The sequence below is a fragment of the Streptomyces sp. NPDC001515 genome, from assembly GCF_053597115.1.
The window spans coordinates 109,617-154,697 of sequence record NZ_JBSFHN010000022.1; the positions used below are offsets into that span (position 1 = coordinate 109,617).

Below are 45,081 nucleotides of genomic sequence, written 5' to 3' on the forward strand. Positions count from 1 at the left end.
CATCGCCCGCTGGAAGGCCCCGAAGACCGGCCGCTGAGGCCACGGAAAGCAGTGATTCAGATGGCCAAGCGCATCGATGTCAGCGGCCTCTCGGCCTACTACGGCAACCACAAGGCGATCGACGACATCTCGATGACCGTCGAGCCCCGCTCGGTGACCGCCTTCATCGGCCCCTCCGGCTGCGGCAAGTCCACCTTCCTGCGCACCCTCAACCGCATGCACGAGGTCACGCCCGGTGGCCGCGTCGAGGGCAAGGTGCTGCTGGACGACGAGAACCTGTACGGGGCCGGCGTCGACCCGGTCACCGTGCGCCGCACGGTCGGCATGGTCTTCCAGCGCCCCAACCCCTTCCCGACCATGTCGATCTTCGACAACGTCGCGGCGGGACTGCGGCTCAACGGCACCCACCGCAAGAACCAGCTCGGTGACATCGTCGAGAAGTCGCTGCGCGGCGCAAACCTCTGGAACGAGGTCAAGGACCGGCTGAACAAGCCCGGCTCCGGCCTCTCCGGCGGCCAGCAGCAGCGGCTGTGCATCGCCCGCGCCATCGCGGTCGAGCCCGACGTCCTGCTGATGGACGAGCCGTGCTCCGCCCTCGACCCGATCTCCACCCTCGCCATCGAGGACCTGATCGGTGAGCTGAAGGAGCGCTTCACGATCGTCATCGTGACGCACAACATGCAGCAGGCGGCCCGGGTCTCGGACCGCACCGCGTTCTTCAACCTCGCCTCGGTCGGCATGCCCGGCAAGCTCATCGAGATCGACGAGACCGAGCGCATCTTCTCCAACCCGTCGGTCCAGGCCACCGAGGACTACATCTCGGGCCGCTTCGGCTGATCCCCCAGACGGCCTTGGGGTGCTGCATGGCGGTGCCACCACAAGGCGAAAGGGTCCGCCCCGCACTCCGTGAGGAGTGCGGGGCGGACCCGTACGTACGTGAGCCCCGGTGTCAGCCGAAGACCAGGGCGACGACCCCGTAGCTCGCGGCGGCGACCAGCGCCGCGGCCGGCATCGTGATGAACCAGCCGAGGATGATGTTCTTCGCGACGCCCCACCGCACCGCGTTGACCCGCTTGGTGGCCCCCACACCCATGATCGCGGAGGTGATGACGTGCGTCGTCGAGATCGGCGCGTGGAAGAGGAACGCCGAACCGAACATGATCGAGGCGCCCGTCGTCTCGGCGGCGAAGCCCTGTGGCGGGTCCAGCTCGATGATCTTCCGGCCAAGCGTCCGCATGATGCGCCAGCCGCCCGCGTACGTTCCCAGCGACAGCATCAGCGCGCAGACGAGCTTCACCCAGACCGGGATCGGGTCGCTCGGGGACTCCACATCGGCGATGACCAGGGCCATCACCACGATGCCCATGGTCTTCTGCGCGTCCTGGAGGCCGTGACCCAGCGCCATGCCGGCCGCCGACACGGTCTGCGCGATGCGGAAGCCGCGCTTGGCCTTGTGCGGATTGGCCTTCCGGAACATCCACATGATGGCGACCATCACCAGATAGCCGACCACCAGGCCGATCACCGGCGAGACGAACATCGGGATCACGACCTTGTCGAGCACCCCGTCCCAGTGGACCAGGGTCCCGCCCGCGAGCGCCGCGCCGACCATGCCGCCGAACAGGGCGTGCGAGGAGGAGGACGGCAGCCCGAAGTACCAGGTGACGAGGTTCCAGATGACGGCGCCGACCAGCGCGGCGAAGAGGATGCCCATCCCCTTGTCGCCCTCGGGCGTGGCGATCAGCCCCTCGCTCACGGTCTTGGCGACCCCGCTGCCGAGGAACGCGCCCGCGAGGTTCATCACCGCCGCCATCGCCAGGGCCGCCCTCGGGGTCAGCGCCCGGGTGGAGACCGAGGTGGCGATGGCGTTCGCCGAGTCGTGGAAGCCGTTCGTGTACGTGAAGCCGAGCGCGACGCCGATGGTCACGACCAGTACAAAGGTGTCCACGTGGTTCAGGACTCCTTGACCGCGATGGTCTCCACCGTGTTCGCCACGTGCTCGAACGCGTCCGCAGCCTCTTCCAGCACATCCACGATCTGCTTGAGCTTCAGCACCTCTATGGCGTCGTACTTGCCGTTGAAGAGGTGGGCGAGCAGCTTGCGGTGGATCTGGTCGGCCTGGTTCTCCAGACGGTTGACCTCGATCCAGTACTCGGTGAGGTTGTCCATCGTGCGCAGTCCGGGCATGGCCTCGGCGGTCAGCTCGGCCGCGCGCGCCAGGACCTCGATCTGCTGCTCGACGCCCTTGGGGAGTTTCTCGATCTGGTAGAGGACGACCAGGTCGACGGCCTCCTCCATGAAGTCCATGATGTCGTCGAGCGAGGACGCGAGGTTGTAAATGTCCTCACGGTCGAACGGCGTAATGAATGAGGAGTTCAGCTGGTGGAAGATCGCGTGGGTGGCATCGTCCCCCGCGTGCTCCGCTGCCCGCATGCGCTCCGCGATCTCGGCCCGGGAGGCTGGATCCGCCCCGAGCAGTTCCATCAGGAGTTTCGAGCCCGTGACGATGTTGTCCGCGGATGCGGAGAACATGTCGTAGAAGCTCGTCTCCCTGGGGGTCAGACGAAAGCGCACGTGGGGTCCTCGGGGTGCTTTGGATTCGGTCAGGCTGATGCTAGGCGCATCATCCGGCCACGGCTAACCGGCATTCTTCAGTGTCGCGCATCAGGCAGGCTGATCAGCACGGGGCCCCGGTCACGTTTCAGCTGAATTCGCTAAGATATACCCACCAGGGGTATGCAGACGGCAGGGTAAAGGGAAAACGGGAGGCAGCAATGACCACGACCGAGGCCACCGAGGCCGGACGGACGCCGGAGCCGGCGGCCGCCGCCGAGACACTCGTCACCGACCACGACCGGGGCATCCACGGCTACCACCACCAGAAGGCCGAGCACCTCAAGCGGCTGCGCCGCATCGAGGGCCAGATCCGCGGCCTGCAGCGGATGGTCGACGAGGACGTCTACTGCATCGACATACTCACCCAGGTCTCGGCGTCCACCAAGGCGCTCCAGTCCTTCGCGCTCCAGCTCCTGGAGGAGCACCTGCGCCACTGCGTGGCCGACGCCGCGGTCAAGGGCGGCGCGGAGGTCGACGCCAAGGTCGAGGAGGCCACCAAGGCCATCGCCCGGCTGCTGCGCACCTGACCGGGCCCGGCGCCGCGCTCCGCGCATCCGCCGGGGGCGGCGCCGTCAGCCCCCGATGCTCCGGCGGGGGGCGGCGCCGTCAGCCCCGGTGCTCCGGGTGCCCGAGGGCACCGTCGTCCGGGTGGTCGCCCTGCCGGGGGACGGTGGTGTGGTCGGCGACCGCCTTCACATCGAGCACCTCGTCGATGCGGTCCGCGCTGAGCCGCTCCCCGATCGCCGCGGCCGCCGCGATCATGAGTTCCCCGCACAGGTCGATCTCGGCGAGGGCCACATGGTCCGACACGGTCCGTGCGCTGAGCGTCACCACGTCACTCACCTCTCACTGCCGTCACCGGCACCACGGCCGGGAAGACTCTGCGGACACGACCAGGGGTCACGACCAGGGTAGGGAGCGCGCCACACACCGCGCATGGCACGGACGGACCATTTCCCGCCCACGAGGTGGCTAGGAACCTGCGGTCCCCGCAGCCTCCCGCGCCCCACTCCCCTGTCCCTGGTCCCCGTGTCCCTGGTCCCCGTGTCCCTGGTCGATCGCCCCGGTGTAGATGTCCCGCTCGGCCGGCAGCGGTACGGAGACGGGCACCCCGAACCCGTACAGCAGCGTGGTCGAGACGACGTCCTTCGCCGGGCCGCCGTTGGCGAAGGAGAAGCGGTGGCGCACCTTGCGCAGCCGGCCCTGCGCGTCGAGATACGCGTCGAAGGCCACCGTGTCCCTGCTGAACCCTTTCGCCGCGGCCGCCAGCGCTCCCCGCGAGGTGGCCGAGGCGCGGCTCGCCGCCCGGCCGATGCCGGTGGTGCCCCGGTAGTGCCGGACCGTCACCCCGGCCAGATCGGTCTCCCCCAGATACGTCACCGTGCCCACCCCGCGCAGCAGTTCGGCGGCGGCCAGGGGATCGGTCACCCCGCCGGTGACCAGATTGCCGTCGGCCAGCGCCGTCGTGTCGATCCGCACCCACTTGCCGGCCGGCACGCCCGCGCCCCGGTTCATCATGTACAGCGCGCCCGGGGCCAGCAGTTCGATGATCGGCCGGTGCTCGTCCTCGCCCGCCGCGTCGGGCGGCAGCACGACCTTGAGCCGCCCGGACTGGGCCCGGAAGTCGTACGCCCCCTTGCCCCTGATCGTGACCCGGGTGCCGCCGGCGGCCGTCTCCATCGACGTGACCACCTCGGCGGTCCCGGCCGCCGCCCGGCCACCGCCCGGCGGGACCCCCGCCCCCACGAGGACGTCGGCGGCCCGCCGCACCGCGGCGGCGGCGTCGGCCCCGGCCCGGTCGTCGGCCGCGGCACGGCCGGAACCGGCGCCCGTCCCGCATCCGGAGACCCCGGCCATCACACCCGCCACGGCGAGGGCGCACACCGCGCGCACCCCGCCTCCGGTCCTGTGCCGCTGCACCACCATCGCCTGCCAACCCCCAACGCCGACCGCCTGCCCGTTGCCCCCACCCGTTCCGCATAACGACGGCCCCTGCGCCTCGTAACGCCGCCCGCACACCCCTCACCGCCGGACGGCCCAGCCCAGTACCGTGGTCGCGTGTACGACCAACACACCGCTGAGGTCCCGCCGGTCCGCCCGGTCCACGAAGCCACCACCGTCGAACGCGGCTCGTTCTGCACGGCACGGTGCAGCTGCGGTTGGTCGGGCCCGGCCCGCCGCTCCCGCGACCGGGCCCGCACGGACGCGGAGGAACACCGCACCTCCGCGGCCTGACGCGCCCCGCCCCCACCCGGAGGTTCCATGCCCCTGCCCAACCGGCGCACCGTCCTCACCGCCGGTGCCGCGGCCGTGCTCACCGGTGCCACCGCCACGGCGTGCGACGGCGCGGGCTCCGGCCCTCCGGCAGGCGGCTCCACCCCGGCCGGGACGGCGACCGCGAGCGTTCCGGCCCCCTCGCGGACGTCCCCGACCGCGTCGCCGTCCGCCGGGGCGGCGGACTGGTCCGCGCTGGCCGGAAGCCTGGACGGTTCGCTCGTCCGGCCGGACGACGCGGACTACGCGACGGCCCGCCTCCTCTACAACACCCGCTTCGACGGACAGAAACCGGCCGCCGTCGCCTACGTCCGGCACCCGGCGGACATCCGGGAGTGCCTGGCCTTCGCCCGCCGCGCATCCGTACCGGTGTCGATCCGCAGCGGCGGCCACTCCTACGCGGGCTGGTCCAGCGGCACCGGGCGGCTGGTCATCGACGTCTCGGCGCTCTCCAAGGTCGCCCCGGACGGCACGATCGGCGCCGGCGCCCGGCTCCTCGACGTCTACCAGGGCCTCGGCGCCCACGGGGTGACGATCCCCGGCGGCTCCTGCCCCACGGTCGGCGTCTCCGGGCTGACCCTCGGCGGCGGCCACGGCGTCGCCTCCCGGGCGTACGGCCTGACCTGCGACAGCCTCACCGCCGCCACCCTCGTCACCGCCGACGGCCGGACGCTCACCGCCGACGCCACCCACCACCCCGAGCTGTTCTGGGCGCTGCGCGGCGCGGGCAACGGCAACTTCGGCGTGGTCACCGAACTGCGCTTCCGCACCCACCCCGCCCCGCGGACCGTCTCCGCGTACATGTCCTGGCCCTGGTCGCGCGCGCGGGCCGTGCTGACGGCCTGGCAGGAGTGGGGCCCGGACCAGCCGGACGAGATCTGGTCGTCCGCCCACGTCGCGGCCGGTCCGGGCGGCGGGAACCCCACGGTGTCGGTCTCCGCGTTCAGCCTCGGCACCTACGGCGACCTCCAGAACGCGGTGGACCGCCTCGCCGACCGCATCGGCGCCTCCGCCTCCTCGGTCTCGCTGCGCCGCCGCTCCTACCGGGAGGCGATGCTCGTCTACGCGGGCTGCTCGGGCATCACCGACGCGCAGTGCCATCTGCCGGGCACCACCCCTGGCCGCGATCCGCAGGGCTCCCTCCAGCGCGAGACGTACGCCGCGGCCTCGGACTTCTACGACCGCTCGCTGCCCCCGGCGGGCATCCGGGCGCTGCTCGACCGGACGGAGGCCTTCAGCCGGCTCCGCGGCGACGAGGGCGGCGGCGGCTCGGTGGCGCTGACCGCGCTGGGCGGGGCGGTGAACCGGGTGGATCCGCCGGCCACGGCGTTCGTCCACCGGCGGTCCCGGATGCTCGCCCAGTACATCGGCGCCTGGCGCCACGACGGAGCCGGCACCGCCCAGCGGAAGTGGCTGAAAGACACCCATGCCGCGATGCGCCGGTACGCGTCCGGGGCGGCGTACCAGAACTACACGGACCCGTCGCTGACGGACTGGCGCACGGCCTACTACGGGGCGGCGGCGGACCGCCTGACCGGGGTGAAGAAGACGTACGACCCGGAGGGGCTCTTCAGCTACCCGCAGGGGATCTAGACCCGAACGGAGAAGGCGGCGCCCAGGGACGCGCTGGGCCGGCCCGCCCGTCAGGCGGCACCCCGCGATGCGGAGCAGGGCCGGCCCGCCGTCCGTCAGCCGGCGGGCCCCGTCGTCAGGCCGGAGCCCCGTCCCTGCGACAGCGGCCGTCCGTCAGGCGGCGAGCCCCTTCTCCCCCTCGGAGCCGCCGCCCGAACCCGGGCGCGGCTCGGGGATGCCCATGGCCTCGCCCCGGCCGCCGGGGAGCGCGACGGTGAGCGGGCGGCGCGAGCGCACCAGGAAGCCGACCCGGCCGGAGCGGGCGACGGCGCCCATCAGCGGCGTCAGGAGCATCATCGCGAGGGGGGCGAGGAGCAGGGCTACGGCGGTGCCGAGCGCGAAGCCGCCGACGACGTCGGTCGGGTAGTGCACGCCCATGTAGATCCGGCAGAACCCTTCGAGGAGGGCGAGCGCGATGGCCGCGATGCCGAACTTCCGGTGGGCGACGAAGAGGCCGACGCCGAGGGCCATCGCCATCGTGGCGTGGTCGCTCACGAACGAGAAGTCGTTCTTCCCGTCGACGAGGACCTCCAGACCCGCGTGGTCCTTGAAGGGGCGGGGGCGTTCGACGAACTCGCGGATCGGGATGTTGATCAGGAGGGCGATCCCGGCGGAGAGCGGGGCCCAGACGAGGCCGGCGACGCCGCTCACCGAGTCCTCCAGGGTGCCGCGCCGGCGCATGTTCCACCAGCACCACAGAGCCACCAGGACCATGCCGAGCATGATCCCGTACTCGCCGACGAACTCCATGACCCGGTCGAACCAGGTGGGAGCGGACTTGGCCAGCCCGTTGATGTCGTAGAGCAGGCTGACGTCGGGGTTCGACCCATCCAGTGCGAGTCCAGCCATCTGCCGCGGCCCCTTGCCTTGTCTGCTGCTGCGGCGCACAGCCCTGTGTGCCGCGTTGACGAACCCCCGTGTTCGGTTCGATCACTCATGACGTGACCGGGCGACGCCGGTCAGTGCGGTGGCCCCGGTCCTCCCAGAGAACGACGGGTGCCGTGCGTACGTTCCACTCTCCACCGAATGATCACCATGACGTTATCGAAGAGTGACACATCGTCGCAGCTCAGGGCCCAGGGTTCACGGAGAGTTCCGGCCATGGCCGCGTGCGGGTCAGGCCGCCGGACGCGCGGTCGGCAGCGCCGCCGCACCGTCCTTGGTGACCCTCGTCGCACCGAAGTAGTCGGGCGTGTCGATCTTGTCGAAGCGGATGACGGCCCCGGTGTAGGGGGCGTTGATCATGTACCCGCCCCCGACGTAGAGACCGACGTGATGGATGGCGCGCGAGTTGTTCAGGTCGTCGGAGAAGAACACCAGGTCCCCGGGGAGCAGTTCGTCCCGCGAGGGGTGCGGACCGGCGTTGTACTGGTCGTTGGCCACCCGTGGCAGGTCGATGCCCACGGTCCGGTACGCGGCCTGGGTCAGGCCCGAGCAGTCGAAGCGCCCGCCCTGCTCCGGCGTCCCGTTGCCGCCCCACAGATACTTCGTCCCGAGCTTCTTCTGCGCGAAGTAGATGGCCCCGGCCGCCTGCTGCGAGGGCTGCACCCGCCCGACGGGCCGGGCGAAGCTCTTCTCCAGCGTACGGATGATCTTGACGTAGTTCTGCGTCTCCGCGATGGCGGGAACGCCACCGGCCCGGATGACCCGGTACGCACCGGCGTTGTAGGCGGCGAGCATGTTGTTCGTCGCGTCACCGGGGACCTTCTTCACGTACCCCGCGAGTTCGCAGTCGTACGAGGCGGCGGACGGAATGGCGTCGGCGGGGTCCCAGACGTCGCGGTCCCCGTCCTTGTCGCCGTCGATCCCGTGCGAGGCCCAGGTGCCCGGGATGAACTGCGCGATGCCCTGCGCGGCGGCCGGGCTCTGTGCGCGCGGGTTCCAGCCGCTCTCCTGGTAGAGCTGGGCGGCAAGCAGCGCCGGGTTGATGGCGGGACAGAGATTGCCCCACTTCTGCACCAGGGGCTGGTACTTGGCGGGGACGGCCCCCTTGGCCAACCCCACCGCACCGCCCCCGCCGCCCCCGAGGCCGGCGGCGGCGGAGTACGTACCGACGACGAGCAGCGCCACGAACAACAGCGCGGCGCCGACACCGATCCCTCCGGCCATCCAGTATTTCCGCACCCCTCAACCATCGCTCATCGGGGCGCGGTTCATCAGCTCTTTCGACGGTGTGTACGACTCATCACGGCGCACGCGGGTGCACGGCGAGGCGCGACGGGGCACGGACGGGCACGACCGGGCCCCGCGGCACGGCCCGGCCCCCGCCCACGCGCGCCGCCCGCTCCCCCGCGTACGAAGGGGGAACGGGCGGCGCTCACACCAGCGGCACGGCGGCGGCCGTTACGACGAACCGCCCCCGGACCAGTGCGTGGAGCGGACGTTGGGCGCGGGGAGCGGATAGACCCCCCGGTAGTCCTTGCCCTTGGGCCGGGTGGTGGACTCGGCGACCGCCGACTCCTTCACGCACGGGGTGTCGGCCTCGAAGAATGCCTGGCCCCGGGCGCGGATGCTGACGCTGATCCCGAAGCCGTCCTTGGTCACGGCGTACACCGCGGGGAAGACGGGATCGGTGTTCTTCGCCTTGATGCGGTAGCCGGCGGTCCGCCAGATCCCCTCGATCTGGTCGAGGAAGTCCTGCCGGCGGTCCTCGGAGACGATCGTCATGACGGTCCGTCTGCGGGTGACGTCGCAGCTTCCCTTGGTGGTCGGGCCGTGCGCCCACTCCACCTCCGGATCGATCTTCCCCAGGACGGAGTCGAGCATGCCGTCGGCCCGCTCGGCGGCCCCCTGCATGTCCATGGACGTCTTCTTGTCCCCTCTGTCCGCGTCCTTCCCGGTGCCCGAGGGGCTGTCCGAGACGGTGGTCCCCGCGTCCGCGCCCGACGGGGCCTTCTCGCTGCCGCAGGCGGAAAGCGAGAAGCCGGCGAGCAGAGCCACCGCGACGATCTGGAGCCTTCGGCTCATCGCTGTTCCTCCATCTTCAGCCGGTCGGCGTGTCCTGACACGATAAGAGCAATGGCGTCGGCGGACATGGCGTCGCGGGCCGGGTTGAAGTAGTTCGAGTGGGCGTCGAAGCTCAGCCCGGACCCGCTGATGAGCGGCTGGCCCGGAGCCACCGGGAAGCGCCGCGCACCGAATGCCTTGCTCGCCGGGTCCTTGCCGAACCAGAGGTCGTCGTCGCCCGGATCCGCCAGGTCCCCGGCCAGATACGCTCCGGCCGGACCGCCGAGGATCCCCCCGATCGCGCCGACGATCGCCTGGGTCTTCGACGGCAGCTTGGTGACCGGGTCGTTCTCGGCCGCGCCGACGAAGACGTGCGAGGCCCCGACCCCGAGGTCGACCGCCTGGTCGACCCCGACCCCCGGACTGCCGACGAGGATGATGTCGTCGACCCCCGGTATTCCGCCGAGCCGCTGGGTGGCGGCGCCGACGGTACGGGACCCGTAGGAGTGCCCGATCGCGGTGATGTGCGGGTCCTTGTTCTGGTTGGTCGCCGCGATGCCCGCCATGAAGTCGTCGTACGCGGCACCGCCCTTCTCGGCCCGTGCCGTCCCCGCCACGGCCAGGCTCTTCAGCCCGTCCGGGGTCTGCGGGGCGTCGTAGCCGAGCCAGACGATGGCGGCGCTGGACGGGTCGTAGCCCTGGGCGCCGATCGCCGTGTCCCTGGCCCGCTTGAGGTCGTTCTTCGCGAACTCCTCGTCGAGGGAGGTGTTCAGACCCGGTACGTACGCCGACACGTTCTGCGAGGTGTCGGGGTTGCCGTACGCGACGACGGCCCGCCCGTTCCCCTCGTCGCTGATGCCGATGAGGTACATCGGGGGCTGGCTGCCCTCCTTCAACTGCCGGTCGATCTCGCGGAGCCCGGCCAGCTTCTCCTTGGACTGCTTGTCGGTCTGCCCCTCCAGTTTGCTGATCAGATCGGGCAAGTGGCGCCGGTTGGCGGCGTCCCGGTCGGCCACCGGGATGCCGTCCAGATTGCCGATCCGGTCCGGCGACAGCTCCAGGTAGCGGTCACGCTCCTGCTGCGAGAGCCCGTTCCACCAGGCCTTCCGCCCGGCGGCGCTGGACCCCGTCGGTATGCGCCCGTTGAGGTACTGCCGCTCCGAGTCCCGCACCGCGGCCTCGACCCGCGGCCCCGACCCCGGAAGCCCGGCCACCGCGCCGCCGATGCCCCCGGGCCCCTTGGCCACGTCCCAGGCGGCGGCCACGTACTGCCCCCGCCCCCACTTGTCGCCGCCCTTCTGCGCGACCTGCGCGTACTGCTGGACGACGTCCCGCGCGGTGTCCACCGGGTGCGCGATCGCGCCGGCGGCCCCCGTCACGTCCCCGAGCAGCCCGTCGCCACCCACCAGCCCGGTGAGGAAATTCCCGGAATCCCCGGACGCGCCCTGCGCGGAAGCGCCGGTGACGACGGGTCTACCCGCGTCGACTCCTGAAGAGGAACCGGCGGTGGAGGTGTTGTCGGGGGAGGTGGTGCCGGCGTCGGTGCCGGCGTCGGCTCCTGAGGAGGTGGTGCCCTCGGTGGTGTTTCCGGCGCTGTTTCCGGCGCTGTTTCCGGCGCTGCCGCCGGTAGCGCCGCCGGTGGTGGTGGTCGCTCCGGAGGATCCGGCGGGGCCGGAACCCTTGGACTCGATGGATCCGGTGGTGCCGGAGCCTCCGGCGGTGGTGGAACCGGTGGTGTCGGAGCCTCCGGCGGTGTCGGAGCCTCCGGTGGCGGAATCCGCGCCGTTGGCGCCGCCTGCGTTGGCGCCTCCGGTGACGGTCGCGCCGTCGTACCCTTCACCGGTCCCGGCCTCGCCGGTGATGTCCCCGTTGGCGCCCTTGTTCCCGCCCTTGCTGCTGTCGGCAACGACGGTGGGCGAGGACGAGCAGCCACCGCCGGTGACCTGGCAGACGGCGGTACGGAACCGCCCGGCCATCTGCCCGCCGACCCCCGTGGTGACGAGACCGGTGACGAGGGCCGCGACGATCAGGATCAGGCCGACATACTCCAGTGCGGACTGCCCGGTGTCGAGGCGCCAGCGCATCATGCGCGGGAGGCTGAACGGCGCGGCCGGGATGCGGTGTTCGGGGGCCAGCCGGAACCACGCGCGCGCGTGCGGGCGCGTGAGCAGGACGAGGACGACGACGGGCAGCACGAGCGGCGTGAAGCCCCGCCCGCTGTCCGGCTGCCCGAGCGTGGCGACCGCGCCCAGCAGCAGCCAGGCGTGGATGCCCAGCAGCCCGTACCAGATGCGGACCCCGCCGGTCCGTACCCGCAGAGACAGAACGAACCCGGCGAGGCCGGGCAGCATGGCGTACAGCACCATGCCCAGAAGCCGACCCGTGACGGCGTCGGCGGAAGCGGCCACGAGCAGCGCGTTCAGCGCGCCGAGCACCGTGACGACGAACAGTAGACGGACGAGAACCAGAGCGACGAGCAACGGGCGCGCCAGCGCCTGTCTGCCCGGACGGACTTCGGGGGTGCCTAGGGCAGCACCATCGGGTAACGCTACTTCTCCTATGCCAGACACGAAGAGTCTCCCCAGCTTTGTGAGCGGGCGCAGCGACGGTTCCCCCCGGTATCCGTATGCGACCACAACCCCACCGGTTTCGGCATGGGCCCCAGGGCCCAATGCCAGACTCAATATCCCGGCAGCCGGGGCTCCCTAATCGCCCTTGACTGGGCCAATGCGGTCATTGGGGGCGGGGGGCGGGGTGTTGGCGGACCAGAAGTCGGAGTGGATGTTGGGGCGGGGGATCGGGTAGATGCCCTCGTAGGAGGGCCCGTTGGGGGGCGTTGTCGAATCGGCCACTGCGGACTCCTTCACGCAGGGGCTGTCGACTTCGAGGAAGGCTTGGCCTCCCCCAAAAATGAGACTCACTCCAAAACCACCTCGAGTCTGGGCGTAAATGGCCGGAGAGTCTCGATCATTGTTGATCCCTTTGATCCTGTAGTCCCGGCTTCGCCAGGACCGCTCCACAACCCCCAGGAAGCTACCCCTTCGGTCATCCGAAACAACCGTCATTACCGACCGGCGCCGCGTTACGTCGCAGATTCCCGTCGTGGTGGGGCCATGCGCCCACTGAACTTCAGGCTCAATGCTCGCCAACGTGGCATCCATAATCTTGTCCGCGTGCTCTGCGGCTTCTTGCATGTCCATATCGCTCCTCTTCTGGCTGGATACACAGCCGGACAAGGTTGCACTCACGACAATCGCAACCAACACCTCTAGAACCCGACTCCTCATCGGTACCTCTCGTATTTGAGCCTCTGTGACTGGCCAGCCGCTACTAAGGCGATGCTATTTGCAGACGACGCATCCCGATCGGGATCGAAGTACTGAGAGTGCGCATCGATGGATACGCCCTGCCCGCTAACGACTCGAGGGCCGTCGTCGACAGGAAACCGGCGCGCACCGAAGGCCTCGCTGGCAGGATCCTTACCGAACCAGAGATCGTCATCTCCCTGATCAGCCGCGTCGCCCACCAGGTAGGCGCCTACAGGGCCTGCCGCGGCCCAACCGACTGCACCGGCGACGCTCTGCCGTTTCGACGGCAAGTGAGTCACCACGTCGTTCTCCGCAGCCCCTACAAAAACATGGTCTTTACCCACACCAAGCTCATCGGCCCGGTCGACACCGACCCCGGGGCTGCCCACCAAGATGATGTCGTCAACCCCCGGAATACCGTCGCCATGCTGTGTTGCGGCACCCACCGTGCGCGACCCGTATGAGTGGCCGATGGCTGTCAGGTGAGGATCATCGTTCTCATTCGTCGCGGAAACACCGCCCATGAAACGATTGAAAGCGGCTCCACCGTTCTCCGCCCGCTCATCGCCCATCACATCCAGGCTGTTGAAGCCATCTGGAGACTGCGGCGCGTCGTATCCGAGCCAAACAATCGACGCACTGGACGGATCATGCTGCTGCATCCCGATCGCCGTGTCCCGTGCCCGCTTGAGGTCACCCTTGGCGAAGTCCTCGTCCAGCGACGTATTCAACCCCGGAACATAAGCTGAAACATTCCGCGCCGTATCCGGGTTCCCATAGGACACGATCGCTCGCCCATTCCCCTCGTCCCCGATGCCGAGCAGGTACATCGGCGGCTCGCCGCCCGCCCGTAACTGCCGGTCGATCTCGCGGAGCCCCGCCAGTCGGGTCTCCGCTCGTTCGCCGTGCTCTCCCTCGAGCTTTCCGATGAGGAGCTGGAGGTTGTCGCGGTTGGCGGTGTCGCGGACGAGGGCGGGGATGCCGTCGAGGTTGCCGATCTGGTCGGGGAAGACGGCGAGGTACTCCTCGCGCTGTTCGTCCGTGAGGTGGGCCCACCAGGCGCGCCGGCCGGCGGGGGGCGCGTCGTACGGGATGGCGGACTTGAGGTAGCCGCGGGCGGCGGCGCGGACGGAGGCGGCGTCGGACGCGGCGTCGGTCCACGTGCGGTCGGGGACGCCGAGCCCTTCCTCGGCGCGGAGCTTGCGGAGGATCCCCGCGAACCGCCAGTCGATCTCAGCGGCCGTGCGCACGGCGGCGGCCACCCGGTCCGCGATGTCCTGCGCACGGGCCGCGTGCGGGTTCGGCGCGACCAGCCCGGACGGCGGGAGGAGTCCGGGCGCGGGCCCGACCGAGGCCGTGCCGCCGGGGAGCGGTTGACCGGCGATCAGGCCCTCCCCCGCCTCCGGGTACGTGACGGAGCCGTCCGCGTGCACCGTGAACCGCAGCGCCGCGGCCTCGTCCAACGCGTCGCGCAGCGCCCGCTGCTGGGCCCGCATCTCGAAGGCGAGGCTGTTCAGGGCCGTACGGATCAGGCCGCACTCCGTGTAGACGTAGCTCAGGTTCCGGCCCAGTCGGCTCAGCCGCCGCACGGCCGCCTCCGCCGCCGCGCCGTGCTGGGTCTCGCGGAGACCGTACAGAAGCTGGCGCTCGATCCGGTCGCGACCGGCGTCGGCCCGGTTGCCGGCCCGGCCCCAGCCATCGGCCGCGCCCTCCAGCTCGTCGCACTTCAGGTCCCGTAACTGAGCCCAGGTCAACCGCGACCCCACGACCGTCATCGCCCCACCCCACTCACGGACCGCACAAGAGCCATCGCGCCACCCCGCTCAATCACGCCACCCCACCCGCACGCCCCACTCCTGGCCCCACGCCCCACGCCCCTCACCGCGTCAGCCCTTCGAACCCCCGGCCCCGGCCCCCGCCCCGGCCACCCGCGTCCCGGCCCGTCATCACCGGGGCGAAGGAGGCGTTCACCGACGCGTCGGTCTCGCCCTGGGCGCGGGCGACCGTGCGGAGGCCGGCGGCGAGGGAGGCGCATTCGTGGCGGGCGGCGTCGAAGCGGCGTTGCCAGGACTCGCGGACGGCGCCGAGTTCGGCGAGGGCGGTCAGACCGACCGTGCCGGCGGAGAGGCCCTCGTGGGCGGTGGCCAGGTCGGTGCGGACCGGGCCGAGGTGGGCGTTCATGGCCTCGGCGCCCCCGGCGGCACGGAGCCACGGGCCCTCGCTGTGCCTCAGTTCATCGCCGCCGCCCGGTCCCGTGACGCCGCCGCCCGGCCCCGAACCCCCGACCCCTGGTCCCGTACCGCCGACCCCCAGCCCCGAAGCGCCGGCCCCCGGGCCCGCACCGTCGCCCCCCAGCCCCGTCCCGCCGCCGGTTTCCGTCCCCGCCCCCGTCCCGCCGGCCAGATCGCTCAGACGTTGCCGCGCGACGGGCTGCCCCACCACGGTCACACCACTCACCCCGCTCCTTGATCGTGGAGCGGACTGTCCCAAACGCGCGGGCCCCGACATGCCGCGCCGCCGGACGCGCGGGGGCCCGGACGCGTGCGGATTCCCGCGCTCGTCCGGGCCCCGGCGGCCGGGCGCACCGCTCCGGGGATCACCCGAACGGTGGACCGGGCGGCCCCGTCACCCCCCGTCACCGCCGTACGTCCGCGGGTCCACCGTCGCGAGGCGTTCCAGGACGGCGGCCGCGCGGTCCTCGGGCGGGGTTCCGTCGTCCGGGAGGAGCCAGAGGTACTGCGCGTCGTAGCCGTCCCCCCGGTCGTAGAGGAGGGAGAGGGCGGTCACCTCCGGGTTCCGGAACTCGGTGCCCGCCCAGGACAGCCGCACTCCCCACCGCTCCAGCAGCTCCGGCCGGTCGCGGAGCGCGGCGACGACCAGGCGGGCGGTGCGCCGGGCGGGCCAGGTCCAGGAGTCGTCACGCTCCGCGCGGGCGACCTCGGCGTCGTAGGCGGCGGCGTCGAAGCGGAGTTCGGGCAGCTCGCGGGGGTGCAACGGGGAGGGCGGCGGAGCCGGGCACCGCCACCCGTACCACCGCACCCCATCCCCCTCGCGACGGATCGTCACGTACAGGGCTCCGCAGCAGCCCTCGGAGCAGTACGCCTCCGCGAGGCACACCTCACGCGGCTCGTCGGTGGCCCGCAGCAGGCCCCGGTCCAGCAGGTACTCGGGTGAGGCCGCCGGTCCCCGGCCGAAGTACTCCGGGACCAGCGGCCGTCCGTCGACCAGGATCCGGGCCTCGATGACGTCCGGATCGGCCGGGTCGCGCTCGACCACCTCGATCCGCAACCGCGCCCCCACACCGGCCTCATCGCCATCGGTCACCGCATCGCCCGTACCCCCCGCACCGCGTGCCGGCCGCCGCAGCCGGGACCGCCGGGCCCAGGCGCGTCTGCGCCGCCGCTCGACGGCGTCCCCCGCGCCTTCTCCTCCACCGTCCCCGACTCCGTTCCGGTCCCCTTCCGGGCGGGAACCGGAATCATCGAGCAGCACCGCCTTCCACGCGGGACGGTCCAGAACGGAATCCAGTGCGGCGAGCACGGCCGCCCGGCGACCCGGCCGCCACCGGTGCAACGGACCGGAACCGCTGCGCAGTTCGTCGGCGGCTGACACCACCAGGGCGTAGTGGTCCAGGGTCGGCGCGAGCCGGCCGGCCCCGGACGCGAACGCCTCGTAGGCGGACGGGGCCGCGGAGTAGGCCATGATCTCCGCCTGGTCACCGCGCAGACTGGTCATCCGGAACAACAGCGCACCGAGCAGCGCCGTCAGTTCCGGGTCGGCCTGGGAGCGGAGGCGCCGGACCGGCGGTCCGACGTCCTCGCCGGCGGAACCCGTACGGTCCCCGCCAGGGCCCTGGCCCGTACGGTCCCCGCCCGGACCCTCGTCCCAGCCCACGGCCGGGCCCGCCGCCTCCGCGATCCTGCGGGCCGTCTCCGGGGCCGTCACCCGGTGCAGGGCGAGGAGCCGCTCCCGTACGGCCCGCGCGTCGGGGCGGCCGTCGGCGTTCTCCGCCAGCGCGGCCAGGGCGCGCGCTCCGCCCGCCCCGTCCGTGTCCCGGAGCCGGACGACGGCCGCCGTACGGCGGTCCAGCGCGTCGAGCGCGGCCACCACGGGCGGGACGAGATCACGCAGAAACCCGAGGGTCCGCAGGACGGGCACGTCCTGTGCCGTACCGAACCGGGCGAGGAGGACGATGCCCACCCAGGCGGCCGTGGGCAGCTCCGCCGTACGGGCCAGCTGCCGCGCGAACGCCCGTACGCGTCCCGTTTCCTGGGGACCGGTGGGCGACGGGAGCTGCCGCAGCAGCCGAGGAACGTGCTGCGGCCGGACCGGCGGGTCGAGATCCGACAGACCTCGGTGGAGGGCGCGCGCCGCGCGGACGGGGTCCGGGGCCGTGAGGAGAGGCGCCAGCAGCCCGGTCATCAGCTCACGCGTCTGCGGCCACGTACGGCGAGGGGGCCGCTTCCCTCTGCCCCTGCCTGTGCCTCTGCCTCTGCCGGCTCCTGGGCCGGTCCGTGCGGTCGGCTCCGCGTACGGCGTCGACCAGCGTCCTTCCGGTTCCGCGTGCCGGACGCGGAGGGCCGTGGCGTACAACGAGGGCCGAGGGGAGTGCGCTCCGCGCGCGTCCGGGGCGCTCAACGGGTGGGGGTGTTCTCGATTCCCTGAGTCATGCCGCCGAGTGTGGCAGCGCGCCTCCCCGCCCCGCCACCCGTTTGCCCGCCACCCGTTTACCCGCCACGGAACGGCGGTCCCCCACGCGCGACGGCGCCGCCGCGTCCGCCGTGCGGCGGGAACAGCCGGAAGAATGCCTCCTCATGAGCCATTCACCCCCCGCGCCCCGTGCCGACGCCTGGCACCGCCCCATGGTCGCCCGCCTCGCCGACGAGAAGCACCGTACGGCGACGATGCTGGAGCTGTTCTTCGACCTCTGCTTCGTCACGGCCGTGGCCCAGGCGGCCTCGGCGTTCGAGGAGGAACTGGCCTCGGGACGCGTCGGCCACGGGGTCCTCGGCTACGCGATGGTGTTCTTCGCCATCTGGTGGGCGTGGATGAACTTCACCTGGTTCGCCTCCGCCTACGACACCGACGACGTCCCGTACCGGCTGCTGACCCTGGTGCAGATCACCGGCGCGCTGGTGCTGGCGGCGGGCGCGCCCGAGGCGCTGCGGCACGAGGACTTCACGGTCATCACCTGGGGTTACGTGATCATGCGGCTGGCTATGGTCACGCAGTGGCTGCGGGCCGCGCGGGCCGATCGCGAGCGGCGGGGGTGCTGTCTGCGGTACGCGGCCGGGATCTTCCTGGTGCAGATCGGCTGGGTCGTACGGCTCGCCCTGCCGGAGAGCGTGGGCGGTGTGACGTTCGCGGTCCTCGTCGTGGCCGAACTCGCCGTCCCCGCCTGGGCCGAGCACCGGATCACCACCACCTGGCACCCGCACCACATCGTGGAGCGGTACGGGCTGTTCACCCTGATCGTGCTCGGTGAGTCGATCACGGCGGCGACCGGGGCGGTACGGGCCGCGCTCGACGGCGAGGCGGGCATCGGCGAGCTGGCGCCGCTCGTCGTCGGCGGCATCCTCACGGTGTTCGCCCTGTGGTGGCTGTACTTCGCCCCGCGCACCCCCGTCCGCCTGGACTCCCTGCGCGCGGCGCTGATGTGGGGGTACGGCCACTACGCCGTCTTCGCCTCGGCGGCGGCCGTCGGCGCGGGCCTCGCGCTGAACGTCGCGCACGCCAACGGGCACGGGCATCTGTCGGAGCGCGCGGCGGCGGCCGTCTACACGGTCCCGGTGGCCGTCTTCATCACGCTGGTGTGGCTGCTCCACCACCGGGGGCCCGCGTTGTGGGCCGGAACCACCCTGCTCCAGCCGCTCGCCGCGGTCGCGGTCCTGGCCGTGACCTTCACCCCGTCCCCGGTCCTGCTGACCGGCCTGGTCACGGCGTTGCTCATCGCGGCGAAACTGGTGCTGGCGTCCCGTGCGTCCGTACGGGACGGGGCCCCGCCCGCCACCGAGCACCCGGCCGGCTAGCCGGGCACCGGCCCCGGCCTCTCACCCGGCCTCACCACGCGGCCTCGCCACGCGTTCCGGCCACGCGTCCCGGCCACACGGCCTACCGCGCCGTACCCGTCCCCTTCGCCGCGCCCCGTGCGGCGGGCGTCTGTCCCGGCAGGGTGATCCCCTGCCGCTGGGCGGCCTTCCCCGGGCGCAAGGTCCACGGCACGGGGGCCGTCTCGGTGAGCCAGCCGTCGGCGATGAGCCCGCTGATGACGAGGCCGCGCAGCGCCCGGGAGAGCTTCTTCCAGCCGAGCCCCTTCCAGAGCTGACCGTAGGAAGGGCCGTGGCCGTGCTCGACGCGGAAGGCGACGGTGAACTCGGCGGCCTCGCGGCCGGCCTCGGGGTACCGGAGGTGCCACGCTTCCAGGGCGCCGCTCTCGGGGCGGGGCGCGGGCACGGGGGTGGGTTCGGACATGAACGCCTTGGTCACCCGGGAGAACGTGCACTGGCAGAGCGCGCACTGCTCGACCGACTCCACGTGCCGCAGCAGCGCGGGGCTGAGGCCGCCCTTCCATGCGGCCCACTGCGCGGGGGTGATCTCCACGAGCGCGGCGGCGGCCGCCGCCTTCCGCGCCTCCCGCCGCTCGGCCTCGGCGGCCTCCAGGGCGGCGGCCTCCTCGGGCGTGCGGAAGCGCCCGGCGAGATGCCGGACGCCGTCGCCCAGCCGGTACGTACGCCCGGTGATCTCGGCGAGGAACCCCTTCTCCAGGAGCACCGGCACCGCCCCGTAACAGACGGCGGGGAAGTCGGCGGGCGCCTCGCCCACCAGCTCGTCCGTGCTGTGCGCGGCCAGGAACAGGGCGGCCAGCCGGACCGCCGACGAGGTCTTCTTCACCGGCTTGGCCATCCGCGCCCGCATGGCCCATCCCGAGACCTTGGACCGGGTGCCCTTGCCCAGCGGCATCACATGGTCCGGTCCCGGCGCCATCTCCGGGACCACGATCCCGGCGGGCTTGTCCGGCTCCCCGTGGAGCAGCGCGTCCGGCACCCGCCAGCCGGCGCCCGCCACCTCCGCGACGGCCGCCTCCGGATCGTCCAGCCGCAGGGACCGCAGATCCGTCCCGGTCAGGTTGCCCACCCCGGCCCGCGCCGCCCGGATTCCCACGACGACGGCCAGCAACTGCGCGTCGGCTGTCGTCAGCGGCAGCCCCGCCACGTACGACAGCAGTTCACGCGCGGCGTCTCCCTGCCGTGGCGTCAGCAGAAAGGGCACGGGCGCGGGTTCCGGAGCGGTCAACGAGGGGGTCTCGACCGAGACGGCAGGCTTGGGCACATCACATCTAACGGTGATCAGACCGCAGAAGTCACGGGTGACGTAGCGCACAGACGTCTTCCGTGCCCGAGGCCGTGCACGCGCCCACCCGAAGGATGCCCGACCGAACGGGGGCCGCAGCCCTCCCGACGGACATCAGCGGGACGTCAGGGAGGCGTTAGCCGGACATGAGCGGAGGGCGGGAAGCTTCAGAAGTCAGCAGGCCGGACGGGGGAGCGGTTCGCCGCCGAGTCCGGGCCGCGACCGCACCGTCCCACTCGACCGCCACACACATCGGGGATTTCTCATGCGTACGATCCGCACCCGCCGGCGCACCGCCACCCTTGGTGCCGCCGCCACCGCCGTCCTCGCCCTCGCGCTCACCGCCTGCGGCGGCGACGACGGCAGCGGCACGAAGTCGGCCGGCCCGGCGTCCTCCGCCGAGGCCACGACCACGTCGAAGGACGGCGGCCAGACCTCGGACGCCGCCACCACGACCTCCGGCGGCGGCTCCGGGAACTCCGGCGGAGACTCCGCGAAGTCGTCCGGCTCGGGTGCGGGCACGTCCACGGGCGGCGCCACGAAGACCGGCACCTCCAGCGGCGGCGGCGGGAACACCGGCGACGACTACGCGTACAAGCACCCGTGCCAGAAGGGGGACCTGACCGTGCGGGTCTACCCCCGGGAGGGTTCGGCCACCCAGCAGGTCATCCAGGTCGCCAACAACGGGCCCTCCTCCTGCGGTCTGAGCTACTACCCGCGCGTCAGCATCGGTGCCCAGAACGCCACGGACCACAGCGGTGACGTCATCCCGCTCGTCCCGGGCGGACTCGGGGGCGCCCCGGCGTACCCGGTCAGGCCGGGGGCGTCCGCCTTCGCCGTCATCGACATCAACCCGGGCGGCGGCAACGGCTTGACCTGGCCGGACGAGATGAACGTGCTCGTCGACGGCGACAACATGTCCAACGCCGAGCAGGAGGGCTACCCGCTCCCCCCGGGCGCGAAGGTCGGCACCCCGAAGCTGGGCCTCTACCGGACGTCGATCGCGGACGCCGTGTCCTCCATGCAGTCGGCCACCACCAAGCCCTGACCTCCCCGGCCGGACCGCGCCCGGAGCCCCGGACCACCCGAACCCCCTGTCCACGGGGGCCCGGAGTCCGGGGCCGGTCTGTTTCCGGGCCGGGGTCAGTCGGTCTTCGGCTGCGTGAAGCGGAGGCGGTTGCCGAACGGGTCGCGCAGGCCGCAGTCGATGCCGTAGGGGCGCTCGGTGGGCTCCTCGGTGAACTCGACGCCCTGGGCGAGCAGCGTCTCGTAGGTCTTGCGGCAGTCGTCCGTGGTGAGGATGAGCCAGCCGCCCATCGCCCCCTTCGTGATCAGGTCGCGGACCTGCGCCGCCGTCTCCTCGGACATCGCCGGCGCCCCCGGCCGCTCCAGCAGGAGCTGGCGCTCGGGGTGTCCCGGCACGCTGACCGCGAGCCAGCGCATGAAACCCAGGTCGACATCGGCGGCGATCTCCAGGCCGAGCTTGCCGACGTAGAAGTCGAGGGCCTCGTCCTGGTCGAGTACGTACATCTGCGAGTGCGTGATGGCGGTGAACATGCGTCCAGGCTAGGGAGGCCGCGGCGCGAAAACTTATCCGAAACTGCTCGGTTCCGGGCCCGGTCCCGGTTCGGTCCCGGTCCCGGTTCGTTTCCTCCCCCTCCGGTTCCGTTCCCGGTTCGGCTCCGGCGGCCGGCCCGACGCCCCGTCACCGGCCCCGCGTCCCCTCGGCCCGTCCCCGGCCCGGCCGTTCAGCCGCTGGGCCGGGTCCACGCCATCGTGAAGCAGGTGGGGACGCCCGCGGCCACCGCGTCCCTGCGGTACGCCCGGGGTGACCGGCCGACGACGGCGCTGAAGGTGCGGCTGAACGTGCCCGTGCTGCCGAAGCCGACCTCGAAGCAGATGTCCGTGACGCTGCGGTCGGTCTCGCGCAGCAGGAACATCGCGCGCTCCACGCGGCGCCGCTGGAGGTAGCGGTGCGGCGTCTCGCCGAACGTGGCGCGGAAGGTCCGCGAGAAGTGCGCCTCGGAGACATGGGCGAGCCGGGCCAGCGCCGCGACGTCCAGCGGTTCGGCGTATGCGCGGTCCATGGCGTCCCTGGCCCGCAGCATCCGCCGGTTGGACTCCTCGGTGGCACGGCTCATGACGGCGTCCTCCCCCCTGCTGATGCCCCGGCGACCGGCCGGCCCGCCGGTCCGTCGCCGGTCGCCGCTGGTCATGTGCCGATCATGCCCCGGCGGGCAGGGTCGTACGGGCGAACCACGCGCCGGCCTCCTCGGCGGGGAGGACGCGGCTGAGCGCGGCCGTTCCCGGAAGGTGCGGGAAGAAGCGGTCGGCGTTCCAGCTGCGGGTGTAGGCGGGGGTGTCGAGGACGAGGAGGCGGCGGTCCCCGACCACCGGGATGTCCTCGGGGAGCCCCTCGTTCCAGATGCGTTCGCCGTCCGGGGCGAGGAGTTCGAAGCTGCCGGTCGCGACGGCGTCGCTGCGCCCCTCGGCGGGCGCGGGGTCGGTCGCCAGGCGGACGCTCTCCGCCGAGGGCGCGGTGCCGGGCAGGTGGCCGCCGCCGATCAGGACGTGGGCGAGCAGGGTGTGCAGCTGGAAGTTGTCCCCGATGCCGCCGATCCGCACCTCGAACCCGGCGCCCGTGGGCCGGTGGAGGACGATGAGCGGTTCGTCGTCGAGGACGGCCGCCGCGTAGGACAGGCATTTGAGGTCGTGGCACTCCAGGGCCTCCACCGCCCGGGACTCGGGGAGCAGCGCGGCCCCGTACCGCCTGCGGACCTCGGTGCTGCGGCAGAGCACGGCGAGGGCGGGCGGCTGCCAGGTGTCGAGCGAGCACCAGGCCAGCGCGAGGCGGGTCGCCTCGTACGGGTCGTCGTCCAGGCGGGCGAGGAGCGCGTCGTCGATGATCTTCTGGTCCGGTTCGGGCAGCGCCTCCCCGGCCGGGCCGCCCGCGTTCCAGCGGCGGGCGAACTCAAGGGCGTCCCGCAGGTCCTTGCGTACGCCGTCGATGACCGGTTCCGCACAGGCCACGGGGTCGGCACCGCGTTCGACGCAGTAGCCGGCCGCCATCGCCAGCACGGGGCGGGGGCCGGTGGGCGGGAAGGCGGGTATCAGGGCCGCCAGCCGGGGACCGGCGTCGGCGCACTCGGCGTCGGAGGCCGACTGGACCGTGTTCAGCACGGCGTTGAAGGCCTGTCCGGTCCGGTCGCCGTCGCGGAGCGAGACGGCCTCCTCCAGCTCGGACAGCAGGTCGGTGAGGCGCGAAACCCGGGGCTTCCTGTTGAAGATCACCGGCACACCTTAGGGCCGAGATGCACGGACCGTCACGGGTTCGGGTGAACCAGGGGCGAGGGAAGGTCCCTTCCCCGGCACCCCGCCGCACACCACTCCTCAGAGCCTCCGCAGCCCGTGGTCCATGAAGGTGATCATCCAGTCGAAGCTCTCGTCGACGTCCGTGCTCCAGCGGAAGCCGCCGGCCGCCTGGAGGGTGGCGAAGCCGTGGAACTGGCTGCGGAGCATGCGCAGGGCGTGGGGCATCTGAGAATCCGCGATCTCGTAACCGCGCAGGACGGCGGAGAACACGGCGAGCAGACTCCGGCTTCCGGCGGCGAGCGGGTCGTCCGGGCCGGTGGGCGCCAGGCCGAGGGCGGCGGCGTACCGGCCGGGGTGCTCGACGACGAAGGCGCGGAACGCACGCGCGGCGGCGGCGAGGGCGTCGCGGCCCGCGTACCCCTGGACGGCCCCGCCGACCGTCTCGGCGGCCTCCTCCAGGGCCAGGGCCGCGATGCGGCGGTTGAGGTCCTCCTGGTTGGCCACGTGCTTGTACAGGGACGGCGCGCGTACGCCGAGCCGCTGGGCCAGGGAGCCCATCGTCAGGTTTCCCGGGCCCACCTCGTCGGCGAGGGCCGCACCCGCCGCGACCACGGAGGCCGTGTCGAGGCCGGCCCTAGGCACGGACGGCGTCCGATGCGAGGAAAGCGAGCATGAGCGAAACCACCTGGTCGGGGAACTGGTCGTGGGGGTAGTGCCCGGCGCCCTCGATCATGTCGAGGCGGGCGAGACCGGCCGGCAGGGCGTCGACGACGGCCGTGCCCTCCGCGTGCGGGTCGGCCCAGTCGGGGTCGAGCGTACCCATCACGACCAGGACCGGGCAGCGGACGTCGGACAGCCGCTCGCCCGCGTCCGTCGGCGCGGAACGGCCCATGCCCTGGAACGCCTTCATCCGGGCGGGCTCGCTCAGCATCGCCCCGATCCCGTCGAGCCGCGCCTCCCAGCCGGCCGGCTTCGCCCCGGGGTAGGCGACGTCCAGATAGCCGCGCCACAGCCGGAGGCTGCCGAACATCACCGCGCCGAGCAGCCGCGTCATCCCGCGCCGCAGCCGCCCGACCCGCAGGTCACTCAGCCGGAACGACTGCTTCCGGGTGAACGGCGCCAGCTCCACGACCGCGCTGACCAGGGCGGGTTCTTGGGCGGCGGCGATCGTGGCCGCCCCTCCGGAGATCGAGTGGCCGACGAGGACCGCCGGCCCGCCCAGGTGGCGTACGAGCGCGATCAGGTCACCGGCGATGGCCGTGCGGCTCCAGTCCGACCAGGCGGTGCCGGACTCGCCGCAGCCGCGCAGGTCGACCGCCGCCACCCGGTAGCCCGCCGCCACCAGCGCCGGCACCACCGACCGGTACGCGACGCGGCTGTCGCCCATGCCGTGCGCCAGAACGATCAGCGGACCGGCCCCGGCGACCTCGTACGCGATGGTGCCGCCGTCGACGGTGAGGTACTCGGTCATCACAACCCCCTGTTTGACGTGACCGTCCGGCCGGTCCACCTGCTCACCGACCAGTGGCTAACTGGAATAGCTAAAAGCTAATGGTGATAGCCAACGGTGTCAACCACACACGCACGAGGGCTCGCTGTCGGACCCGGCCGTTACGCTCGGCCGCATGACGACCTTCCGCGACTTCAACTTCAAGCTGCTCGTCATCGAGCGCCTCATGTACGCCACCGATGCGCTCACCCCGGCCTTCCGGATCGCCGACCGCCTGAAGGAGAAGGGGATCAACGACCCCCAGGGGTACGCGTACGCCAACGGCCTCGCACACACCGTGCTCCCCGAGGCGCGCGCGTACTTCGAGGCGCTGGAGATCAGTCCGGAGCTGCTCGCGACGGTCGACACGCTCGACGTCGACGGCGGGCTCCGGGTGTACCAGGAGTGCTCACCGGTCTGGGACGGCGAGGACGACCTCTACGACATCGCGTCCCTGGACGACCTGGACCTGCTGCCGCATCTGCGCATGATCGGCGGCATCGAGAACTGCAGCATAGGCGCGTCGTTCGACACCGCCGTCCTGACCGCGCGGGGCATCGACTTCGACTGACTTCGACGGAGGGGTGCCGCGCGGGGCATCGCCTACGACCGAGGCGCGCCGCCCGGCCGGGGTCCCGGCCCCGGCCCGCCACCGGACCGGACGGGGCTGTGTCCGGCGGTCCCGGCGGAGGCGGTGGTCAGCCGTGGTCCGAGGCGGTGAAGCAGTGCCGCGTCCTGTCCCGGACCAGACAGGCCCGTACGCGGGTCAGCAGATCGCCGGCCGCGGCGGCCATCGGCGTGGAGATCGAGGCCGAGGCGTCGAACCGGTCCCGGACGACGGTCCGCTGCGTCCGCCCGCCCGGGACCAGCACCTCCACCACGTCGCCCTCCGTCCCCCGGTCGATGCGGGCCCAGACCGTCTCGCACACGGCGGAGTGCCGGACCTTCACCACGGTTCCGTCGAGCCGCTGTTCCCCGAGGGTCGTCGGCGGCTCCGCGAAGTTGGAGCACTCCAGGTCCTCGGCGTCCTTGCCCGTGCAGCCGGGTCCGTGGCAGCCGGGCCCCACGGCCGACGCCGTCGTCGCGGGCCGCGCGCCCCCGGCCGGGCCCGGCTCCGCCGACGGACCGGGGCGGAGCAGCACCGTGAGCGTCGTGGCGACCACGACCAGCGCCACCGCGCCCAGCACCCACGGATACGCCCGACGCCCGGACCACCACCGGGCACCGCCCTCCGCACCGCTCCCGGCCCCCGGGACCGGCACCGCCCTGTCCGAAGCCCTGCCGTCCGAGGCTGCCCTGCCGTCCGACTTCCTGCCGTCCGAGGCTGCCCTGCCGTCCGACTTCCTGCCGTCCGGGGCCGTCACGCCTGACGCTGCTCCGTCAGCACCCGCCCCCTCCGACGCAACCGCCCCGGCCTCGCCCGCCCGGCCGCTCCACGCCGTCTCGGCCAACTCCCACTGGGCGAGCGCGCGCCGGGGATCCGCCCCGGCCAGAACGCACAACCGCTCGACCGCCTGACGGGGCGGCAGCGTACGGCCGTTGAGGTAGCGCTCCCACGACGACTTGCTGTACGGGGACTTGGCGGCGAGCGCCACCAGACTGAGGCCCGTCTCCGCGCGCAGCTCCCGCAGGGTCCGGCACAGCGCCGCCCACTCCGGCGGCAGCGCCCGCCCGGCCGCCGTCACCGGCAACCGGCCTTCCACCCACCCGACGCGCCCACGAGCCGGGTCATTTGCGCAAAACCTTCCAGGTGTCCGGGCCGATGATCCCGTCCACCGCGATCCCGGCCCGGTCCTGGAGGCGGCGCACCGCGCGGTCGGTGTTGCTGCCGAAGGCACCGTCCACCCCGCCGGGCGGCGTCCCCCGGTGTTCCAGGAGGCACTGCGCCTCCACGACCGACCAGCGCGAGGCGTCGCGCTGAAGCTGCTCGGAGCGCGTACGGCTGTAGCCCGCGTACAGCAGACCGTCCTCCGCGTCCCGCGCGACCTGGCACTCGTACGTCGTCCCGGCCTTGTACGTGAACGTCCCGAAGCTCGGATGCACCGCACCGGCCTGCGGGCGGGCGTCGGCGGCCCCCGCCGTACGGCCGCCCGATCCCTCCCACGGCGCGAGGAGCATCAGCCCGAGGAGCATCACCAGGGCCGTGGTCGCGCTGGACAGCACCATCGCGGCCCACGGGACGCGCTGCCGTGGCCCGGCCCCGGCCTCCGGAGCCGCGGAACCGCCCTCGTCCGCCTCCTCACGCGGGGCGGCGGCGGCGAGTTCACGCAGCTCCAGCAGCGGGGCCGGCTCCGTCCCACAGACCTGGGCCAGCGCTTGGACGGCCTCCTGAGGAGGCACCGCGCGCCCGTTCAGATAGCGGTCCCAGGACGACTTCCCGAAGCCGGTGCGCGCCGCGAGGGCGGCGATGCTCAGCCCCCGGCGGTCCTTGTGCCCGCGCATCAGCACGACCAGCTCCCGCAGATACGGATCGAGCGAATCCGGCAGACCCTTCCACCGCGCCATGGTTCCCCCACCTGTGCGTCCGGCTGCGCCGGGCGTCAGCATGCCAGAACACCGGCCCCGGTGCGCCCCCATCCCGCGCCCATCCCGCGCCGACCCCAGCCGGGACGCGATCACCGCAGGTCAGCGGCGTCCTGTCCCGTGATCACCCCACCTCCTCGGCAGCGCTGGCGCCCGCCGGGCGGGACGGCGGATGCTCGGTGCGGCACGAGCGGCGGGGGCCGGATCCCCACCGCGTCCACCGTGCCCGCGGCCGGACCGGGGTCTTCGGGGGAGCCCCGGTCCGGCCGCCCGCCCGGCCCGCACCCGCGCCCCGGCCCTCCCTCCCCCGGCCCGCACCGACCGACCTCCAGGAGAGGAACGATGACCGACCCGAATGTGCTCGCGGCGCAGAAATGGGTGAACGCGACCTACGCCGGCGTGGACGGATACCTCGACTGCGACGAGGACGGCAGCACCGGCTGGGGCACCGTCCTCAGCCTCACCCAGGCCCTCCAGCACGAACTCGGCATCTCACCCGTCGTCCAGAACTTCGGCCCCGGCACATACGCCAAGGTCAAGGCCCGCGACCTGCGCCCCGACGCCGAGACCAACAAGAACATCCTCCGCGTCTACAACTACGCGCTGTGGTGCAAGGGGTACTACGGCTCGGCCACGCCCGACACCTGGGACGCCACCGCCCGGAACTCGCTCGGCGAGCTGTGGGCCGGCATGGGCTGCCCGCCCGAGATCCCGATCGGCACCGAGATGTGGCCCCGGGTGGTCCAGGCACTCCTGCGCATGGACCAGTTCCGCCTGGTGACCGGCGGAAGCACCCTCGTCCAGGGCATCCAGCGACGCCTGAACTACCAGTACGTCCTCCGCGCCGGCATCCCCGCCATGCGGCTCGTCCCCTGCGACGGCGTGTACTCGCGGGACGTCCAGCAGGGCCTGATGATGGCCATCCAGTACGAGATCGGCATCGCGCCCGGCAGCATCACCGGCAACTTCGGCGACGGCACGGTCGCCGGCCTCAAGAGCCATCCGGTCGCCCCCACGGACCTCGGCACCCCGCTGGGCTACCTCTTCAAGGCCGCCTGCCTGTTCAACTCGCCGACGTACGACGAGGACTTCGGCGAGTACCCGTACAGCTTCGACTTCACCGCGTCGGAGCACGGGGAGTGGCTGCGCACCTTCAAGGCGTTCTCCCAGCTGCCGCAGCCGGCCACCACCACCGGCGACTACCCGACGTGGGCGCAGCTCCTGGTCTCCACCGGCGACCCGTACCGGGCCGCCACCGCCTGCGACGGCATCACGACCGTCACCCCCGCCCGTGGCCAGGCCCTGCACGCCGCCGGATACCGCCTCGTCGGCCGCTACCTGGACGAGAAGCTGAAGGAAGGCGACAACGGCTGGCTCGACAAGGTCATCAAACCCGGCGAACTCCGGACCATCTTCGACGCCGGACTGCGGGTCTTCCCGATCTCGCAGTACTACGGCGGCTCGGCGAGCGAATTCACCTACGAACGCGGCCTGGCGGACGGCTACAACGCCTACCGCAAGGCCAAGGGCTTCGGCTTCAACCGCGGGACCTGCATTTACTTCGCCGTCGACTACGACGCCATCGGCAGCGAGATCAACCAGTACATCGTCCCGTACTTCAAAGGGGTGCGCTCGATCCTCGCCCAGCACGGCAGCTACTACCAGTTCGGCGTGTACGGCTCACGGAACGTGTGCGAGCAGGTGTCCCGCAACACCGGGGCGCGCTGGTCGTTCGTCAGCGGCATGTCCTGGGGGTTCTCCGGGAACCTCGGCTATCCGCTCCCGCGCAACTGGTCGGTCAACCAGATCCGCGAGTACGACTTCGACGGCGACGGCGTGCGCGACCTCGACCACGACGTCTGGCGGCCGACCACCGACCCCGGCTCCGGGTCGGTGAACGACCCGGCACCGGGCCTCGACGCCCTGGTCGCGGGCCTCCAGCAGCTGGAGGCGGCGGCCGACTCCTACGCCAACCCCGACGGCAAGAGCCGCAACCGCCTGGTCACGGACTTCTTCCGGTACGGGCCCTACGACAACCTGGCGTGGAACGTGCTGCTGGGCCTGATCGATCCGGACTGGATCGACCACGTGCGGGCCCGGTCCCTCTCCATCGGCGACTTCCGCGAACTGGCCGACCCGGTCACCCAGGCGCGCATCGGCACCCAGCACCTCATGGCCTCCACCGCCGGTTTCCTGCGCCACGCGTTCTCCACCGCCGAGGCGAGCCTCGCCGACAGCGCCGGATGGGGCGGCGACCTGGTGACCTTCTACGTCGAATGGCGCCGCGCCCGGGACGCGTACCCCACCGGCCTGGCGTTCTGCCAGGACCGGCTGGCCCGCACCGATGTGGACTCCACCTTCGGATACGGCGACTTCATCGAGGACGCGGACGCGTTCAACCTCAGCCGCCGGCTGGCGGCCGGACAGCGGCCGTCGGAGGCCGTGTCGGAGTACTACGGCCGGCTGGCGGCCGGGGAGATCAACGCGGACGCGCGGTGGCGCGGCTTCTACACCAACCGCTTCGGCGCCGACCACGCGACCGTCGAACGCCTCGCCAAGGGTGTGCTGACCGGCGACAACATCTGGCAGAGCGCCGGAAACCTCTACCAGTTGGAGGGCAGCCTCGACTCCGACCAACTGCCCACGTCCATCCCCGCGTCCGAGCTGAACTCCTTCCTCCTCGGATTCCGCTGGGCGCTCACCGACCGCGTCGACGCCGAAGGAGGCGCCTCATGACCCTCGACCGCCGCACACTCCTGACGGGTGCGGGCGCGACCGCCGCGCTCCTGGCCCTGCCGCACCCGGCGACGGCCGCACCCCGCACGGCTCCCACCGCGCCCGCCGCGCCCGTCCCGGACACGACGCCCTGGGACGCGGACCACAGCGCCAACGGCTGGCCCATCGACCCCGACGCCGTCGAGACCTTCGCCGTCGAGGGCTCCCCCGCCACCGTCGCGCTCCGCCCCGCCGCGGCCGCCGTCCTCCTGCACGTGGCACGCCGCTGGCACTACGAGGTGCTGCCGCTGCGCGGCACGGCGGACGTCCTGGGCCACACCACGGACCGCGCCGTCCGGGCCGCGTACGCCTCCAACCGCCTCTCCGGCACCGCGCTCGTGCTGCCCGGCGCGGCGGACGGCCTGTGGCCGCACCAGACCGCCGTCGTCCGCGACATCCTCGCCGACTGCGAGGGCACGGTGCGCTGGGGCCTCGATCTGGCGCCCGCCTCACCGGGCCACTTCCAGATCGACGTACAACCCGGCACCCGCACCCTCACCCGCCTCACCCGCGCCCTGGCCGACCGCTCGGGCCGCGCGGGCGGGCCACGCGCGGGGGCCCCGGAGGACCCGGCCGCCCCGGAACGCCGCAAGCAGGCCCGCCGCCTGGCCCAGTCCCAGACCCGGCCCCAGCCCCGGTCCCAGCCCCGTGGCCGGTCCTCGTACCGGGCCCGCTGAGGCCGCGCACCCCTTCCCGCCCCACCTCATCCCTGTCCCACCTCGCCCAACCCCACCGCACCGCACCACGATCCGAGGAGAACGCACCATGGCAAGGAACCCGATCACCCGCACGAAGGCCGCTCTCGCCGCCGGCGCCCTCGTATGCGCCGGCCTGGGGGGCACCCTCCTGACGGCGACGCCCGCGGCGGCCATCAGCTGGTGCAACTCGACCGTCACCGTCCGCGCCTCCTTCATCGAGTGGGCCGGCGAGGCGAAGATCCCCTCCTACGGCACCAACAAGACCTGCCAGATGAGCAAGGGCTCCAACAGCAACGCCGTATCGGCTCTCCAGCTGACCCTGAACAAGTGCTACGGCGAGAAGCTCAGCGTGGACCGTGAATTCGGCGAGAACACCCGCCTGGCCCTGATCCGCGCCCAGAAGAAGGCCGGCGTCGCCGCCGACGGCATCTACGGCCCGAACACCGCGCGCGCCCTCGGCTGGTACTTCAAGCCCGTCACCCCGGGCCCCGACGAGTGCAGCCGCGTCACGATCTAGGGTCCTCCGTCTGCACCACGCGGAGTCGCGGGGCCCGCCGACGACCGGCGGGCCCCGCGCCGCGCACGTGTTCCGGGGACCCCTCGCGGGCATGATCACATGCATGAAAGCCGACAAACAGGATGTCGCGAGCGGGGGCGCGCAACACGACGCCCGCGCGTCCCAGCACATAGCCGGCGGCGGTACGGCCCAGCACACAGCGGGCGGCAGCACATCCCCGCGCACAGCGGCCGGCGGTACGGCCCAGCACGCGGCCGGCGGCGATACGGCACAGCACACAGCGGGCAACGGCACGTCCCCGCACACAGCGGGCGGTGGCCCGTCCCGGCACACCACCGGTGGCGGTACCTCCGCGGGCGGCGCCCGCGAGGGCACCACGCCCTCCCCCCTGCCCGCCCCCGCGCACCGCCCGGGGCAGATCCTCCGCTGGAACTTCTTCATCGGCGGCCACCTCAGCACCTCCGTCCCCGTACGCCTCGTCGAACGCACGCCCGAGGGGCAGCTGGTGTGGATGGAGACCGGCACCCCGATGTGGCGTACGGCGCTGCCGCGCGGCACCCACCTGCGGGACATCGCCCCGCACGAACGCCCCGCCGGGGGGTATCCGGTCGTGGCCGGACGCTGGCCGATGGGCGACGCCCTCTTCTACCAGCCGACCGGTGCCGCGCACTCCGTCCTCTGGCTCTTCGGCCGCGGACGGAGGTTCCGCGGCTGGTACGTCAACCTCGAACACCGGGTCCACCACGGCGACGACATCGACATCGCCGACCACGAACTCGACCTCACCGTGGCGCCGGACCGGACCTGGCGCTGGAAGGACGAGGAGTCCTTCGCCGAGAAGACCGGACACCCCGCGTACTGGACCGCCGAGCAGGCGGTCGCCATCCGGGCCGAGGGGGCCCGCGTGGCCCGGCTCGCCGAGGCCGGAACCTTTCCCTTCGACGGCTCCTGGTGCGATTTCCGGCCCCCGCCCGCCTGGCGGACCCCTCCCCGCCCCCTGATCCCCCGTCACTCCCTCCTCCACGTCCCCGCGCAGGGCTCCTGACCGGTGCTCAGGCCCCGGTTCCCGTGGGCGCACGGGTCTCGGCCAGGGTGGCGCGAGGCCAGTCATTGCCCGGCGTCACCCCCCGTGATACACAGAGTAACCATACGTACATAGCCCACACATCGATTCGATCCGCAGGTCAGGACCGCCGGACCGGTCAGATGTGCGAGATCCGGATAAAGAGAGGCGACAAGTCGTCGTACGAGAGCAGTTTCATCAGCGAAGATAGAGGGTGACCCGCGCCATGCGGTGCGGGCTCCGAACTACCCAACAGGGGCGGTGACTTACATGATCCTGGCAGCGGAAAAGGGCGACATCACCACCATCATCGGCGGAATCGCCCCCAACTGGGGGCCGTTCGGGACCCTGGGCAACGAGGCCCGCGTGATGATCGAGGTCGTGATGGCGATCGCGATCCTGCTCTGCCTCGGCATCGCGGTCTGGGGCGCGGCCAAGCAGCGCATCGGAGCCACCGCGCTGCGCGACACGTTCAGCGCGGAACAGGGCAAGGGACTGATCGTCGCGGGCCTGACCGGTGTGTTCATCATCGGATCGCTGGGAACCTTGTTCACCATCGTCTACGGAATGGCGGTCTGACCGCCCCCCGGCCACCCCGGCTCGCCCGGCCGCTCCCACCCCACCGGCCCCCGTCCCCTCATCCGCCCGTCGTGCCCACCGGCAGAGGTTGCGTCTCCCTGATGTCGAGTCACCACACCGCGTCCACGCGGGAACCAGCACGGCTACCGTCGTACTACGGCATGGTCCAGGCAACGGTTGAGGGGGCGTACGCGGCATGAGTCACGACGACGGCTACGGCAGCGACTCGGGGCGTACCGACGACGGCTACAGCACCATCGGCGGCACCCGCCAGACCCGCACCCGCCTCCCCGACCGCGAGGGCGACCCCTACACCCCCCGCCGCCCCGCCCGGACCTCCCGCTCCCTCGTCACCGTCGTCGGCGTCATCGTCGTCCTCCTCGGCGCCATCGCCTTCGCCAACATGGGCGGCGACGACAACGACACCAACGGCGCCCCCAACACCAAGGACAAGAACGCCACCTCAACCCCGACCTCCCCGACCGGCACCAAGCCGGTGCCGGGGAGGAACGGGACGATCCCGTCGGGGTTCGCCCATGACGAACAGGGGGCGCAGAGCGCGGCGGCGAACTATGCCGCAGTCCTAGGGTCGGACGGCATGTTCAACGAGGCCAGACGCCACGAAATCGTCGAAGCCCTGGCCGATCCCGATACGAAAGCTGCGCTTCAAGAAGGCTTTGACGCCGACTATTCCCAGGGTTTCCTTGCACAGATCGGGCTCAATAGCGATGGCAGTGCCCCTTCGGGGTCGACCTTCGTCAACCGCACCCTGCCCGCGGGCACACAGATCAAGCAGTACACCTCCGAGGCCACAGAAGTAGAAGTCTGGTGCACGGGCCTGTTCGGACTCACGGGCGAGAAGTCCACAAAACCCGTCACCAGCGGTTGGTTCACGGTAACGATGAAGCTCAAGTGGGACGGAACAGACTGGAAGATCGTCGAGACAGGACAGAAGCAGGGCCCGACCCCCGTCACAGGCGACAACCCGGTATCCGGCTCAGACGAGATCGCCGACGCGGTGAACGGTTTCGGAGGGTTCACCTATGCTCGCTAACTTCCGGCTTCGCGCCAGAGCCCTTGCGGCGGCGATGGCAGCAATCCAGACAAGCGTGTTCATGTTCGCCAGTCGCGTGGCCGCTGCCCCCTCGCCCAGTCCAGAGCCGGGCAAAAGCAGTGACGCGTGCAGCCTTATTGCCGGCCCCGCACGTCAGTACTGCGAAGGCGACCCCGCCCCCAAGGCGAAGACCCCCAACAGCACCGACCCCGCCCTGGACCCCCTCACCTCCCTCGGCCGAGGCTGTGCCGACGCCGCCGCGTGGATCGTCGGGAAGCTCAGCGACGCGGTCAAGAGCACCGCGAACGTCGACTTCACGAACACCCGCTTCCTCCAGCAGTACGCGATCGTCTTCGCCGCCTCCACCGTGCTGACGCTCGTCCTCTGGCTCCTCGCCGTCGCCAAACGCGCCATCCGCGGCGTACCGCTCACCACCGCCCTGTCGGAAGCCATCGGCTTCCTGTGGCTCACGGTGCTCGCCTCGGCGTTCACCCCGCTGATCCTGTACACGATCGTGTCCGCCACCGACGGCGTCACGGAGGTCATCGCCTCCTCGTCCGGCGGCCAGACGGACGTGTTCTTCGGGTCCTTCGCCGAAGCGCTCAAGAAGGACTCCGACATCGGCGGCGGCCCGATCATGCTGATCGTCGTCTCCCTGGTGTCGATCCTCGCCGCCGGCATCCTCTGGCTGGAACTCGTGATCCGCGCCGCCCTGCTCTACGTCGGCGCCCTCCTCGGAACCGTCGTGTACGCCGGCCTCGTCGACAAGAACATGTGGGGACACGTACGCCGCTGGGCGGGCATCATGATCGCGGTGATCATGGTGAAACCGGTCATCGTCATCGTGCTCGGCCTGGCCGGCGCCCTGTCCTCCGGCGACGGCCCCGACGCCTTCTCCGCCGTCGTCTCCGGACTCGCCATCATCCTGCTGGCCATCTTCGCCTCCGGCATGATCTACCGCTTCGTCCCCGGCTTCGGCGACGAGATCCAGGGCGCCCGCACCAACCGCAAACAGGCCACCGACGGCTCCCAGGCCGCCGCCCTGATCAGCTCCCCCGCCGCCCTCGTCTCCCAGGGCATCAAGACCCACAGCAGCCGGGGCGGCCAGGACAGCGGCTCCGGCGGCTCCGGCGGCGCCCGCCCCGCCAACGCCGTCAGCGGCGGCGTCGCCGCACACAGCTCCCGCACCTCCGGGAGCGGGGTCGGCGGCGGATCTGTCCCCTCCGCCGCACCCCCGCCCCGCAGCGGTTCGGGCCCCACCTCCGGCACCCCGCACGGCAGCCGCGGCACCGGTGGACCAGGCAGTTCAGGTAACAAGAGCACAGGAGGTGGCGGGCGTTGAGCACGCAGGCCCAGCCCATCACGCCCCGCCGTACGTATCTCATCGGCCGCGCCCGGCCGAACGCGATCGTCGGCAAGAACCGCGAGACCGGCGAGATCGCGCTGATCATCGGCGGCGCGTTCCTCGGCATGATGAGCGGGCTCCTCATCCCCGTCCTCTCCCTGCGGATCGTGCTGCTCACCGGCTTCCCGCTGCTCGCCCTGGCGATCGTCTACGTCCCGTACAAGCACCGCACCTTCTACAAGTGGTTCGAGATCAACCGCAGCTTCAAGCGCACCCTGCGCAGCGGCACCACCTACCGCTCCGCCGCCATGGAGGCCGGCGTCCGCGCCGACGGGCGCGAGGTCGAGATCGGCCCGCCCCCCGGCATCGGCCGCATCAGCTGGCTCGCCGCCCCCTTCGGCCCGGACGAGATCGCCGTCCTGCTGCACGCCGACCGCCGCACCGTCACCGCCGCCATCGAGATCGAGGGCCCCGGCGTCGGCCTGCGCGACAGCGAGGACCAGGAAGCCCTCGTCGACCGGTTCGGCACCCTCCTCAAGCACGTCGCCAACGGCGACGGCTTCGTCACCCGCATCCAGATGCTCGCCCGCACCCTCCCCGCCGACCCCGACGCCCACGCCAAGGACGTCGCCCAGCGCGGCGACCCCACCTCCCCGGCCTGGCTCCAGGACTCCTACGACCAGCTCCAGTCCATGGTCTCCACCTCCAGCGAGCAGCACCGCGCCTACCTCGTCGCCTGCATGCACTACACCCGCGAGCTCGCCGCCGAGGCCCACGCCATGGCCCGCGCCGCCCGCCCCCAGGCCGGCCGCAAACTCGACCGCGACGCCGGCCTCGCCGTCGTCATGGCCCGCGAGCTCACCGACATCTGCGCCCGCCTCGCCGAGGCCGACATCCGCGTCCGCCAGCCGCTCGGCCAGAGCCGCCTGGCCTCCCTCGTGCACTCGATGTACGACCCCGACCACCCCATCGACCACATCCAGGCCATGACCAAGCGCAACGCCTGGCCCGCCGAACTCGACGCGCTCGAACCCACCTACCTCCAGGCCAAGACCCGCGAGTCCTCCACCCGCGCCCCCTGGTGCCACTCCACGGCCTGGGTGAAGGAGTGGCCGATGACCCCCGTCGGCGTCAACTTCCTCGCCCCGCTCCTCGTCCACACCCCCGACGTCATCCGCACGGTCGCGGTCTGCATGGATCTCGAACCCACCGAGGTCGCCATCGAACGGATGCTCACCGAGAAGACCAACGACGAGGCCGAGGCCAGCCGCCAGGCCAAGATGAACCGCACCGTCGACCCCCGCGACATCGCCGCCCACGGCCGACTCGACCAGCGGGGTGAAGATCTCGCCAGCGGCGCGGCCGGGGTGAACCTCGTGGGGTACATCACCGTGTCGTCGCGCTCCCCGGAATCCCTCGCCCGCGACAAGCGCACGATCCGCGCCTCGGCCGGCAAGTCCTACCTCAAGCTGGAGTGGTGCGACCGCGAGCACCACCGCGCGTTCGTCAACACCCTGCCGTTCGCCACCGGCATCCGCCGCTAACCGCCAGTCCGCGACACCGAGAGGGAGGTCAGTCACGCCATGCGAGATCCGCTGTCCGCGTTGTCGGACGCCTTTACCGCCTTTCTCTTCGGGAAGGTGGAGACGACCCGACTGCCCGTCCGCACCTCGACCGGACAGGCCCAGGCCGTCTATCTGCCCACCGCCGCGCCCGGACTCGGCGACTCCGGGGTGATCATCGGCCGCGAGGTCTACTCCGGCAAGGGCTACATCTACGACCCCTTCCAGCTGTACGGGCAGCAGCTCCCCGCCCCGCACTGGCTGGTGCTCGGCGAGTCCGGCAACGGCAAGTCGGCCCTGGAGAAGACGTACGTCCTGCGCCAACTGCGCTTCCGCGACCGCCAGGTCGTCGTCCTGGACGCCCAGGGCGAGGACGGCGTCGGCGAATGGAACCTGATCGCCCAGGAACTGGGCCTCACCCCCATCCGCCTCGACCCCACCTCCGCCCTCAACGGCGGCATCCGCCTCAACCCGCTCGACCCCTCCATCACCAGCACCGGCCAGCTCGCCCTGCTCCGCACCATCATCGAAGTCGCCATGGGCCACGGCCTCGACGAACGCTCCGGCTTCGCCCTCAAGGTCGCCCACGCCTACGTCAACGAGACGACGACCGACCGCCAGCCCGTCCTCATGGACATCGTCGAACAGCTCCGCCACCCGGAACCGGAATCCGCCGAGGCGATGAACGTCGACATAGACGACGTACGGGCCTGGGGCCTTGACGTCGCCCTCGTCCTGGACCGGCTCGTCGACGGCGACCTGCGCGGCATGTTCGACGGACCGACCTCCGCCGGCATCGACCTCGACGCCCCGCTGATCGTCTTCGACCTCTCCCACATCGACCGCAACTCGATCGCCATGCCGATCCTGATGGCGATCGTCGGCGTCTGGCTGGAGCACACCTGGATCAGGCCCGACCGGAAGAAGCGCATCTTCCTGGTCGAAGAGGCCTGGCACATCATCAACTCCCCGTTCGTCGCCCAGCTCTTCCAGCGCCTGCTGAAGTTCGGCCGACGCCTCGGACTCTCCTTCGTCGCCGTCGTCCACCACCTCAGCGACGTCGTCGACGGCGCCGCCGCACGGGAAGCCGCGGCCATCCTCAAGATGGCCTCCACCCGCACCATCTACGCCCAGAAGGCCGACGAGGCCAGAGCCACCGGCCGCGTCCTCGGCCTGCCCCGCTGGGCCGTCGAGATCATCCCCACGCTCACCCCCGGCATCGCCGTCTGGGACGTCAACGGGAACGTACAGGTCGTCAAACACCTGATCACCGAAGCCGAACGCCCCCTCGTCTTCACCGACCGCGCCATGACCGAGTCCTCCGCGACCGGCCTCCTCCCCGACGACGTACGCGCCGCCGAACTGGAGGCGGAGGAACGCGCGGCACGCATCGAGTACGGACAACGGCTCGACGAGTCGTCCGAGTCGACGGTGGCCTGACATGGCGGGTACGGGTCAGGGCCAGGGCGACGCACGCGGACGGAACGGCGGCAGCGGAGGAGGCATCCCCGACGGGCTCCTCGTCGGGCTGATCGCCTTCCTCCTCGGCCTCACGCTGCTCGCCTGGACGGCCACCGGACTGGCCGGGCTCCTCGCCCACGGCGGCTGGCCCACGGCCGTCACCCTCGCCGAGACCCCGCTCGCCATGCGCCGTCTGATCGCCGCCCCGCACGACCTCCCGGCCGCCTGGCCCGCCACCCCGCCCGGAGAACTCTCCGGGTACGGACTGTTCTGGGGCCTGTTCATCGGCGAACTGATGATCCTGGTCGTGCTCACCGTCTTCGCCATGGGCGTCCTCGCCCGCTGGCGCGTCGTCCGCGCCCGCCAGCGCGCGGAACGCCTGGAGCAGCGGCAGGAGCAGCGGCACGCACAGCGCCCTCAGGACCGGCACGCGTACGCGGACGAGACACCCCCGGCCCGTCCCGCGCCCTCCCCCACCGAAGCCGAAGCCCACCCGAACCCCCACCCCGAACCGGCCGCAGCACCCCTGGAGGCACCCGCGGCACCCGGGACACCCCCCGCGGACCCGCCCACCGCCCCCCTCGCCCAGGCCGCACCCGTCGCCCCCGCCGTCCCCGCCCCCCGCACCCCCCGCGTCGTCTACGGCCCCGCCGCCACCCGCCGGCCCACCGCCGTACAGACGATCCGCGAGGCGGACGGCCCCGTGCTCGTCGTCACCTCGGACCCCGGCGTCTGGGCCGAGACCAAGGACGCACGGGCCAAACTCGGCCCGGTCCTGGTCTACGACCCCGGCCACCTCTGCGACACCCCGGCCCGGCTCCACTGGTCCCCCACCACCGGCTGCGAACAGCCCGACCGCGCCGCCGCCCGCGCCGCCGCGCTCCTCGCCCCCGTACGCCCGCAGTCCCGCATCGACGCCGCCACGGCCGACACCGCGGAGACCCTGCTGCGCTGCTGGCTGCACGCCGCCGCGATCGACGGCCGCCCCTTCCGCCAGGTCCACCGCTGGGCCCTCGGCGGCAGCGGCCACGAACCGGTCCGGCTGCTGCGCACCCACCCCAAGGCGGCCTCCGGACTCGCCGGACTGCTGGAATCCGCGCTCACCGCCCACCCGGAGCGCCGCGACATGGCCCAGGAGCTGACCGTGAGGGCCCTCGGCGCCCTGGCCTCCGTCCACATCCGGGACGCCTGCACACCGAACCGGGCCGACACCCTCGCCCTGGAATCATTCATGGCCGAGGGGGGCAGCCTCTATGTGGTCGGCGAACCGATCGAGAACCCCCGCTCGGGCCCCGGAGCCATGCCCCTGCTCACGGCGCTCGCCGCAGACGTGGTCGAGCACGGCCGCCGCGTGGCCGCACGGTCATCCGCCGGCCGGCTCGACCCACCACTGACCCTCGTCCTCGACGACGTCGCCGCCGTCGCCCCGCTGCCCGCCCTGCCGGAACTCCTCACGGCCGGAGAGGAACAGGGCCTGCCCACCGTCGCCCTGCTGCGCTCCCCCGAGCAGGCCCGCGCCCGCTGGACGCAGCAGCTGCGCACCCCGACCACCCTCTGAGGCCGCGGCCCGGTCAGGGACGCGCGACGGCGTACTCCACCTCACGCGCCTGCGGATCGTTCGGCATCGGCACGCTCCTCCCGGTCGGCGCGAAGCCGAGCCTGCGGTACACCGCCGCCGCCCGCGCGTTGTCCTCGTGGACATAGAGCCGGACCCGTTCGACGGGCGCCCCGTCCAACGACCACGCCCACTCCGTCCCGGCCCGGAACAGCTCGTCGGCCACCCCGGAACCCCGCGCCTCGGGCCGCACGAACACCCCGACCACATGGGCCTGGTCGACCTCGGCCGCCTCACCGAACCGCACCTCGTCGTCCGGGCGCTCGATGAGCACGGTCACCGTCCCCGCCCAGCCGCCGTCCGGCGCCTCCGCGATGAACTGACGCACCCGGCCCTCGCCGTCCTCCGACGCGTTGCGCGTGCGGTCCCGCCAGAAGTCGTCGGCGGCCGACGCGGCGTTCTCGTACGTCTCCAGGAAGGCCAGATGGGCGACCGGATCCCGCAGCGCGGCCAGCCGAAGCTCTTTCGCCCGCTGCCACTCGTCGGCCCGCACGGCCCGTATCACGTAGTCCATGGTCCGATCCTGACCCGGGCGCGGCCACCCCCGCAATCGCATTCCCCGCAGGCCGGAGCCCTTCCCGCACCCCTCGGGCCCGTCCGTCGTACCCCGGTACTACGCCGCACCGCGCATCCCACCCACGGTCCGACGCCGGCACCCCCGCCCGCTCCCTAGCGTCGACCCCATGATCAGGGCATACGGACTCACCAAGCGGTACGGCGGCACCACCGTCGTCCAGGACCTCGACCTCACCGTGCGGCCCGGCACCGTCACCGGCTTCCTCGGCCCGAACGGCGCCGGCAAATCCACCACCATGCGCATGCTCCTCGGCCTGGACGCCCCCACCCGGGGCCGCTCCACCATCGGCGGACGCGTGTACGCCGCCCACAGCGCACCCCTCACCGAGGTCGGCGCCCTCCTGGAGGCCCGCTCGATCCACCCCGGGCGCACCGCCTTCCACCATCTGACGGCCCTCGCCCACACCCACGGCATCCCGCCGAGCCGCGTCGAGCACGTCCTCGACCTCGCCGGACTGACCTCCGTCGCGCACACCCGCGTCAAGGGCTTCTCCCTCGGCATGGGCCAGCGGCTCGGCATCGCCGCCGCCCTGCTCGGCGACCCGGCCACCCTGATCCTCGACGAACCGGTCAACGGTCTGGACCCCGAGGGCGTCCTCTGGATCCGCACCCTGCTCAAGTCCCTCGCCCGCCAGGGCCGCACGGTCCTCGTCTCCTCGCACCTGATGAGCGAGACGGCCCTCACCGCCGACCACCTCGTCATCATCGGACGCGGCCGCCTCCTCGCCGACACCACGGTCACCGACTTCGTCGCCACCGCGGGCGGCAGCGCCGTCAAGGTCGTCACCCCGAAGGCCGCCGCCCTCGCCGAGCTGCTGCGCGCCCCCGGCATCGAGATCAGCGGCGCCCCCGGCCGGAACGAGATCGAGGTACGCGGCACGGACGCCGCCCACATCGGCCGCCTCGCCGCCGCGCACGGCCTTCCGCTGTACGAGCTGACGCCGCGCACCGCCTCCCTGGAGCAGGCGTTCATGGACCTCACCCACGCCTCCGTCGACTACCGCGTCAGCACCCCCGGACCGACCACGGCACCCGAACCGACCGGAGCCCCCGCATGACCACCACCGTCCCCGCACCCGCGACCACCCGCCCCCCGTCGCCGTACGGCATCACCCCGGCCCGCGTCCTGCGCTCCGAATGGCACAAGCTGCGCACCCTGCGCTCGACCTGGATCACCCTCGGCTCGGCCGCCGCGCTCGTCCTGGCCGTCGGCGTCGTCATGGGCATCACGTACACCTCCGACGGCGGCGACTCGGACATCGACACCGTGGTCCTCGTGCTCTACGGCACCGTCCTGGCCAGTCTCTGCACCGTCGTCCTGGGCATCCTCGTCACCGCGGGCGAGTACTCCACCGGCATGATCCGCGCCTCGCTCACCGCCGTGCCCCGCCGCCTCCCGGTGCTGTGGGCGAAGGCCGCCGTGTTCGCCGCCGCGGTGTTCGCGGTCATGCTCGCCACGTCGCTGGTGACGTTCCCGGTCGCGCAGCTCTTCCTCCACGACACCGACCAGGCGGCCTCTCTGACCGATCCGGGGGTGCTGCGCGCCCTCGCCGGCAACGCGGCCGGGACCACGCTCCTCAGCCTGATCGCGCTCGGCCTCGGCGCCCTGCTCCGCTCGGTCCCGGGCGCGATCGGCGCCTTCATCGGGGGCGTAATGGTTCTGCCGGAGATCCTCACGATGCTCCCGTACGGCCCCGTCGAGACGGCCGTACGCTACTTCCCCACCCAGTCCGCCGGCGTACTCGGCTCCGCCACCTCGCTCCCCGGCGCCGCCTCCCCCGGCGGGGCCCTGCTCGCCCTGGTCCTCTGGGCCTCGGCGACACTGATCACGGCCGCGGTCCTCCTGCGGCGGCGCGACGCATGACACGGACGGGGGCCGGGCACGCGGTGGACGAGCGGACGAAGAACCGGCGGACGGGCCCTTCTCCGGCGACGGACCGGCGGATGCCGGGCGAGAGCACCGGGATCCCGCCCGCCGGCCCCCGCGCCGAGGAGCGGACCCCCGCCCCGGGCCCCCTCCCGCTCACCGGCCACCTCCAGCGCCTGATCCAGTGCGTCCGCGCCCACGACCGCGCCCGGCCCCTCGTCTGGGACGGCCTGCTGACCGCCTTCTGGGTGCTGTTCGCCGTCCTCGACGTGTCCAGCGGCGGCTGGCGCACGGTCGCCGCCGACCCGCACGTCTCCGGGCGCCTGGTGCTCGCGATGAGCGCGGCGTTCTCCGTGCCCCTGCTGTGGCGCCGCCGCCGGCCGCTGGCCGTCCTGCTGGCCATGGCCCCGGTCTCCCTGGTCAACGTGTGGACGGGGGCGATGATCCAGGCGTCGCTCCTCCAGGAGATCGTGGTCTTCACCATCGCGGTACGGCAGCCCCCGCGCGCCCTGGCCCAAGCGGGCGCAATCGTGCTCGCCCCGCTGGTGATCCGCTCGTTCCCCACCCCGGACCCGTGGAACCTGCTCTTCGCCCCGCACCTGTACGCGTTCGCCCTCGCGTCGCTCGCCGGCCTCGTCGTCCGCACCCGCAGGGAGTACACGGAGGCCCTCGTCGACCGCGCCGACCGGCTCGAACGCGAACGGGACCAGCAGGCCCGGCTCGCCGCCGCCGCCGAACGGGCCCGCATCGCCCGGGAGATGCACGACATCATCGGCCACAACCTGTCGGTGATCACGGGACTGGCGGACGGCGGTGCGTACGCGGCGGCCAAGAGCCCGGAACGCGCGGCCCAGGCCCTGGACGCCATCGGCACCACCAGCCGCCAGGCCCTCGCCGAACTCCGCCGCCTGCTCGGTGTCCTGCGCGATCCCCCCGCGGACGCCGACCGCGCCCCGCAACCCACTCTGGCCGACCTCGACGCCCTGCTGGCCCGCGTACGCGCCGCCGGACTCCCCGTACGCCTGCACCGCGACGGCACACCACCGGCTCTCCCGCCCACCGCGGGGCGGCAGCTGACGGTGTACCGGGTGGTCCAGGAGGCCCTGACGAACACCCTGAAGCACGCGGCCCCGGATCCGTCCCTGGCGGCGGAGGTCACCCTCGTCTACCGTTCCAGGGAACTGGAGGCCCTGATCTCGGACAACGGTGCGCCGAGAACGGGTGACGACGCCCCGCCCGGCTCCGGTCAGGGCATCACCGGCATGCGCGAACGCGCATCCCTGTACGACGGCACCCTCGAAGCGGGCCGGCCCGGCCCAGCCACCGGCTGGCGGGTACGGCTCCTCCTGCCCCTGGAGGATTCCCCCTCGTGACGACCGTGCTCATCGCGGACGACCAGCCCATGCAGCGCTTCGGATTCCGCATGCTGCTGGAGAGCCAGGACGACATGACGGTCGTCGGCGAGGCCGCCAACGGCCACGAAGCGCTCCAGCTCGTGGCCCGCCACCAGCCCGATGTCGTCCTCATGGACATCCGCATGCCGCTCCTCGACGGCATCGAGGCGACCCGCCGCATCATCAAGGCCGGTTCCCGTACGCGCGTCCTCATCGTCACCACGTTCGACCTCGACCGGTACGCGTACGACGGGCTGCGCGCGGGCGCCAGCGGCTTCCTCATCAAGGACGCGCTTCCGGAAGAGCTGCTGTCCGGGGTCAGGGCCGTGGCCAGCGGGGACGCCGTCGTCGCCCCGAGCCTGACCCGCCGGCTCCTCGACGCGTACGTCCAGCACCTGCCGGCCGCACCCGGTGCCCCGGCGGCCTCCGACCCTCGCCTCGCGAAACTCACCGACCGGGAGACGGAGATCCTCACCGTCATCGGCCAGGGCTGGACCAACTCGGAGATCGCCGAACGCCTCCATCTCGCCGAGTCCACGGTGAAGACGCACGTCTCCCGCATCCTCGCCAAGACCGGCGCCCGTGACCGCGTACAGGCGGTCATCCTGGCGTACGACACCCATCTGGTGACGGCGGGTTGAAGCGGGCCGGTACACCGGCGCTCCTGTACACCGCCCCTGAAACGCAGAAAAGCCCCGTGCCAATTGGCACGGGGCTTTCCCACAATGATTGTTCGGCGGCGTCCTACTCTCCCACAGGGTCCCCCCTGCAGTACCATCGGCGCTGAAAGGCTTAGCTTCCGGGTTCGGAATGTAACCGGGCGTTTCCCTAACGCAATGACCACCGAAACACTATGAAATTAACCAACACCGGAACTTGACACGGCTGTTCGTTATTTCAGAACTAACACAGTGGACGCGAGCAACTGAGGACAAGCCCTCGGCCTATTAGTACCAGTCAGCTCCACCCGTTACCGGGCTTCCACATCTGGCCTATCAACCCAGTCGTCTACTGGGAGCCTTAACCCCTCAAGGAGGTGGGAATACTCATCTCGAAGCAGGCTTCCCGCTTAGATGCTTTCAGCGGTTATCCTTTCCGAACGTAGCCAACCAGCCATGCCCTTGG

At 72.1% G+C, this 45,081-nt stretch carries 43 protein-coding genes and 2 rRNA genes (1 of these 45 cut by a window edge); 22 read left to right on the top strand and 23 right to left on the bottom strand.

Translation table 11 applies throughout. The annotated features are described in order from the left end of the window. Together pstA and pstB are read left to right on the top strand one after the other, a co-directional pair. Window positions 1-37, top strand: partial view of a phosphate ABC transporter permease PstA gene (gene pstA, locus ACWCXC_RS23550; RefSeq protein WP_450890449.1) — the final stretch only. 1,049 nt of this gene lie to the left of the window's left edge; only the last 37 of its 1,086 coding nucleotides appear in the window; its start codon lies beyond the left edge, outside the window; the stop codon is at window positions 35-37. 23 nt (window positions 38-60) lie between these two features. Then, complete coding sequence (gene pstB, locus ACWCXC_RS23555) at window positions 61-837, top strand: phosphate ABC transporter ATP-binding protein PstB (RefSeq protein WP_450685188.1); 777 nt, start codon at window positions 61-63, stop codon at window positions 835-837. Between the two features lie 112 nt (window positions 838-949). On the opposite strand, the gene ACWCXC_RS23560 is transcribed toward pstB, so the two are convergent. Next, window positions 950-1,948 (bottom strand): anion permease, encoded by a 999-nt coding sequence (locus ACWCXC_RS23560; RefSeq protein WP_450685187.1) that lies wholly within the window; start codon window positions 1,946-1,948, stop codon window positions 950-952. A 5-nt stretch (window positions 1,949-1,953) separates the two neighbouring features. Continuing rightward, entirely contained in the window at window positions 1,954-2,574 is a 621-nt protein-coding gene (locus ACWCXC_RS23565; protein ID WP_383648080.1) for a DUF47 domain-containing protein, read from the bottom strand. A 200-nt stretch (window positions 2,575-2,774) separates the two neighbouring features. Between ACWCXC_RS23565 and ACWCXC_RS23570 the strand changes: the two genes are divergently transcribed. Next, entirely contained in the window at window positions 2,775-3,143 is a 369-nt protein-coding gene (locus ACWCXC_RS23570) for a metal-sensitive transcriptional regulator (protein WP_450685186.1), read from the top strand. Window positions 3,144-3,222: 79 nt separating this feature from the next. Here ACWCXC_RS23570 and ACWCXC_RS23575 read toward each other — a convergent pair whose 3' ends face one another. Next, entirely contained in the window at window positions 3,223-3,450 is a 228-nt protein-coding gene (locus ACWCXC_RS23575; RefSeq protein ID WP_450685185.1) for a hypothetical protein, read from the bottom strand. A gap of 138 nt (window positions 3,451-3,588) precedes the next feature. After that, window positions 3,589-4,542, bottom strand: coding sequence for a hypothetical protein (locus ACWCXC_RS23580; RefSeq protein ID WP_450890450.1), 954 nt, complete (start codon window positions 4,540-4,542; stop codon window positions 3,589-3,591). A 132-nt stretch (window positions 4,543-4,674) separates the two neighbouring features. Here ACWCXC_RS23580 and ACWCXC_RS23585 point away from each other — a divergent pair, with 132 nt between their 5' ends. Continuing rightward, a complete protein-coding gene (locus ACWCXC_RS23585; RefSeq protein WP_450685183.1) occupies window positions 4,675-4,851 on the top strand; it encodes a hypothetical protein in 177 nt (58 codons plus the stop codon). 27 nt (window positions 4,852-4,878) lie between these two features. Then, on the top strand, window positions 4,879-6,483 hold the full coding sequence (locus ACWCXC_RS23590; protein ID WP_450890451.1) for an FAD-binding oxidoreductase: 1,605 nt from the start codon (window positions 4,879-4,881) through the stop codon (window positions 6,481-6,483). 153 nt (window positions 6,484-6,636) lie between these two features. On the opposite strand, the gene ACWCXC_RS23595 is transcribed toward ACWCXC_RS23590, so the two are convergent. From ACWCXC_RS23595 to ACWCXC_RS23630, 8 genes are all read right to left on the bottom strand, one after another. Then, entirely contained in the window at window positions 6,637-7,371 is a 735-nt protein-coding gene (locus ACWCXC_RS23595; protein ID WP_450685181.1) for a phosphatase PAP2 family protein, read from the bottom strand. 267 nt (window positions 7,372-7,638) lie between these two features. After that, the gene (locus ACWCXC_RS23600) at window positions 7,639-8,631 is read right to left on the bottom strand and encodes a C40 family peptidase (RefSeq protein WP_450890452.1); all 993 of its coding nucleotides are present in this window, start codon (window positions 8,629-8,631) and stop codon (window positions 7,639-7,641) included. 234 nt (window positions 8,632-8,865) lie between these two features. Further along, window positions 8,866-9,489 carry a hypothetical protein gene (locus ACWCXC_RS23605; protein WP_450685179.1) on the bottom strand — a complete coding sequence of 208 codons (624 nt, stop codon included), beginning with the start codon at window positions 9,487-9,489 and terminating at the stop codon, window positions 8,866-8,868. Then, complete coding sequence (locus ACWCXC_RS23610) at window positions 9,486-11,948, bottom strand: alpha/beta hydrolase (protein ID WP_450890453.1); 2,463 nt, start codon at window positions 11,946-11,948, stop codon at window positions 9,486-9,488. Before ACWCXC_RS23610 ends, ACWCXC_RS23605 begins: the two co-directional genes overlap by 4 nt. 225 nt (window positions 11,949-12,173) lie before the next feature. Next, window positions 12,174-12,755: a hypothetical protein gene (locus ACWCXC_RS23615; RefSeq protein ID WP_450890454.1), complete on the bottom strand. Its 582-nt coding sequence runs from the start codon at window positions 12,753-12,755 to the stop codon at window positions 12,174-12,176. Further along, entirely contained in the window at window positions 12,752-14,551 is a 1,800-nt protein-coding gene (locus ACWCXC_RS23620; RefSeq protein WP_450890455.1) for an alpha/beta hydrolase, read from the bottom strand. The genes ACWCXC_RS23615 and ACWCXC_RS23620 overlap by 4 nt, the downstream gene beginning before the upstream one ends. Window positions 14,552-14,654: 103 nt before the next feature. Continuing rightward, on the bottom strand, window positions 14,655-15,233 hold the full coding sequence (locus ACWCXC_RS23625; protein ID WP_450890456.1) for a hypothetical protein: 579 nt from the start codon (window positions 15,231-15,233) through the stop codon (window positions 14,655-14,657). Between the two features lie 168 nt (window positions 15,234-15,401). Beyond that, window positions 15,402-17,198 (bottom strand): hypothetical protein, encoded by a 1,797-nt coding sequence (locus tag ACWCXC_RS23630; protein WP_450890457.1) that lies wholly within the window; start codon window positions 17,196-17,198, stop codon window positions 15,402-15,404. 392 nt (window positions 17,199-17,590) lie between these two features. Between ACWCXC_RS23630 and ACWCXC_RS23635 the strand changes: the two genes are divergently transcribed. Next, entirely contained in the window at window positions 17,591-18,805 is a 1,215-nt protein-coding gene (locus tag ACWCXC_RS23635) for a low temperature requirement protein A (protein ID WP_450890458.1), read from the top strand. Between the two features lie 82 nt (window positions 18,806-18,887). Here ACWCXC_RS23635 and ACWCXC_RS23640 read toward each other — a convergent pair whose 3' ends face one another. Then, window positions 18,888-20,156, bottom strand: a complete 1,269-nt coding sequence (locus ACWCXC_RS23640; protein WP_450890459.1) for a hypothetical protein — start codon at window positions 20,154-20,156, stop codon at window positions 18,888-18,890. A 235-nt stretch (window positions 20,157-20,391) separates the two neighbouring features. On the opposite strand from ACWCXC_RS23640, the gene ACWCXC_RS23645 reads away from it, so the two are divergent. Next, entirely contained in the window at window positions 20,392-21,174 is a 783-nt protein-coding gene (locus ACWCXC_RS23645; protein ID WP_450890460.1) for a DUF4232 domain-containing protein, read from the top strand. Between the two features lie 95 nt (window positions 21,175-21,269). Here the strand turns inward: ACWCXC_RS23645 and ACWCXC_RS23650 are convergent, their stop codons facing one another. The 5 genes from ACWCXC_RS23650 to ACWCXC_RS23670 all read right to left on the bottom strand — a co-directional run bounded on the left by ACWCXC_RS23650 (window position 21,270) and on the right by ACWCXC_RS23670 (window position 24,909). After that, a complete protein-coding gene (locus ACWCXC_RS23650) occupies window positions 21,270-21,683 on the bottom strand; it encodes a VOC family protein (RefSeq protein ID WP_450685170.1) in 414 nt (137 codons plus the stop codon). A 191-nt stretch (window positions 21,684-21,874) separates the two neighbouring features. Further along, complete coding sequence (locus tag ACWCXC_RS23655) at window positions 21,875-22,267, bottom strand: helix-turn-helix domain-containing protein (protein WP_450890461.1); 393 nt, start codon at window positions 22,265-22,267, stop codon at window positions 21,875-21,877. Window positions 22,268-22,349: 82 nt separating this feature from the next. After that, on the bottom strand, window positions 22,350-23,417 hold the full coding sequence (locus ACWCXC_RS23660) for a hypothetical protein (protein ID WP_450890462.1): 1,068 nt from the start codon (window positions 23,415-23,417) through the stop codon (window positions 22,350-22,352). A 99-nt stretch (window positions 23,418-23,516) separates the two neighbouring features. Continuing rightward, window positions 23,517-24,050 carry a TetR/AcrR family transcriptional regulator gene (locus ACWCXC_RS23665; protein WP_450685196.1) on the bottom strand — a complete coding sequence of 178 codons (534 nt, stop codon included), beginning with the start codon at window positions 24,048-24,050 and terminating at the stop codon, window positions 23,517-23,519. A gap of 22 nt (window positions 24,051-24,072) precedes the next feature. Beyond that, window positions 24,073-24,909: an alpha/beta fold hydrolase gene (locus tag ACWCXC_RS23670; RefSeq protein WP_450890463.1), complete on the bottom strand. Its 837-nt coding sequence runs from the start codon at window positions 24,907-24,909 to the stop codon at window positions 24,073-24,075. Between the two features lie 154 nt (window positions 24,910-25,063). On the opposite strand from ACWCXC_RS23670, the gene ACWCXC_RS23675 reads away from it, so the two are divergent. Continuing rightward, complete coding sequence (locus tag ACWCXC_RS23675; RefSeq protein WP_450685586.1) at window positions 25,064-25,498, top strand: DUF6892 domain-containing protein; 435 nt, start codon at window positions 25,064-25,066, stop codon at window positions 25,496-25,498. Between the two features lie 127 nt (window positions 25,499-25,625). Here the strand turns inward: ACWCXC_RS23675 and ACWCXC_RS23680 are convergent, their stop codons facing one another. Together ACWCXC_RS23680 and ACWCXC_RS23685 are read right to left on the bottom strand one after the other, a co-directional pair. Beyond that, entirely contained in the window at window positions 25,626-26,612 is a 987-nt protein-coding gene (locus ACWCXC_RS23680) for a helix-turn-helix domain-containing protein (RefSeq protein ID WP_450890477.1), read from the bottom strand. A 43-nt stretch (window positions 26,613-26,655) separates the two neighbouring features. Next, a complete protein-coding gene (locus ACWCXC_RS23685; protein ID WP_450890464.1) occupies window positions 26,656-27,432 on the bottom strand; it encodes a helix-turn-helix domain-containing protein in 777 nt (258 codons plus the stop codon). Between the two features lie 360 nt (window positions 27,433-27,792). On the opposite strand from ACWCXC_RS23685, the gene ACWCXC_RS23690 reads away from it, so the two are divergent. The 10 genes from ACWCXC_RS23690 to ACWCXC_RS23735 all read left to right on the top strand — a co-directional run bounded on the left by ACWCXC_RS23690 (window position 27,793) and on the right by ACWCXC_RS23735 (window position 40,062). After that, window positions 27,793-30,186, top strand: a complete 2,394-nt coding sequence (locus ACWCXC_RS23690) for a glycoside hydrolase domain-containing protein (protein ID WP_450890465.1) — start codon at window positions 27,793-27,795, stop codon at window positions 30,184-30,186. After that, window positions 30,183-30,902, top strand: coding sequence for a hypothetical protein (locus ACWCXC_RS23695; RefSeq protein WP_450890466.1), 720 nt, complete (start codon window positions 30,183-30,185; stop codon window positions 30,900-30,902). Before ACWCXC_RS23690 ends, ACWCXC_RS23695 begins: the two co-directional genes overlap by 4 nt. 88 nt (window positions 30,903-30,990) lie before the next feature. Continuing rightward, window positions 30,991-31,440 carry a peptidoglycan-binding domain-containing protein gene (locus tag ACWCXC_RS23700; RefSeq protein WP_450685590.1) on the top strand — a complete coding sequence of 150 codons (450 nt, stop codon included), beginning with the start codon at window positions 30,991-30,993 and terminating at the stop codon, window positions 31,438-31,440. A gap of 388 nt (window positions 31,441-31,828) precedes the next feature. Further along, window positions 31,829-32,485, top strand: a complete 657-nt coding sequence (locus ACWCXC_RS23705; RefSeq protein WP_450890478.1) for a DUF402 domain-containing protein — start codon at window positions 31,829-31,831, stop codon at window positions 32,483-32,485. 288 nt (window positions 32,486-32,773) lie between these two features. Beyond that, complete coding sequence (locus tag ACWCXC_RS23710) at window positions 32,774-33,082, top strand: hypothetical protein (protein ID WP_018101695.1); 309 nt, start codon at window positions 32,774-32,776, stop codon at window positions 33,080-33,082. A gap of 196 nt (window positions 33,083-33,278) precedes the next feature. Next, entirely contained in the window at window positions 33,279-34,136 is an 858-nt protein-coding gene (locus ACWCXC_RS23715) for a hypothetical protein (RefSeq protein WP_450890467.1), read from the top strand. Window positions 34,137-34,197: 61 nt separating this feature from the next. Beyond that, window positions 34,198-35,478 carry a hypothetical protein gene (locus ACWCXC_RS23720; RefSeq protein WP_450890468.1) on the top strand — a complete coding sequence of 427 codons (1,281 nt, stop codon included), beginning with the start codon at window positions 34,198-34,200 and terminating at the stop codon, window positions 35,476-35,478. Then, window positions 35,475-37,025 carry an SCO6880 family protein gene (locus ACWCXC_RS23725; protein WP_450685593.1) on the top strand — a complete coding sequence of 517 codons (1,551 nt, stop codon included), beginning with the start codon at window positions 35,475-35,477 and terminating at the stop codon, window positions 37,023-37,025. Before ACWCXC_RS23720 ends, ACWCXC_RS23725 begins: the two co-directional genes overlap by 4 nt. A 39-nt stretch (window positions 37,026-37,064) precedes the next feature. Beyond that, window positions 37,065-38,483, top strand: a complete 1,419-nt coding sequence (locus ACWCXC_RS23730; RefSeq protein WP_450890469.1) for an ATP-binding protein — start codon at window positions 37,065-37,067, stop codon at window positions 38,481-38,483. 1 nt (window position 38,484) lies between these two features. Then, window positions 38,485-40,062, top strand: coding sequence for a type VI secretion protein (locus tag ACWCXC_RS23735; protein WP_450890470.1), 1,578 nt, complete (start codon window positions 38,485-38,487; stop codon window positions 40,060-40,062). 13 nt (window positions 40,063-40,075) lie between these two features. Here ACWCXC_RS23735 and ACWCXC_RS23740 read toward each other — a convergent pair whose 3' ends face one another. Beyond that, window positions 40,076-40,633, bottom strand: coding sequence for a GNAT family N-acetyltransferase (locus tag ACWCXC_RS23740; protein WP_450685596.1), 558 nt, complete (start codon window positions 40,631-40,633; stop codon window positions 40,076-40,078). Between the two features lie 169 nt (window positions 40,634-40,802). Between ACWCXC_RS23740 and ACWCXC_RS23745 the strand changes: the two genes are divergently transcribed. The 4 genes from ACWCXC_RS23745 (at window position 40,803) to ACWCXC_RS23760 (ending at window position 44,597) form a co-directional block, all read left to right on the top strand. Continuing rightward, window positions 40,803-41,753 carry an ATP-binding cassette domain-containing protein gene (locus ACWCXC_RS23745; protein ID WP_450890471.1) on the top strand — a complete coding sequence of 317 codons (951 nt, stop codon included), beginning with the start codon at window positions 40,803-40,805 and terminating at the stop codon, window positions 41,751-41,753. Continuing rightward, complete coding sequence (locus ACWCXC_RS23750) at window positions 41,750-42,559, top strand: ABC transporter permease (RefSeq protein ID WP_450890472.1); 810 nt, start codon at window positions 41,750-41,752, stop codon at window positions 42,557-42,559. Before ACWCXC_RS23745 ends, ACWCXC_RS23750 begins: the two co-directional genes overlap by 4 nt. 80 nt (window positions 42,560-42,639) lie before the next feature. Further along, window positions 42,640-43,935 (top strand): sensor histidine kinase, encoded by a 1,296-nt coding sequence (locus ACWCXC_RS23755; protein ID WP_450890479.1) that lies wholly within the window; start codon window positions 42,640-42,642, stop codon window positions 43,933-43,935. Next, window positions 43,932-44,597: a response regulator gene (locus ACWCXC_RS23760; protein WP_450890473.1), complete on the top strand. Its 666-nt coding sequence runs from the start codon at window positions 43,932-43,934 to the stop codon at window positions 44,595-44,597. Before ACWCXC_RS23755 ends, ACWCXC_RS23760 begins: the two co-directional genes overlap by 4 nt. A 90-nt stretch (window positions 44,598-44,687) precedes the next feature. Here the strand turns inward: ACWCXC_RS23760 and rrf are convergent. Next, window positions 44,688-44,804: ribosomal RNA gene (rrf, locus tag ACWCXC_RS23765) — 5S ribosomal RNA — on the bottom strand. A 79-nt stretch (window positions 44,805-44,883) separates the two neighbouring features. Continuing rightward, window positions 44,884-45,081, bottom strand: a 23S ribosomal RNA gene (locus ACWCXC_RS23770); the annotation flags it as partial.

What these genes read in the sequence shown, in the direction of transcription:
- ACWCXC_RS23580 (WP_450890450.1), bottom strand. Translation starts at nt 4,542, where the DNA reads ATGGTGGTGCAGCGGCACAGGACCGGAGGCGGGGTGCGCGCGGTGTGC.
- ACWCXC_RS23630 (WP_450890457.1), bottom strand. Translation starts at nt 17,198, where the DNA reads ATGACCGGGCTGCTGGCGCCTCTCCTCACGGCCCCGGACCCCGTCCGC.
- ACWCXC_RS23635 (WP_450890458.1), top strand. Translation starts at nt 17,591, where the DNA reads ATGAGCCATTCACCCCCCGCGCCCCGTGCCGACGCCTGGCACCGCCCC.
- ACWCXC_RS23675 (WP_450685586.1), top strand. Translation starts at nt 25,064, where the DNA reads ATGACGACCTTCCGCGACTTCAACTTCAAGCTGCTCGTCATCGAGCGC.
- ACWCXC_RS23715 (WP_450890467.1), top strand. Translation starts at nt 33,279, where the DNA reads ATGAGTCACGACGACGGCTACGGCAGCGACTCGGGGCGTACCGACGAC.
- ACWCXC_RS23600 (WP_450890452.1), bottom strand. Translation starts at nt 8,631, where the DNA reads ATGGCCGGAGGGATCGGTGTCGGCGCCGCGCTGTTGTTCGTGGCGCTG.
- ACWCXC_RS23650 (WP_450685170.1), bottom strand. Translation starts at nt 21,683, where the DNA reads ATGTTCACCGCCATCACGCACTCGCAGATGTACGTACTCGACCAGGAC.
- ACWCXC_RS23720 (WP_450890468.1), top strand. Translation starts at nt 34,198, where the DNA reads ATGTTCGCCAGTCGCGTGGCCGCTGCCCCCTCGCCCAGTCCAGAGCCG.
- ACWCXC_RS23755 (WP_450890479.1), top strand. Translation starts at nt 42,640, where the DNA reads ATGCCGGGCGAGAGCACCGGGATCCCGCCCGCCGGCCCCCGCGCCGAG.
- ACWCXC_RS23570 (WP_450685186.1), top strand. Translation starts at nt 2,775, where the DNA reads ATGACCACGACCGAGGCCACCGAGGCCGGACGGACGCCGGAGCCGGCG.
- ACWCXC_RS23670 (WP_450890463.1), bottom strand. Translation starts at nt 24,909, where the DNA reads ATGACCGAGTACCTCACCGTCGACGGCGGCACCATCGCGTACGAGGTC.
- ACWCXC_RS23745 (WP_450890471.1), top strand. Translation starts at nt 40,803, where the DNA reads ATGATCAGGGCATACGGACTCACCAAGCGGTACGGCGGCACCACCGTC.
- pstB (WP_450685188.1), top strand. Translation starts at nt 61, where the DNA reads ATGGCCAAGCGCATCGATGTCAGCGGCCTCTCGGCCTACTACGGCAAC.
- ACWCXC_RS23690 (WP_450890465.1), top strand. Translation starts at nt 27,793, where the DNA reads ATGACCGACCCGAATGTGCTCGCGGCGCAGAAATGGGTGAACGCGACC.
- ACWCXC_RS23685 (WP_450890464.1), bottom strand. Translation starts at nt 27,432, where the DNA reads ATGGCGCGGTGGAAGGGTCTGCCGGATTCGCTCGATCCGTATCTGCGG.
- ACWCXC_RS23655 (WP_450890461.1), bottom strand. Translation starts at nt 22,267, where the DNA reads ATGAGCCGTGCCACCGAGGAGTCCAACCGGCGGATGCTGCGGGCCAGG.
- ACWCXC_RS23730 (WP_450890469.1), top strand. Translation starts at nt 37,065, where the DNA reads ATGCGAGATCCGCTGTCCGCGTTGTCGGACGCCTTTACCGCCTTTCTC.
- ACWCXC_RS23735 (WP_450890470.1), top strand. Translation starts at nt 38,485, where the DNA reads ATGGCGGGTACGGGTCAGGGCCAGGGCGACGCACGCGGACGGAACGGC.
- ACWCXC_RS23695 (WP_450890466.1), top strand. Translation starts at nt 30,183, where the DNA reads ATGACCCTCGACCGCCGCACACTCCTGACGGGTGCGGGCGCGACCGCC.
- ACWCXC_RS23620 (WP_450890455.1), bottom strand. Translation starts at nt 14,551, where the DNA reads ATGACGGTCGTGGGGTCGCGGTTGACCTGGGCTCAGTTACGGGACCTG.
- ACWCXC_RS23590 (WP_450890451.1), top strand. Translation starts at nt 4,879, where the DNA reads ATGCCCCTGCCCAACCGGCGCACCGTCCTCACCGCCGGTGCCGCGGCC.
- ACWCXC_RS23750 (WP_450890472.1), top strand. Translation starts at nt 41,750, where the DNA reads ATGACCACCACCGTCCCCGCACCCGCGACCACCCGCCCCCCGTCGCCG.
- ACWCXC_RS23595 (WP_450685181.1), bottom strand. Translation starts at nt 7,371, where the DNA reads ATGGCTGGACTCGCACTGGATGGGTCGAACCCCGACGTCAGCCTGCTC.
- ACWCXC_RS23700 (WP_450685590.1), top strand. Translation starts at nt 30,991, where the DNA reads ATGGCAAGGAACCCGATCACCCGCACGAAGGCCGCTCTCGCCGCCGGC.
- ACWCXC_RS23645 (WP_450890460.1), top strand. Translation starts at nt 20,392, where the DNA reads ATGCGTACGATCCGCACCCGCCGGCGCACCGCCACCCTTGGTGCCGCC.
- ACWCXC_RS23740 (WP_450685596.1), bottom strand. Translation starts at nt 40,633, where the DNA reads ATGGACTACGTGATACGGGCCGTGCGGGCCGACGAGTGGCAGCGGGCG.
- ACWCXC_RS23710 (WP_018101695.1), top strand. Translation starts at nt 32,774, where the DNA reads ATGATCCTGGCAGCGGAAAAGGGCGACATCACCACCATCATCGGCGGA.
- ACWCXC_RS23615 (WP_450890454.1), bottom strand. Translation starts at nt 12,755, where the DNA reads ATGAGGAGTCGGGTTCTAGAGGTGTTGGTTGCGATTGTCGTGAGTGCA.
- ACWCXC_RS23605 (WP_450685179.1), bottom strand. Translation starts at nt 9,489, where the DNA reads ATGAGCCGAAGGCTCCAGATCGTCGCGGTGGCTCTGCTCGCCGGCTTC.